This is a genomic window from Pseudomonas sp. HB05 (assembly GCF_016756915.1).
GTDB lineage: Bacteria > Pseudomonadota > Gammaproteobacteria > Pseudomonadales > Pseudomonadaceae > Aquipseudomonas > Aquipseudomonas alvandae.
Window position 1 is genome coordinate 168,642 of the sequence record NZ_JAESPG010000003.1, and the last position, 57,671, is coordinate 226,312.

Genomic DNA, 57,671 nt, shown 5'->3' on the forward strand with positions numbered 1-57,671 from the left:
GGCTGCCTTTGACTTGTCAAAGTACGCACTATTCAGTAAGATCCGCCGTCTAATTTACAGGGCGGCCCCTGAGGCTATAAAGAATGAAAACTTTTACTGCTAAACCGGAAACAGTAAAGCGCGACTGGTTTGTCGTCGACGCTGCTGGTCAGACCCTGGGTCGTCTGGCCACCGAAATCGCGAGCCGTCTGCGTGGCAAGCACAAGCCTGAGTACACCCCTCACGTTGACACCGGTGACTACATCGTCGTGATCAATGCCGAGCAAGTACGTGTTACTGGCGCTAAAACCACTGACAAAATGTACTACTCCCACTCCGGTTTTCCTGGCGGCATCAAGTCGATCAACTTCGAAAAGCTGATCGCCAAAGCCCCTGAGCGCGTGATCGAGACCGCGGTTAAAGGCATGCTGCCTAAGAACCCACTGGGTCGCGACATGTATCGTAAGCTGAAGGTTTATGCGGGCGCTGCTCACCCTCATACTGCTCAGCAGCCCCAAGAACTGAAGTTTTAACGGAATAGTTCATTATGTCGGCGACTCAAAATTACGGCACTGGCCGTCGCAAGACTGCAACCGCACGCGTTTTCCTGCGTCCGGGCACTGGTAACATCTCCATCAACAACCGCTCCCTGGATAACTTCTTCGGCCGCGAAACTGCCCGCATGGTAGTTCGTCAGCCGCTGGAACTGACCGAGACCGTCGAAAAATTCGACATCTACGTCACCGTTATCGGTGGTGGTGTAAGTGGCCAGGCTGGCGCAATCCGCCACGGCATCACTCGCGCCCTGATGGATTACGACGAAACTCTGCGCAGCGCCCTGCGTAAAGCTGGCTTCGTAACTCGCGATGCTCGCGAAGTTGAACGTAAGAAAGTCGGTCTGCGTAAAGCGCGTAAGCGTCCGCAGTACTCGAAGCGTTAATTTCGCTTCCGCGTTCAAAAGGCGCCCAGTTCCTCACGGAGCTGGGCGTTTTTTTATGTGCGAAATAATTGCTCTGTGACAACTTGCCACATTCGTAGAGCCCCTATACTACAAGGCTTGGCGGTTTGGCCGCATGGTAATTACCTTGTCAGAATTGGGGCTTTTCATTACCATTCGGCAAAATTTTTATAAGTTCAGATTTTTACTTAGTAGACGCCTGATCTAACAGGCCACAAAGCTGATGGGAGAGGACTGAATGAGCAATGACGGCGTGAATGCAGGCCGGCGTCGCTTCCTGGTAGCAGCCACATCCGTGGTGGGTGCTGCAGGAGCGGTGGGGGCTGCGGTCCCGTTCGTGGGGTCATGGTTTCCCAGCGCCAAGGCGAAAGCCGCAGGTGCACCGGTGAAAGTGAATGTCAGCAAGATCGAGCCAGGCCAGCAGATGATTGCTGAGTGGCGCGGTCAGCCGGTGTTCATCGTCCGCCGTACAGAGGAGATCCTGGGGAATCTGAAAAAGATCGAGGGCCAGCTGTCCGATCCCTCTTCCAAGAACTCGGTCCAACCGGAATACGTCAACCCTGAAACGCGATCGATCAAGCCGGAAGTCCTGCTGCTGATCGGGATCTGCACGCACCTGGGTTGCTCGCCAACGTTCCGTCCCGAAGTGGCCCCTGCCGACCTGGGCAAGGATTGGGTAGGTGGCTATTTCTGCCCATGCCACGGCTCCCACTATGACCTGGCGGGTCGCGTCTACAAATCCCAGCCTGCACCCCTGAACCTGCCAGTTCCCCCGCATTCCTATGAGTCGGATGATGTCATCGTCATCGGCGTCGACACGGAGAAAGCGTGATGAGCAAACTTATGGATTGGGTTGATGCGCGCTTTCCCGCGACCAAGATGTGGGAAGACCATCTCAGCAAGTATTACGCCCCGAAGAACTTCAACTTCTTCTACTTTTTTGGTTCCCTCGCATTGCTCGTTCTGGTCAACCAGATCGTCACCGGTGTCTGGCTGACCATGAGCTACACCCCGTCGGCGGAGGAAGCATTTGCCTCCGTCGAATACATCATGCGCGACGTCGAGTACGGCTCGATCCTGCGCCTGCTGCACTCCACCGGCGCTTCGGCGTTCTTCATCGTGGTCTACCTGCACATGTTCCGTGGCCTGCTCTACGGTTCGTACCAGAAGCCGCGTGAGCTGGTGTGGGTCTTCGGCATGCTGATCTACCTGGCGCTGATGGCTGAAGCCTTCATGGGCTATCTGCTGCCTTGGGGCCAGATGTCCTACTGGGGCGCCCAGGTGATCATCTCGCTGTTCGGTGCGATCCCGGTCATCGGCGACGACCTGACCCAGTGGATTCGTGGTGACTATCTCATCTCGGGTATCACCCTGAACCGCTTCTTCGCCCTGCATGTCGTGGCGCTGCCGATCGTGATCCTCGGCCTGGTGGTGCTGCACATCCTGGCGCTGCACGAAGTGGGTTCGAACAACCCGGATGGCGTGGACATCAAGAAGCACAAGGACGAGAACGGCGTACCGCTGGACGGCATTGCCTTCCACCCGTACTACACCGTGAAAGACATCGTCGGCGTGGTGGTCTTCCTGTTCATCTTCTGCTCCATCGTGTTCTTCTTCCCGGAAATGGGCGGTTACTTCCTAGAGAAGCCGAACTTCGAGCAGGCGAACGCGTTCAAGACCCCAGAACACATTGCGCCGGTCTGGTACTTCACACCGTTCTACGCAATCCTGCGGGCGATTCCGGACAAGCTGCTGGGTGTGATCGCCATGGGCGCAGCCATCGCCGTGCTGTTCGTCCTGCCGTGGCTGGACCGCAGCCCCGTCAAGTCGATGCGCTATAAAGGCTGGCTGAGCAAGATCTGGCTGGTGGTGTTCTGCATCTCGTTCGTGATCCTGGGGGTGCTGGGCGTACTGGCGCCGACACCGGGGCGTACGTTGCTCTCGCAGGTTTGCACGTTCCTTTACTTCGCCTACTTCATTCTGATGCCTTTCTATACCAGGCTCGAGAAGACCAAACCGGTTCCGGAAAGGGTGACTGGCTGATGAAAAAGCTATTTGCTGTACTGATTCTTGCTGCCATGCCTGTACTGTCCTTCGCGGCTGAACACGGTGGTCCGGAGCTGGAAAAGGTCGACATCGACGTTTCCGACAAAGCAGCCATGCAGGACGGCGCGCGTACGTTCGCCAACTACTGCATGGGTTGCCACAGTGCCAAGTTCCAGCGCTACGAGCGTGTGGCCGATGACCTGGGCATCCCCCATGAAATGATGCTCGAGAAACTGGTGTTCACCGGTGCCAAGCTGGGTGACCACATGACCATCGGCATGCAGCCTGCGGACGCCAAGACCTGGTTCGGTGCAGCGCCGCCCGACCTGACCCTGGTGGCGCGCGTGCGTGGCACCGACTGGCTCTATGGCTACTTGCGCTCGTTCTATGAAGATCCTGCGCGTCCATGGGGCGTGAACAACAAGGTCTTCCCGAACGTCGGCATGCCGAACGTCCTGGTCGGCCTCCAGGGTCGCCAGGTGGTAGGCTGCAAACAGGTTCAGATCGTCGAACACGGCAAGAAGCAGTATGATCCGCTGACCGGCACGGCCTTGACCCATGAAGCCTGCGACCAGCTGACCATCGTGCCGAACTCCGGCACCCTGACGCCTGAGCAGTTTGACGAGAAGGTCAAGAACCTTGTGACCTTCCTGGCCTACTCGGCCAACCCGGTGAAGCTGGAGCATCAGCGCATCGGTACGTATGTCTTGCTGTACCTGGCGTTCTTCTTCGTATTCGCATATCTGCTCAAGCGTGAATACTGGAAAGACGTTCATTGATAAAGCTGTAAGCCGTTGCTGTTAATCGTGCGCGCCCAAGGGCGTCTCTGAAGGTGTAACGAGCCTGGTCGGCCAGGTGGTTACGGGAGACGCCCTCTGGGCGCGCTCGTTTTTCCGTTTTTCGATAATTTCAACAAGCGAGGAGGATCGCCATGGGCGTGACCAATCGGTTGGCCTGTTACTCCGACCCCGCCGACCACTATTCCCACCGGGTACGTATCGTACTGGCCGAGAAGGGTGTCAGCGCCGAGATCATTTACGTCGAAGCGGGCCGTCAGCCGCCGAAGCTGATCGAGGTGAACCCTTACGGCAGCCTGCCCACCCTGGTCGATCGCGACCTGGCGTTGTGGGAATCGACTGTGGTGATGGAATACCTGGATGAGCGTTATCCACATCCGCCTTTGCTGCCGGTGTACCCCGTTGCGCGTGCGAACAGTCGTTTGCTCATTCACCGCATCCAGCGTGACTGGTGCGGGTTGGTGGACCTGATCCTGGATCCTCGAACGAAGGAGCCGGCACGGGTCGTGGCGCGCAAGGAGCTGCGCGAAAGCCTGACGGGCGTGTCGCCGCTGTTTGTCGACAAGCCGTTTTTCCTCAGTGAGGAACAAAGTCTGGTGGATTGCTGCCTATTGCCCATACTCTGGCGTTTGCCGATCCTGGGTATCGAACTGCCGCGGCCCGCCAAGCCGCTGCTTGATTATATGGAGCGCCAATTTGCGCGTGAGGCTTTCCAGGCGAGTCTGTCTGGCGTCGAACGCGACATGCGCTAAGGCTTAGGGAGCCGCTATGAACTCCAGTCGACCTTATCTGGTCCGCGCGCTCTACGAGTGGATTGTGGACAACGATTGCACCCCGCACATGCTGGTTAACGCCGAGTATCCATCGGTACAGGTGCCGCAGGGTTTTGCCAATGACGGGCAGATTGTCTTGAACGTGTCGCCGGCCGCTGTGCGTCATCTGCACATGGACAACGATGCGGTCAGCTTCGAGGGGCGTTTTGGCGGGGTACCGCATACGCTTTATGTGCCGATTGCTTCGATCCTGGGGATTTATGCTCGGGAGAACGGGCAGGGCATGGTGTTCGAGTTGGAAGTGCCGTTGGATGGCGAAGAAGAGTTCGAGGCGGATGATGACATTCCGCCACCGGATGACGAACCGCCACGGCCTACCGGGCGGCCGAGCTTGAAGGTGGTGAAGTAGGCTACAGATATGTGCCAGTCATTGAGTGTGCGATAGCCTGCAACTTGGTGAAGAAAATGCCTGTATCGTGAGATGCGGGCATTTTTTTGTCGTAGTCGGTGTGTATATCCGTTGCTGCGGTAACGGCGGCTTATGGTTCCGCCCTTACGGCGGCTCACTTTTTCAGACGCCAAAAAAGTAAGCAAAAAGGCTTGCCCCACCACTCGGTGCCTCGCCGAGGCTCGGCATGCCCTCACTCCGGCATTGCTCCGTGGGCCCGCCGCGAAGGGCCATCCATGGCCCAGCGCGGCTATCCCGGCATCCATGCCGGGATGCCCACTGCGCAACGCCTGCGTTCGGCCATCGTGGTTAACGGGGCGTCGAAGATCAAAGTCCAAAGCAAGATCAAGATCAAGATCAAGATCAAGATCAAGGGCAAGAGCGGGGTGCGCGCCGATCCAAGTCTCAAATGATACATAAAAAAACGGCGCTTTCCTTTTCAGGAAAAGCGCCGTTTTTTTACGAGCACTTATATCAATCAATGTACTCAAACAACTTCACAATCTTCTGCACCCCAGACACACCCTGCACCAGGTTGGTCGCCTGCGCAGCCTCCTGTTTGGTCAGCAGCCCCAGCAGATAGACGATCCCGTTCTCGGTTACAACCTTGATGCGCGATCCTGGAATGCTGGCGTCGGTCAACATCTGCGTCTTGATCTTGGTCGTCAGCCAGGCATCGTTCTGGCGCGCCAGCAGGGAGGAGGGCTGGAGGACCTGCAGTTCGTTATGCACGGTCTTGACCCGCTGCACGGCGCTGGCTTCCTGTTCGGCCTTGGCCTTGAGGTCGGCGCGTGGCGTCTGGCCGGCCAGCAGTACGACACCGTTGAAGCTGGTGACGACGATGTGCGAGTTGTTGTCCAGGTCCGGGTCGGCCTTGGCGATGTTCACGCCAACTTTGGTTTCGATCAGCGAGTCATCGATCTTGCTGCCGAAGGTGCGGGTGCCGCGGTCATCTTCAATCGGCTTTTCCCGGCTGGCGTTAACCACCGATGTGCAGCCGCTGATGCCGAGGCACAGGGTCAGGGCCAGAAGGCCTAGGCGATTAGGGGTCATTCTTCACTCCCGAACAGTTGGCTGTCGATCAAGTCGCAAAGGCAGTGGATCGCCAGCAGGTGGACTTCCTGGATACGTGCGGTGACATTGGCTGGTACGCGAATCTCGACATCTTCGGGCAAGAGCAGGGATGCCATGCCGCCGCCGTCGCGACCGGTCAATGCTACGACAATCATTTCGCGATCATGTGCGGCCTGGATCGCTTGAATAATATTGGCCGAGTTACCGCTGGTGGAAATCGCCAGAAGCACATCGCCGGGCTGGCCGAGGGCGCGGATCTGCTTGGAGAAGACTTCGTTGTAGCTGTAGTCATTGGCAATCGAGGTGATCGTCGAGCTGTCGGTCGTCAGCGCGATGGCCGGCAGGCTCGGGCGCTCGCGTTCGAAACGGTTGAGCAGCTCCGAGGAGAAGTGCTGGGCATCGCCGGCGGAGCCGCCGTTGCCGCATGAGAGCATCTTGCCCTCGTTGAGCAGGGCGTTGACCATCACTTGGCTGGCTTGCTCGATGTGCGGTGCAAGTACGTCCATCGCCTGTTGCTTGGTGTCGATGCTGGCCTGAAAAAGCTGGCGGATTCGCGATTGCATGTCCATCTGTGTGACCTTAAGTAGCGCGACTTATCGGCACAGGCATGTGCGGCGCGCAAAGCAAAGAGCAAAAAAGTTAAGTGGGGGTGTCCGGCTCGGCTGGGCTCAACTGTCGAAGGCATTCTGCAGCCAGTTCAACTGGTCGACGCTGCTGTCGATGGCAACCACGTCGAAGCGGCAGGGATGATCGGCCCAGCGAGACTCGCTTTGCAGGAAATACTGCGCGGCGAAAACCAGCTTTCGGCGTTTGCGCTCGTCAACGCTGTCGAGCGCGCCACCCCATTGGGTATTTTTCCTATAGCGGACCTCGACGAATACTACTGTATCGCCGTCAAGCATGACCAGATCCAGCTCGCCGCGCTTGCATAACCAGTTCTGCGCCAGCAGGCGCAGGCCTTGTTGCTGCAGATGCGCGAGGGCGTGGCCCTCGGCATCCTTTCCGCTTTGCAAGTGTGATCGATCGGGCATCAGCGCTGGGTGTCCGGCAGGCGCTGCACCTGGCCATTGACGAACTGGGCCCACGGCAATTGACGTTGCACGCGCTGGGTCGGCGAGATCGCCAGGCTGCCTGAAAGGCCTTCGATGCGGCTGTCCGGAAGCGTCTTGAGTTGGCCCAGGCGCGGAGCGAGGCGATAGGCGTCGGCACCCATCGCATACAATCGGCCCAGGCTGCCACCGGCCTGGGGCCATTGTGCAGTCACTTGTTGGCGCAGTGGGTCGTTGGCGTCGAGCAGCCATGGTGTTTCGCAGAAGCGCACGCCATTCATGTCGTTGTACTGGTTCTGGTCGCCGCTGACGCTGAACACCGAAGACGTTGCATAGACTGGCACGTCGCCAGCGTACTGGAAGTTCAGGGTTGGCTTGATCTGCTGGGCCTGCTGTGGCGTCGATGCGAGGAAAATGAACTCGATGTCCTGGCGACGAGACGGCTGGGCAGCGACCGTGGTGCCTACCGTGTTCTGCAGGCTCTTGGCGCGACCTTCACTCTGGCGCAGTTGGAACATGTCGGCGATCTGCTGGGCCAGTTGCACGGGTTGGTCGACACGCTCGATCGCAACGATGGTCCCGCCGTTGGCCTGCCAATCCTGGCTGAAGGCCTTCAATACACGATCGCCCCATTCGCCTTTCGGCACCATGGCGGCGGCACGATGGAGGCCGTCGGCGCGGGCGCGACGGGACACTTCGCGGGCTTCGTCTTCCGGCGCCAGGCCGAACTGGAACAGTTGGGGTGGGCCTTGTTCGCCTTCGCTGTAGTTCAGCGCCAAGGTGGTGATCGGCAGTTGTGGGCGCATGCTGATCTGCTTGACCAATGGTTTTTCCAGCGGGCCGACTACCAGCTGCACACCGTCAGCCTGGGCCTTGCGATAGAACTCATCCATCGAGGTCAGGCTGGCGCTGTCATAGATCTGGATGCTTGGCGGCTTCTGCCCGGCCGTTTGGGCCTGGTAGTGCGCGGCCATGAAGCCATCACGCAAGGCCTTGGCGACCGAGGCAAGCGGGCCGTTCTGCGGCAGCAGCAAGGCGATCTTGCTCAATGGCTGGCTCGCCAGCTCCTTGAGCTTGACCAGTGGCGTCGGCAATTGAAGCGCGGCCGGATGTTTCGGGTTCTGTTCGCGCCAGCTATCGATCGCCGCCTGTTGCTGTTCCAGGGTGCCGGCGGTTTTCACGGCCTTGGCCAGGCTCAACCAGCCGCCGAGGTCATCGGTGGTGGTCGGCTGCAGTTGATCGGTAGGCAGCGAGGCGATCAGGGTCCAGATCGCCTCATGGTTTTTTGCCGCCGCTTCGCCTTCCAGCAGTGGGGCGATAAAGATCCGCTCCTTGGCAGCGGCCAGGGTCTGGCCATCGGCTTCAAGGGCGCGAGCACGGACGGTGCCGGTGCGGACCTGCTGCTCCACCGGCATTTCGCTCAGGTGTTGCAGGCTCGGATGGTTCAGCGAAGCCAGGGCAGCCTTGGGCTGGTTGCGTGTCATGGCCAGTTCGGCCGACAGCGTGCTGGCGAAGATCTGTTGGCCGGGCTTGAGTGACTCCATCGGCACCTGTTGCAGGATCTGTGCGGACTGGCCAGCATTGCCTTGACGGTAGGCCAGGTCTGCGGCACTCAGGCGCAGCAGGGCAGCTTTTTCCGGGTTTTTGCTTTGGGTGGCCTGTTCGAGCAATTGCTCGATACTGGCATCCGGGGTCCGTGGAAGTTCGCCAAGGCTGGACGAGGGCGAGCTGGCGCAAGCGGCCAGGAGGGCAGCGAGGCAGAGGGCGGAGAGCAGCCGCAGGCAAGCGATCATGTAAATGTTCCTGATACGAGATCAAATTAGCGTCGAATTGTACCCAAGCGCTGGCCGGGGCGCGATGTTAGTGGTGTGAATCGATCAATTTAGGTATTTCAAAGAGTGCGGCGCAGCATAAAAGACTGGCATTGACCCCTGTGGCGAGGGAGCTTGCTCCCGCTGGGCTGCGTAGCGGCCCCAAAACCATCCAGCGCGGTACATCAAGATTTGGCTGTCAGATTTTTACGACTGCTGCGCAGCCGAGCGGGAGCAAGCTCCCTCGCCACAATGGCTTGCGTACATTCTCACGTAAGCAGTACTGCCCCAGGCTACCCGGTACTGCGAACAGCCGAGACCGCCGCTACACGCTACAATGGCGGTTTTTACCGATCATGAGGTACGCGTTTTGACTGCTCCAGGTGCTTTGAATTCCGCTGCTGGCTCGCTTTACGTGGTGGCGACCCCCATCGGCAACCTGGACGATATCAGTGCCCGGGCGCTGAAAATTCTGCGGGAAGTCGCCCTGATCGCAGCTGAAGACACGCGTCACTCCCAGCGCCTGATGCAGCATTTCGGGATTTCCACGCCATTGGCGGCATGTCACGAACATAACGAGCGGGACGAGGGCAGTCGTTTCATCACCCGCCTGCTGGCAGGCGATAACGTGGCGCTGATTTCCGATGCGGGCACGCCGCTGATTTCCGATCCGGGTTATCACCTGGTACGCCAGGCGCGTGCTGCTGGTATCAATGTGGTGCCGGTGCCCGGGGCTTGCGCATTGATCGCGGCGCTGTCGGCGGCCGGCTTGCCGTCGGACCGTTTCATCTTCGAAGGTTTCCTGCCAGCCAAGGCGGTCGGGCGGCGGGCGCGCCTGGAGGCTATAAAGGAAGAACCGCGCACGCTGATCTTCTATGAGGCGCCGCACCGCATTCTGGAGTGCCTGCAAGACATGGAGCAGGTGTTCGGTCCCGAGCGCCAGGCGCTGCTGGCCCGGGAGTTGACCAAGACGTTCGAAACCCTCAAGGGCCTGCCGTTGGCGGAGCTGCGAGCCTTCGTCGAAGGCGACAGTAATCAACAGCGTGGTGAGTGTGTCGTGCTGGTGGCGGGCTGGACTCCGCCTGAAAGCGAAGACGCGGTCAGCGCCGAGGCAATGCGCATTCTCGACCTGTTGCTGGAGGAAATGCCGCTCAAGCGGGCCGCAGCCCTCGCGGCGCAGATCACCGGCGAGCGCAAGAATGTGCTGTATCAGGTCGCGCTGGAAAAACAGAAGGGCCAATGAAACCGGCGCATCGGGCTGGCCATGGGCTTTTATCGCTTGTTCTTGAGCCGCTCTACCGTTAACCTTCGCGGCGGAGAGTCGATCGGACAGTCGCTGCCCTCTATGAAAATTAGGGGGGGGAGGAAAGTCCGGGCTCCATAGGGCGAAGTGCCAGGTAATGCCTGGGAGGCGTGAGCCTACGGAAAGTGCCACAGAAAATAACCGCCTAAGCGCTTCGGCGCCGGTAAGGGTGAAAAGGTGCGGTAAGAGCGCACCGCACGGCTGGCAACAGTTCGTGGCTAGGTAAACCCCACTTGGAGCAAGACCAAATAGGGTCCCAAGGCGTGGCCCGCGCTGGGACCGGGTAGGTTGCTAAAGATGTCCAGTGATGGCCATCGTAGACGAATGACTGTTCAAGACAGAACCCGGCTTACAGATCGACTCTCCACCTTTTTCCCTCCCTGCCGGAATCACTGGCAGAAGCCATTCCTAATACCAAAAAAATCTTACTCTTAACAAATCACTTTAACTTGTGCGCGCAGCCTCCTGTGCTGCTTTGAGTTGAGGCGAATTTTCCTACGTCAGATTCTTGTTACCCCTCCTGAAACGCTCCTAAATCTCCGATCTATAAGGCTTTTCCTTCATTACGCGCCTTGACGGTGCGGTGGGCGCATTCCTATAGTGTGCGCAAGTGGCGGAAAGTGGCATGAAGTGGGTTTTTTTGAAGGTAAAACGCCAAAAAGTGGAGAAACGCTGACGTGTTTCGCGGAGCTAACGCAATCAGTCTCGATGCAAAAGGCCGGCTCGCCATGCCCAGCCGGTATCGTGACGAGCTCGTTTCGCGAAGTTCCGGGCAGTTAATCGTCACGATCGACGCTGTTGATCCATGTTTGTGCGTTTACCCTCTGGATGAGTGGGAAATCATCGAAACCAAACTGCGCGCATTGCCTTCGTTGCGAGAAGAAAACCGCCGCCTGCAACGCTTGCTGATCGGTAATGCCGTCGACCTCGAACTCGACGGCAGCGGTCGTTTCCTGGTGCCGCCGCGCCTGCGCGAATATGCCAAGTTGGACAAGCGCGCGATGCTGGTGGGCCAACTGAACAAGTTCCAGCTGTGGGACGAAGATGCCTGGAATGCGGTTTCCGCCGCTGACCTTGCTGCTATTCAACAACCGGGCGCCATGCCTGATGAACTGCGTGATTTGATCCTGTGACTATTGATAGCGGCTTTAACCACATCACCGTACTGCTTGACGAAGCCGTCGAGGCTCTCGCCGTACGTCCTGATGGCTGCTATCTGGACGGCACGTTCGGACGTGGCGGACACAGCCGGCTGATCCTCAGCCTGCTCGGGCCGGGCGGTCGGTTACTGGGGTTCGACAAGGATCCTCAAGCGATTGCCACCGGGCAAGCGCTGGCGGCCGAAGACGGCCGCTTTGTCGTTGTGCAGCGCAGCTTTGCCGAGCTGGGTGCGGAAGTCGAACAGCGCGGCTTGGCCGGCAAGATCAGCGGCGTGCTGCTGGATCTCGGCGTCTCTTCGCCGCAGCTGGACGATCCTGAGCGCGGCTTCAGTTTCCTCAATGACGGTCCGCTGGACATGCGTATGGACCCGTCCCGCGGCATCAGCGCCGCCGAATTCGTCAATACCGCCCCGGTGGAAGAAATCGCCCGTGTCTTCAAGGAGTACGGCGAAGAGCGTTTCTCCGGTCGCATGGCGCGTGCCGTGGTCGAGCGTCGTGACATCAAGCCGTTCGAGCGTACCGGTGACTTGGCCGAAGTACTGAAAGTGGCCAACCCTGCCTGGGAAAAAGGCAAGAATCCGGCAACCCGAGCTTTCCAAGGCCTGCGCATTCACGTCAACAACGAGTTGGGTGATCTCGAGGCTGGCCTTGATGCCGCCCTTGAAGCGCTGGAGGTGGGTGGTCGCCTGGTGGTGATCAGCTTCCACTCCCTGGAAGACCGTATCGTCAAACTGTTCATGCGCAAGCTCACCAAAGGCGAAGCCGATAACCTGCCGCGCAACCTGCCGGTACGTTTCGAGGCTTTCGTACCGAAAATCAAGGTTCACGGCAAAGCGCAGTTCGCCTCCGAGGCCGAGCTCAAGGCCAATCCACGTGCCCGTAGTGCGGTCATGCGTGTTGCGGAGAAGTTGCGGTGAGCAAGCTCTTCGCCAAGCCCCTGCCGGGCGGCAGCTTTTTCATGCTGCTGCTGTTTATCGGCGTGCTCGTGTCGGCCATTGCCGTGTCTTACAGCGCGCACTGGAATCGCCAGTTGCTCAATACCCTTTACAACGAACTGAGCGTGCGCGACAAGGCGCAGGCCGAGTGGGGTCGGTTGATCCTGGAGCAAAGCACCTGGACCGCCCACAGTCGTATCGAAGTGCTGGCCACTGAACAACTGAAGATGCGCATCCCCGGTGCCGCCGAAGTGCAGATGGTGGCGCCATGATGAAGCTCGAAGGGGCACTCTTCCCGTGGCGGTTCCGCCTGGTCCTGGGCTTGCTCGGCATCATGGTCGCGGCGATTTCGTGGCGCATCATCGACTTGCAAGTGGTCGACCGTGATTTCCTCAAGGGCCAGGGCGACGCCCGTAGCGTGCGTCACATTCCGATCCCGGCCCACCGTGGCCTGATCACCGACCGCAACGGCGAACCGTTGGCCGTGAGTACGCCGGTGACGACCTTGTGGGCGAACGCCAAGGAAATGCAGCAAGCCAAGGAAAAGTGGCCTGCGCTGGCTGCCGCTCTAGGCCAGGATCCAAAGGCCCTGGCTGAACGGCTTGAAGCCCAGGCCAATAAAGAATTCATCTATCTGGTGCGCGGGTTGACCCCCGAGCAGGGCCAGAGTGTGCTCGATCTGAAAGTGCCGGGCGTTTATGGCATCGAAGAGTTCCGGCGTTTCTACCCGGCCGGCGAAGTCACCGCCCACATGGTCGGGTTTACCGACATCGATGATCGAGGGCGGGAAGGGGTCGAGCTGGCCTATGACGAATGGCTCGCCGGGGTCGCCGGCAAGCGCCAGGTCATCAAGGACCGACGCGGTCGGTTGATCAAGGATGTCCAAGTCACCAAAAACGCCAAGGCCGGCAAGCCCTTGGCGTTGTCCATTGACCTGCGCCTGCAATACCTGGCCAACCGCGAGTTGCGCAATGCCATCGTCGAGAACGGTGCCAAGGCCGGCAGCCTGGTGATCATGGACGTGAAGACCGGCGAGATCCTGGCCATGGTCAACCAGCCGACCTACAACCCGAACAATCGCCGCAACCTGCAACCGGCGATGATGCGCAACCGCGCCATGATCGACGTGTTCGAGCCGGGCTCGACCATGAAGGCGGTGTCCATGGCCGCCGCTCTTGAAACCGGGCGCTGGAAACCGAGCGACACCGTCGAGGTGTACCCCGGCACCCTGCAGATCGGCAAGTACACCATTCGCGACGTGTCCAAGACCGAAGGGCCAGTGCTCGACCTGACCGGCATCCTGATCAACTCCAGTAACGTTGGCATGAGCAAGATCGCCTTCGACATCGGCGGCGAGACGATCTATCGCCTGGCCCAGAAAATCGGCCTTGGCCAGGACACCGGCCTGGGCTTCCCGGGCGAGCGCGTCGGCAACCTGCCGAACTACCGTGACTGGCGCAAGGCTGAAACCGCCACGTTGTCGTACGGCTACGGTGTTTCCGTAACCGCGATCCAGCTCGTCCACGCGTTTTCCGCGTTGGCCAACAACGGGCGTATCGCACCGCTGACGCTGATCAAGACTGACAAGGCGCCGCAGACGACCCAGGTCATCCCGGAAAACGTCGCCAAGACCATGCAGGGCATGCTGCAACAGGTGATCGAGGCCCCGCGCGGTGTCTATCGCGCCCAGGTGCCGGCCTATCACGTCGCCGGCAAGTCGGGTACGGCCCGCAAGACGTCCGTGGGCACCAAGGGCTATGCCGAAAACTCCTATCGTTCGCTGTTCGCCGGCTTCGGTCCGATGAGCGACCCGCGCTACGCCATCGTGGTGGTCATCGACGAACCGAGCAAGGCCGGTTACTTCGGTGGCCTGGTTTCCGCGCCGGTGTTCAGCAAAGTGATGTCCGGCACCCTGCGCCTGATGAACGTTACCCCGGATAACCTGCCGCCGACCCAGCAGGCGAGTACCGCCCCGGTCGTTCCATTGAAAGCTGACGGAGGGCGTGGCTGATGTCCCTGAGCCTGAACAAGATTTTTGCCCACGCCGGTCATGACCTGCTGATTCGCGAGCTGGCCCTCGACAGCCGTGACGTGCGCGCCGGTGACCTGTTCCTGGCCGTGCCGGGAGCCCGTTTCGATGGCCGCGACCACATTGCCGACGCGTTGAAACGCGGAGCGGCCGCCGTGGCCTATGAAGTGAACGGCGCAACCGTGCTGCCGATCACCGACGTCCCGCTGATTCCGGTCAAGGGGCTGGCGGCGCAGTTGTCGGATATTGCCGGACGCTTTTATGGCGAGCCGAGCCGTCACCTGAACCTGATTGGGGTGACCGGCACCAACGGCAAGACCAGCGTGACCCAACTGGTGGCGCAGGCGCTGGATCTGCTCGGGCAGCATTGCGGCATCGTCGGGACCCTGGGCAATGGTTTCCACGGCGCCCTGCAAAGCGGGCTGCACACCACGCCGAATCCGATCGCTGTGCAAGCGACCCTGGCAGACCTGAAGAAGGCCGGGGCCAAGGCCGTCGCGATGGAAGTCTCTTCCCACGGTCTCGATCAAGGCCGGGTCACCGCGCTGGCCTTCGATGTAGCGGTGCTGACCAACCTGTCCCGCGATCACCTGGATTACCACGGCACGATGCAGGCCTACGGCGAGGCCAAGGCCCGGCTGTTCGCCTGGAACAACCTGAAGTGCCGGGTCATCAATATCGATGACGAGTTCGGTCGGCAACTGGCCGCCGAGCAGCGCGAGTCCCGGTTGATCACCTACAGCCTGGAAGACGCCAGTGCCTACCTTTATGTACGCCAGGCACAGTTCGATGACGAAGGCGTGCGCGCCACGCTGGTTACCCCTCAGGGTGAACACCATTTGCGCAGCACCCTGCTGGGTCGCTTCAATCTGAGCAACGTATTGGCCGCCGTCGGCGCCTTGCTCGGGTTGGACTACGCGCTGGATGAAATTCTCAAGGTCTTGCCGAAGCTTGAAGGCCCGGCCGGGCGCATGCAGCGCTTGGGCGGTGGCACCCAGCCGCTGGTGGTGGTCGATTACGCCCACACCCCTGACGCATTGGAAAAAGTCCTTACGGCGTTGCGCCCTCACGCCAAGGGTCGGTTGCTGTGCCTGTTCGGCTGTGGCGGTGATCGTGACCGTGGCAAGCGTCCGTTGATGGCTGAGGTCGTAGAGCGGCTGGCCGATGGTGTCCTCGTCACTGACGACAACCCGCGCAGCGAAGACCCGTTGCGGATTTTCGACGATATCCGTGCCGGTTTCTCGGCGGTGGATAACGTCACCTTCGTGGCCGGACGCGGCCAGGCCATTGCCCAATTGATCGCCAGTGCGTCGGCGGATGACGTCATTGTCCTGGCCGGCAAAGGGCACGAGGACTACCAGGAAATCAACGGTGAGCGCCACGGGTTTTCCGATCTGGTGGAAGCCGATCACGCGCTGACCGCATGGGAGGTGGCCCATGCTTAAGGCCTTGAAACTCAGCGAACTGACCAACGCCCTGGGCGCGCGCCTGATCGCAGCGGACGCCACGTTCAACGGCGTCAGCATCGACAGCCGGGCGATCGCCCCGGGCCAGTTGTTCATCGCCCTGGCCGGGCCGCGTTTCGACGGCCACGATTATCTGAACGAAGTGGCGGGCAAAGGCGCGGTCGCGGCGTTGGTCGAGCGCGAGGTGACCAACAGCACGCTGCCACAATTGCTGGTCAGCGACACCCGCCAGGCCCTGGGCCAGCTCGGTGCGCTGAATCGCGCGGCATTTGCCAACCCGGTCGCGGCCATCACCGGCTCCAGCGGCAAGACCACGGTCAAGGAAATGCTCGCCAGTATCTTGCGCACGCGCGGTCCGGTGTTGGCGACCCGTGGCAACCTGAACAACGACCTCGGCGTACCGTTGACCCTGCTTGAACTGGCGCCGGAGCACAGTGCCGCCGTCATCGAACTGGGTGCTTCGCGGCTCGGCGAGATTGCCTACACCGTCGGCATGACCAAGCCCCACGTGGCGGTGCTCAACAACGCCGGGACCGCTCACGTCGGCGAGTTCGGCGGCCCGGAAAAAATCGTCGAGGCCAAGGGCGAGATCATCGAGGGGCTGGATGCCGACGGCGTCGCCGTGCTGAATCTCGACGACAAGGCCTTCGAAATCTGGAAAACCCGTGCGGGCGAGCGCAAGGTGCTGACTTTTGCCCTGAGCAACCTCGCTGCGAATTTCTACGCCAGCGACCTGGACCGCGATGCCCGCGGTTGCCCGGCCTTCAACCTGCATGGCCCAGACGGTGCCGAGCGCGTGCAGTTGAACCTGCTGGGCACCCATAACGTTGCCAATGCCCTGGCTGCCGCCGCCGCCGCCCATGCACTGGGTGTGTCGCTACCGGGCATCGTCGCCGGGTTGAACGCGGTCCAACCGGTCAAGGGGCGTTCCGTCGCGCAACTGGCGAGCAACGGCATGCGCGTCATCGACGACACCTACAACGCCAACCCAACGTCGATGTGTGCGGCCGTGGATATCCTCGCCGGTTTCTCCGGTCGCACCGTGCTGGTGCTCGGTGACATCGGTGAGCTGGGCGACTGGGCGCAGCAAGGCCATCACGATGTCGGCGCGTATGCGCGTGGCAAGGTCGATGCGCTGTACGCCGTCGGCCCGATGATGGCCCACGCGGTCGCGGCGTTTGGCGAGCACGCACAGCATTTCACGACTCAGGCCGAGCTGATCCAGGCCCTGGGTGCCGAGCAAGACCCGAACACCACCTTATTGATCAAGGGCTCACGCAGTGCGGCGATGGAAAACATCGTCGCGGCTTTGTGCGGCACCCGTATGGAGAAACATTAATGCTGCTGCTGCTAGCGGAGTACCTGCAACAGTTCCACAAAGGCTTCGCGGTCTTCCAGTACCTGACCCTGCGCGGGATCCTGGGTGTGCTGACCGCGTTGTCGTTGTCGCTGTTCCTGGGCCCGTGGATGATCCGCACCCTGCAGAGCCTGCAAATCGGCCAGTCGGTCCGTAACGACGGCCCGCAATCGCACCTGTCCAAATCCGGTACGCCGACCATGGGCGGCGCGCTGATCCTGTCGTCGATCGGCATCAGCACCTTGCTCTGGGCCGACCTGGCGAACCGTTACGTCTGGGTCGTGCTGCTGGTGACGCTGTTCTTCGGCGCCATCGGCTGGGTCGACGACTACCGCAAGGTCATTGAGAAGAACTCCCGTGGTCTGCCAAGCCGCTGGAAATATTTCTGGCAGTCGGTGTTCGGCCTCGGCGCGGCGATCTTCCTTTATATGACCGCCGCCTCGCCGGTGGAAACCACCCTGATCCTGCCGATGCTCAAGGACTACAGCATCCCGCTGGGCGCTGGCTTCATCGTGCTGACCTACCTGGTGATCGTCGGTTCGAGCAACGCGGTCAACCTCACCGATGGCCTCGACGGCCTGGCGATCATGCCGACGGTGATGGTCGGCGGTGCACTGGGGATCTTCTGCTACCTGTCGGGTAACGTGAAGTTCGCCGAATACCTGCTGATCCCTTACGTTCCGGGCGCCGGTGAGCTGATTGTGTTCTGCGGTGCGCTGATCGGTGCCGGCCTGGGTTTCCTGTGGTTCAACACCTACCCGGCGCAAGTCTTCATGGGCGATGTCGGCGCGCTGGCGCTGGGCGCGGCCCTGGGCACCATCGCGGTCATCGTTCGCCAGGAAATCGTCCTGTTCATCATGGGCGGCGTGTTCGTGATGGAGACCCTGTCAGTCGTCATTCAGGTTGCCTCCTTTAAATTGACCGGCCGCCGTGTATTCCGCATGGCGCCGATCCACCACCACTTTGAACTCAAGGGCTGGCCCGAGCCGCGCGTGATCGTCCGTTTCTGGATCATCACCGTGATTCTGGTGCTGATCGGCCTTGCCACCCTGAAGCTGAGGTAGAACGAGTGTCCCTGATCGCTTCTGACCACTTCCGCATCGTTGTCGGCCTCGGCAAGAGCGGCATGTCCCTGGTTCGCTTCCTGGCGAGCCGGGGCGTGTCGTTTGCCGTGGCCGATACGCGGGAAAATCCGCCTGAGCTGGCCACGCTGCGCCGTGACTATCCGCAGGTGGATGTGCGTTGTGGCGAATTGGACGTCGAGTTCCTGTGCCGCGCCGACGAACTCTACGTGAGCCCCGGCCTGGCGCTGGCGACCCCGGCCTTGCAGGCTGCGGCCGCCCGTGGCGTGAAGATGTCCGGCGACATCGAGCTGTTTGCGCGCAACGCCAAGGCACCGATCATCGCCATCACCGGCTCCAACGCGAAGAGCACCGTGACCACCCTGGTCGGCGAAATGGCTGCCGCCGCCGGCAAGCGTGTCGCCGTGGGCGGCAACCTGGGCACGCCGGCGCTGGACTTGCTCAATGACGATATCGAGTTGTACGTCATGGAGCTGTCCAGCTTCCAGCTTGAAACCACCGACCATCTCGGCGCCGAAGTGGCGACCGTGCTCAACATCAGCGAAGACCACATGGACCGCTACAGCGGCCTGCCGGCTTATCACCTGGCCAAGCACCGGATCTTCCGCGGCGCCCGCCAAGTGGTGTTCAACCGCCAGGATGCGTTGACCCGTCCGCTAATGGGCGAAGGCCTGCCGTGCTGGACCTTCGGCCTCGGTGTCCCTGATTTCAAAGGCTTCGGACTGCGCGAAGAGAACGGCGAAAAATACCTCGCCTTCGAGTTCCAGAACCTGATGCCGGTGCGCGAACTGAAGGTTCGTGGCGCTCACAACCAGGCCAACGCCCTGGCGGCGCTGGCCTTGGGGCATGCGGTCGGCTTGCCGTTCGACGCCATGCTCTCGGCCCTGCGCAACTTCGCCGGGCTCGAACATCGCTGCCAGTGGGTGCGCGATCTTGATGGCGTGGCCTGGTACAACGATTCCAAGGCCACCAACGTCGGTGCCGCGCTGGCGGCCATCGAAGGCCTGGGCGCGGACATCGACGGCAAGCTCGTGCTGATCGCCGGTGGCGACGGCAAGGGCGCCGACTTCAAGGATTTGCGCGACCCGGTGGCGGCCAACTGCCGTGCCGTGGTGCTGATGGGCCGCGACCGCGAATTGATCGCCCAGGCCCTCGGCGATGCCGTGCCGCTGGTTCGCGTCGCTTCGCTGGACGAGGCGGTGCAGCAATGCCGCGCCCTTGCGCAACCGGGCGACGCGGTGCTGTTGTCGCCGGCCTGCGCCAGTTTCGACATGTTCAAGAACTATGAAGAGCGCGGGCAACTGTTCGCCCGGGCCGCGGAGGACTTGGCATGAGCCTGATGAATATCATCAAGCCGTACCCGTCGCCGTTGATCACCGGGCGCGGCATCGACCTGGATTTCCCGATGCTCGCCGGTTGCCTGGCCTTGCTCGGCCTCGGCCTGGTCATGATCACCTCCGCCTCGTCGGAAGTGGCTGCCGTGCAGTCGGGCAACACGCTTTACCACATGATCCGTCACCTGATTTACCTGGTGATCGGCCTGGGTGCCTGCGTCGTCACCATGATGGTGCCGATCGCCACCTGGCAACGCCTGGGCTGGATGATGCTGCTCGGTGCCTTTGGCCTGTTGGTCATGGTGCTGGTGCCGGGCATTGGCCGCGAGGTCAACGGCTCGATGCGCTGGATCGGCTTCAGCTTCTTCAACGTTCAGCCTTCGGAAATCGCCAAGGTCTTCGTGGTGATTTTCCTGGCCGGTTACCTGGTGCGTCGCCAGAAGGAAGTGCGCGAGAGCTGGATGGGCTTCTTCAAGCCGTTCATCGTGTTGCTGCCGATGGCGGGCTTGCTGCTGATGGAGCCGGACTTCGGCGCCACGGTGGTGATGATGGGCGCGGCGGCGGCCATGCTGTTCCTCGGTGGCGTGGGGCTGTTCCGCTTCATCCTGATGGTGGCGCTGGCGGTGGCGGCGGTGACGGTGCTGGTGCAGGCGCAACCGTATCGGATGGCGCGCCTGATTACTTTTACCGATCCGTGGGCCGACCAGTTCGGTTCCGGCTATCAATTGACCCAGGCGCTGATCGCCTTCGGTCGTGGCGAATGGCTGGGTGTGGGCCTGGGCAACAGCGTGCAGAAGCAGTTCTACCTGCCGGAAGCGCATACCGACTTCGTATTCTCGGTCTTGGCCGAAGAGCTGGGCGTGGTGGGTTCCCTGTGCACCGTCGCCCTGTTCGTATTCGTTTGCGTACGCGGCATGTACATCGGCTTGTGGGCCGAGAAGGCCAAGCAGTTCTTTGCCGCCTATGTGGCGTATGGCCTGTCGTTCCTGTGGATCGGCCAGTTCCTGATCAACATCGGCGTGAACGTCGGCCTCTTGCCGACCAAGGGCCTGACGCTGCCGTTCCTCAGTTATGGCGGCAGCTCCCTGGTGATCTGCTGTGCCTGTCTCGGCCTGTTGTTGCGCATCGAATGGGAGAGTCGCACCCACCTGGGCAGCGAAGAGATGGAATTCCAGGAGAGCGACTTCGCCGAGGAGCCGACTCATGGGCGCTAACGTGCTGATCATGGCCGGCGGTACCGGTGGACATGTGTTCCCGGCGCTGGCTTGTGCCCGGGAATTCCAGGCGCGCGGCTACACCGTGCACTGGCTGGGTACGCCACGGGGCATCGAGAATGAACTGGTGCCGGCCGCTGGCCTGGAGCTGCACCGGATCGATGCCAGCGGTTTGCGAGGCAAAGGCAAGCTGTCGCTGCTCAAGGCGCCGCTGATGTTGCTCAAGTCGATCTGGCAGGCGCGGGCGATCATTCGTCGGCTGCGGCCGGTGTGCGTCGTCGGCTTCGGTGGCTATGTGACCGGTCCGGGTGGCGTTGCGGCAAAACTGGCCGGTGTGCCGGTGATCGTCCACGAGCAGAACGCCGTGGCCGGTACCGCCAATCGGTTACTGGTGCCGTTGGCCGCTCGGGTCTGTGAAGCCTTTCCCGACACCTTTACCCTGTCGGGCAGCCGTCGCACCACCGGGAATCCGGTGCGCACCGAGCTGTTCCTCGATACACCGCGCCCGGCCCTGGCCGGACGCAAGGCGCGTTTGCTGGTCCTGGGCGGAAGCCTGGGGGCAGAACCGTTGAACAAATTGCTGCCCGAAGCCCTGTCGCAGGTCGTTCCCGAACTGCGCCCGGAAGTGTTTCACCAGGCTGGCAAAAATCACGATGAAGTGACCGCCGAGCGCTATCGCGCCGCAGGCGTCGAGGCGCAAGTGCAGCCTTTCATCAAAGACATGGCCCAGGCCTATGGCTGGGCCGACCTGGTGATCTGCCGCGCAGGCGCGCTGACCATCAGTGAACTGGCTGCCGCCGGTCTGCCCTCGATGCTGGTGCCTTTGCCCCACGCCATCGACGATCACCAGACTCGCAACGCCGATTATTTGGCCCGTGAAGGCGCTGCCTTCCTGATGCCACAAAGAACGACTGGCGCCGCGGATCTTGCTGCGCGCCTGACAGAGGTCCTGATGCAGCCGCAAACACTCGAAGACATGGCCCGCGCCGCGCGCCGCCTGGCCAAACCCGATGCCACCGCCCAAGTGGTCGATAGCTGCCTGGAGGTGGCCCATGGTTGAGAATCGCAAAGCCATGCCGCAACCGGAAATGCGCCGCATCCGTCGCATCCACTTCGTCGGGATCGGCGGCGTGGGCATGTGCGGGATCGCCGAGGTGTTGCTGAACCTGGGTTACCAGGTCTCGGGCTCCGACCTGAAGGCTTCCCCGGTGACTGAGCGCCTGGAGTCCTTTGGCGCGCAGATTTTCATCGGCCACCGCGCCGAGAACGCCGCCAACGCCGACGTGCTGGTGGTGTCCAGCGCCGTGAACACCTCCAACCCGGAAGTCGCCACTGCCCTGGAACGCCGCATTCCCGTAGTGCCGCGTGCCGAAATGCTGGCCGAACTGATGCGCTATCGCCACGGCATCGCCGTCGCCGGTACCCACGGCAAGACCACCACCACCAGCCTGATCGCTTCGGTGTTCGCGGCCGGTGGCCTGGACCCGACGTTCGTGATCGGTGGTCGCCTGAATGCTGCTGGCACCAATGCCCAGCTGGGCACCAGTCGCTACCTGATCGCCGAAGCCGACGAGAGCGATGCGAGTTTCTTGCACCTGCAACCGCTGGTCGCCGTCGTTACCAACATCGACGCCGACCACATGGCGACCTACGACGGCGACTTCAACAAACTGAAGAAAACCTTCGTCGAGTTCCTGCACAACCTGCCGTTCTACGGTCTGGCGGTGGTGTGCCTGGACGACCCGGTGGTGCGTGAAATCCTGCCGCTGGTCAAGCGTCCGACCGTGACCTACGGCTTTGGCGAAGACGCCGACGTTCGCGCAATCAATGTGCGCCAGCAGGGCATGCAGACCTACTTCACCGTGCTGCGTCCTGATCGCGAGCCGTTGGACGTGTCGGTGAACATGCCCGGCAACCACAACGTGCTCAACGCACTGGCGACCATCTGCATCGCCACCGACGAAGGCGTCAGTGATGAAGCGATCGTCCAGGGCCTGTCCGGGTTCCAGGGCGTGGGCCGGCGCTTCCAGGTCTACGGCGAACTGCCGGTGGACGGCGGCAACGTGATGCTGGTCGACGATTACGGTCACCACCCGACCGAAGTCGCGGCGGTGATCAAGGCCGTGCGTGGCGGTTGGCCGGAGCGCCGCCTGGTGATGGTCTACCAGCCGCACCGCTACAGCCGCACCCGCGACCTGTATGACGATTTCGTCCAGGTCCTGGCCGACGCCAACGTGCTGCTGTTGATGGAAGTCTACCCGGCCGGCGAAGAGCCGATCCCCGGCGCCGACAGCCGCCAGCTGTGCCACAGCATTCGCCAACGCGGCCAATTGGACCCGATCTACATCGACCGCGGCGTGGACCTCGCGCCACTGGTCAAGCCGCTGCTGCGCGCCGGCGACATCCTGCTGTGCCAGGGCGCTGGCGATATCGGTGGCCTGGCCCCGAAACTGTTGAATAGTCCGTTATTCGCCGGCGCCATCGTGGCCTCCAGCGAGGGGAAACTGAAATGACTGCTGCCTACGCCAACCTGGTCTCGACCCTCGAGCCGAAAGCCTTCGGCCGCGTTGCCGTGCTGTTCGGCGGCAAGAGCGCCGAGCGCGAGGTGTCCCTCAAGTCCGGCAACGCCGTGCTGCAAGCCTTGCAAAGCGCTGGTGTCGACGCCTTCGGGATCGACGTGGGCGATGACTTTCTGCAGCGCCTGCTGAGCGAAAAGATCGACCGCGCCTTCATCATTCTTCACGGTCGCGGCGGCGAAGACGGCAGCATGCAAGGCCTGCTCGAATGCCTGGGCATTCCCTACACCGGCAGCGGCATCCTCGCGTCGGCCCTGGCGATGGACAAGCTGCGCACCAAGCAGGTCTGGCACAGTCTCGGCATCCCGACGCCGCGTCACGCCGTGCTGGCGTCCGAGGCCGATTGTATTTCGGCGGCGACGGAACTGGGCTTCCCTTTGATCGTCAAACCGGCCCATGAAGGTTCCAGTATCGGCATGGCGAAAGTGAATTCGCTGCCTGAGTTGACCGCAGCCTGGAAGGACGCCAGTTCCTACGATTCGCAAGTGTTGGTCGAGCAATGGATCACCGGTCCCGAGTTCACCATCGCCACCCTGCGTGACCAGGTGTTGCCCCCGATCGCGCTGGGCACGCCTCACACGTTCTACGACTACGACGCCAAGTACATCGCCAATGACACCCAGTACCGCATTCCCTGCGGGCTGGATGCTGCCAAGGAAAAACAACTGATGGACCTCACGGCCAAGGCCTGTGAGGCGCTGGGTATTGCCGGTTGGGGCCGGGCAGACGTGATGCAGGACGCCGATGGGCAGTTCTGGTTCCTGGAAGTCAACACCGCCCCCGGCATGACCGATCACAGCCTGGTGCCGATGGCGGCCCGCGCCGCCGGCCTTGATTTCCAGCAGCTGGTGCTGTCGATTCTCGCCGCCAGTGTCGGCAAACAAGAGCCAAGAGGTTAAGCCATGCAAGGCGCATCGCTTCGTCATCAGCCCTCCGCACCCGGCCGCAAGCCGGTGCCGCGGGGTGCCAGCCGAATGGTGGCCAAGGAGCCGATGTCGGCGCGCTTGCCGAAAGCCAATTTTGGTTTTCTCAAGAGCCTGTTCTGGCCGGTGCTGCTGGTGGCGTTGGGGTTCGGTACCTACGAAGGCGCCCAACGGCTGCTGCCTTACGCCGATCGGCCGATCGCCCGGATCAACGTCCAGGGCGACCTGAGCTACATCAGCCAGCAGGCGGTGCAGCAACGGATCGCCCCGTTCGTCGCGTCGAGCTTCTTCACCATCGACCTGGCGGGCATGCGCACGGAGCTGGAGCAGATGCCCTGGATCGCCCATGCCGAAGTCCGGCGGGTGTGGCCTGACCAGGTGTCGATCCGCCTGGAAGAGCAATTGCCGGTGGCCCGTTGGGGCGACGAGTCGCTTTTGAACAACCAGGGCCAGGCGTTTACGCCACGGGAACTGGCCAATTATGAACATTTGCCACAACTGTTCGGTCCACAACGGGCCCAGCAGCAAGTGATGCAGCAATACCAGGTGTTGAGCCAGATGTTGCGGCCATTGGGCTTCTCCATCGCGCGCCTGGAACTGCGTGAGCGCGGCAGTTGGTTCCTGACCACTGGCGCGGGCAGCTCGGGGCCGGGCATCGAGCTGTTGCTCGGGCGCGGCAACCTGGTGGAAAAGATGCGCCGCTTCATTGCCATCTATGACAAGACGCTCAAAGAACAGATTACGAACATTGCGCGCATCGACCTGCGCTACGCCAACGGCCTCGCTGTTGGCTGGCGGGAACCTGTAGCGCCGACGACGGCCGTACCCGCCGTCGCGAAGAATTAAGAAGAGGCTGGACCCATGGCAAACGTGCAAAGCGGAAAAATGATCGTCGGTCTTGATATCGGCACTTCCAAGGTGGTGGCGCTGGTAGGCGAAGTCGCGGACGACGGCACGCTGGTCATCGTCGGGATCGGTACACACCCGTCCCGCGGCTTGAAGAAGGGCGTGGTGGTGAACATCGAGTCCACCGTGCAATCGATCCAGCGCGCCATCGAAGAGGCGCAGCTGATGGCCGGTTGCCGGATCCACTCGGCGTTCGTCGGCGTCGCGGGCAATCACATCCGCAGCCTGAACTCCCACGGCATCGTGGCGATTCGTGATCGCGAAGTCAGCTCCGCCGACCTCGAACGCGTGCTCGACGCGGCCCAGGCCGTGGCGATCCCGGCTGACCAGCGTGTGCTGCACACCCTGCCGCAGGACTACGTGATCGATAACCAGGAAGGCGTGCGCGAGCCCCTGGGCATGTCCGGCGTGCGCCTGGAAGCCAAGGTCCACGTGGTCACCTGTGCGGTGAACGCTGCGCAGAACATCGAGAAATGCGTGCGCCGCTGCGGCCTGGAAATCGACGACATCATCCTCGAGCAATTGGCCTCGGCCTACTCGGTGCTGACCGACGACGAGAAAGAGCTGGGCGTGTGCCTGGTGGACATTGGCGGCGGCACCACCGACATCGCGATCTTCACCGAAGGCGCGATCCGCCACACGGCCGTGATCCCGATTGCCGGCGACCAGGTGACCAACGACATCGCCATGGCGTTGCGCACCCCGACCCAGTACGCCGAGGAAATCAAGATCCGCTATGCCTGCGCCCTGGCGAAACTGGCCGGTGCCGGCGAAACCATCAAGGTGCCAAGCGTTGGCGACCGTCCACCGCGCGAACTGTCGCGCCAGGCCCTGGCCGAAGTGGTCGAGCCGCGCTACGACGAGCTGTTCACGCTGATCCAGGCCGAACTGCGTCGCAGCGGCTACGAAGACCTGATCCCGGCCGGCATCGTGCTGACCGGCGGTACGTCGAAGATGGAAGGCGCGGTCGAGCTGGCCGAAGAAATTTTCCACATGCCGGTGCGCCTGGGCGTGCCCCATGGCGTCAAGGGCCTGGATGACGTGGTGCGCAACCCGATCTATTCCACCGGCGTGGGCCTGTTGATGTATGGCCTGCAAAAGCAGTCCGACGGGATCTCGTTCTCGGGGATAGGCAGCCGCGACAGCTACAGCAGCGACGAGCCGAAGGCACCGTTGTTCGAGCGGCTGCAGGCTTGGGTGAAAGGCAATTTCTGACTGATTCAAGCTTCAAGCGCCGGGTTTCAGGCTCGGCGTGCAAGACGGCAACAAACGCAGTAGGCGAAAAAAACTAGAGAATGTAAGGAGAGGGAACATGTTCGAACTCGTAGACAACATCCCCGCTAGCCCGGTTATCAAAGTAATCGGTGTCGGCGGTGGCGGCGGCAACGCTGTCAACCACATGGTCAAGAGCAACATCGAAGGCGTCGAGTTCATCTGCGCCAACACCGATGCTCAAGCGCTGAAAAACATCGGCGCGCGGACCATCCTCCAACTGGGGACCGGCGTGACCAAGGGCCTGGGTGCCGGCGCGAATCCCGAGGTCGGCCGTCAGGCTGCCCTGGAAGACCGCGAGCGCATCGCTGAAGTCCTGGCCGGCACCAACATGGTGTTCATCACCACTGGCATGGGCGGCGGTACCGGTACCGGTGCAGCACCGATCATTGCCGAAGTGGCCAAGGAAATGGGCATCCTCACCGTTGCGGTGGTGACCCGTCCGTTCCCGTTCGAAGGCCGCAAGCGCATGCAGATCGCCGACGAAGGCATCCGCGCGCTGAGCGAAAGCGTCGATTCGTTGATCACCATCCCCAACGAGAAGCTGCTGACCATCCTGGGCAAAGACGCCAGCCTGCTGTCGGCTTTCGCCAAGGCTGACGATGTACTGGCCGGTGCCGTTCGCGGTATCTCCGACATCATCAAGCGTCCTGGCATGATCAACGTCGACTTCGCCGACGTCCGCACCGTGATGTCCGAAATGGGCATGGCGATGATGGGCACTGGCTGCGCCAGCGGTCCGAACCGTGCGCGCGAAGCGACCGAAGCGGCCATCCGCAACCCGTTGCTGGAAGATGTGAACCTGCAGGGCGCCCGTGGCATCCTGGTGAACATCACCGCCGGTCCGGATTTGTCCCTGGGCGAATACTCCGACGTCGGTAGCATCATCGAGGCGTTCGCTTCCGACCACGCGATGGTCAAGGTCGGCACCGTGATCGATCCGGACATGCGTGACGAGTTGCACGTGACCGTGGTTGCCACTGGCCTGGGCGCGAAAATCGAGAAGCCGATGAAGGTGATCGACAACACCGTCCAGACTGCCATGGCCTCCCAGCCACAACAGCAACCGGCCGCTCGTCAGGAAGCGCCAGCGGTGAACTACCGTGACCTGGACCGCCCGACCGTCATGCGCAACCAGGCCCAGGCCGGCGCTGCGACTGCCGCGAAGATGAATCCGCAAGATGATCTGGATTACCTGGACATCCCGGCATTCCTGCGTCGCCAGGCCGATTGATGGAATGTATCAGGGGTATACGGGTGATTGGTGTTCAGCAAAGGTCTGGTCTGCTATCATCGCCAGCCTTTGTTGATACCAGTTCGCAATTTGCGCTGAAGCGGCCCATGCCATGATTAAACAACGCACCCTGAAGAATATTATCCGTGCCACAGGTGTCGGCCTGCACTCCGGCGAGAAGGTCTACCTGACCCTCAAGCCAGCGCCTGTCGATACCGGCATCGTGTTTTGTCGTGCCGACCTCGACCCTGTGGTGCAGATTCCTGCTCGCGCGGAAAACGTTGGTGAAACCACTATGTCGACCACGCTGGTCAACGGTGACACCAAAGTGGACACGGTGGAGCATCTGCTCTCGGCCATGGCTGGCCTGGGCATCGATAACGCCTACGTCGAGCTCTCCGCGTCCGAAGTCCCGATCATGGATGGCAGCGCCGGACCTTTCGTATTCCTGATTCAATCGGCTGGCCTGGAAGAACAGGACGCGGCCAAGAAGTTCATCCGCATCCTGCGGGAAGTGACAGTGGAAGACGGCGACAAGCGCGCCACTTTCGTCCCTTTCGAAGGTTTCAAGGTGAGCTTCGAGATCGATTTCGATCACCCGGTTTTCCGTGACCGCACCCAGAGTGCAAGCGTGGATTTTTCCAGCACTTCGTTCGTAAAAGAAGTCAGCCGCGCCCGTACCTTTGGCTTCATGAGTGACATCGAGTACCTGCGCAAGCACAACCTCGCACTCGGCGGCAGTGTTGAAAACGCGATCGTGGTCGATTCCGATGGCGTGTTGAACGAAGACGGCCTTCGTTATGAAGACGAATTCGTCAAGCACAAGATCCTCGATGCGATTGGCGACCTCTACCTGCTGGGCAACAGCCTGATTGGTGAGTTCAAGGGCTTCAAGTCCGGCCATGCACTGAACAACCAGCTGCTGCGCAAGTTGATTGAGCAGAAAGATGCTTGGGAAGTCGTGACGTTCGAAGACGCCAGCACCGCACCAATCTCTTACATGCGCCCTGTCGCGGCCGTGTAAGCAAAAAACCTCTCTAGTTTTTTAAAGGCTGCCTTCGGGTGGCCTTTTTTTATGGCCGGCTTTTAAAAGTTTGAGTGGAGTTTTTTGTGGCGAGGGAGCTTGCTCCCGCTGGACTGCGGAGCAGTCCTTAAGCTGGCAATGCGGCGTTCCAGGGCGAGTGTACTACTGTTTTTTGGGGCCGCTTCGCGGCCCAGCGGGAGCAAGCTCCCTCGCCACGGAGAACGCACCTCGGTCTTTACATCGCACAAACCACACGATTGCGTCCACTGGCCTTGGCCTGGTACAGCGCCTTGTCCGCAGCAAGCAAGAGTTGTTGCAGTTCCCCGTATGGCCCGTTCAGCCAAGTGGCAATACCGATACTCACCGTCATGGGCGCTTCACCCTCGACGACAGGTAGCAACTGCTCTACCGCGTCGCGAATGTTCTGGGCCATGGTGAAGGCGCCGGCGGTGGTGGTCTCTGGCAGCACCACCGAGAATTCTTCCCCGCCATAGCGCGCCGCCAGGTCGGCAGGGCGTCGGACATGTTGGCCGATCAACTGGGCCAAGGTTCGCAGGGCTTCGTCGCCCTGTTGATGACCATGGCGATCGTTGAACGCCTTGAAGTGATCCGCGTCGATCATCAGCACAGACAGCGGTTGGCCCGAACGTTGGGCACGCTGCCATTCCTGATGCAACGTTTCGTCCAGCGTTCGGCGATTGGCCAGGCCGGTAAGGGAATCGACGGACGCCAATTTTGCCAGCTCCCGCTCGGCGCTGTGGCGGCGTCGCAGCTCACGGCGCAGCAACCAGGTGAGCCAGAGCAGGCTGATGCACAGCGCGACCGTGGCGCCACTGATCAGGAGCGCCGTACGTTGCCACGATGCGAAGACTTCTTGGGATGAGAGCGCGACCACGACGATCAGCGGCAAGTTACCGACCCGGGAAAAGGTATACAGGCGCTGTGTCTGATCGACGCTGGATACGCCGGAGAAGCTGCCGTTGCCTTCGCGCAGGATGCGCACGAAGTTCGGTCGATTGCTGAAATTCTTGCCGATCATGTCGTCAGCCAAGGGCGGCTCCTGGGCCAGCAGCGTTCCGTCGCCGCTGACCAGGTTGACCGTGCCGCCGCGACCGATGTTCAGGCTTTTGAACAGTTGGCTGAAATAGCTCAGGCGCATCGCGGCCTCGGCCACGCCCATGAACTCGCCCCGGTCGTCATCCAGGCGGTAGCTGAAGCTGATGCGCCAGTCATGCGGCTCGCTTCGAGCCCGGAACGGGGGACTGATCATCATGCTCGGGCTTGGATCCTGGAGATGTGACTGGAAATATTCCCGTTCGGCGTAGTTGCCTTTGCGGGGCTCGACAGAGGCCGAGTCAGCAATCACATCGCCGCGTTTGTCGAGCAGAAGGATGTCGCCTTTATAGGGCGCTGCGGTGGCGCGATCGAACAGGGCGAGGTGGCGGATCGTTGGCGAAACGTCTTTGAGGTCCTGGCGTTTTGCCGCGGCAATCAGGCCCTGCAATGAAACATCGTAGAGTTCTACGTTGCGCAGCACATCGGCGTCGATCAGTTGCACGATATTGCTTGCCGCACGCGTTGCAGCCTGCTCGGCGCTGGCGTGTTCACGGATCAGCAGGAACGTCACGATACTCAGGATGGCAATGACAACCAGCGAGCTGGCCAGAACGAGAACCCGTTCCGAACGTATCGAAAACGGGATATTGCCGGGTGTTGCACTGCTCGCGCTCATGGTTCCGATCTGCATTGTCATGTGGCTGGGATCCTTCCCATAGGCTGCTCATCTACAACTGCCGATGACCGGCAGAGACAATACTGGCCTTTTGCAAGATTGTGCTCGGGACACTGGAATTGAGCAATCCACATCGTGGCTTATTTCAAGCCGGCAAACGGATTCCGAAGGTGTTTGCGCCGCAGTCGCTGCGCACGAATACATCGCCGCCATGCATCAACGCGATCGCCTTGACGATGGCGAGCCCTAATCCGTGGTTGGCGCCGCTGTTGCTGCGTGATGCATCCACCCGATAGAAGCGTTCGAACAGTCGCGGCAAGTGTTCGCCGGCGATCGGTTCGCCGGGGTTGGTGACGCCGAGGGTGATCTGGTCGCCAACGGCTTCGATGCGCACGTCGATCACCTGGCCGGGCGCGGTGTGCTGGACCGCGTTGCTGAGCAGGTTGATCAGGGCTCGGCGCAGGTGGGCGATTTCGATGGTGGCTTGGGCATCGCCGCTGACGTGAACCTCGACCTGGGCGTCCTCCAGGATGAAATCCAGGTAGTCGAGGGTGGTTGCCACTTCGTCGGCGAGGGACGTCGTGGTCAGCTTGGTGGCCTTGCTGCCCTGGTCCGCGCTGGCGAGGAACAGCATATCGTTGATGATGGAGCGCAGCCGCTCCAGCTCCTCGAGGTTCGATTGCAGCACTTCGAAGTAATGCTCCGCCGAACGCCCACGGGTCAGCGCCACCTGGGTCTGGCCAATCAGGTTGGTCAATGGGGAGCGAAGCTCATGGGCCACGTCGGCGTTGAACGATTCGAGCCGGGAGTACGCCTGTTCGACCCGATCGAGGGTGGCATTGAACGAATTGACGAACTGGCTGAGTTCCGGCGGCAATGGCGATATTCGCAAACGCCCGGAAAGGCGAGGCGGGGCCAGGCGTTGGGCTTCGTCGGACAGCTTGATGAGCGGCTTGAGACCGATGCGCGCGACCCAATAACCCAGCAGCGATGCCAGCAACACACCGATGCAGGCCAGGCTCACCAGCGCCACCAATAAATGATGCTGGGTCTGATAGAAGGTCTCGGTGTCGATGCCGATGATGAAGCGCAGGGGCGGGCGTTGGTCCTTGGCCGGGAACTGGCTCACCAGGACTTTCATCGGAAAGTGCCGATCAGGCAACGTCAGGTCGCGCTTGCCCAACGGGCCTTGGGCAACGGTGCGAACCTGCGGATCGGGGTTGCCGTATTCAAAGCGCGGGTCGCCGCTGACGATCCAGAAATGGATGCGCTTGTCTTCTTCGCCCAGCAACCGCAGCTTGTTGTTGATCTTCACCCAGTGTTCGGACGTGCCATAACGACCCACGGTGGATTCGAGCACGCTGTAGCGGGCATCGAGTTCCGCTTCCGGCAACAGGCCCAGGCCTTTTTCGACCTGCTGGTACAAGGCGCCGCCAATCAGCAGGAACACCAGCGCCGCCACCAGGGTGAACATGCCGCTCAGGCGCAGCGCAATGCTGTTACTCACCTCGATTCTCCAGCACGTACCCCATCCCTCGGATGGTGTGCAGGAGCTTGTGCTCGAAGGGCCCGTCCAGCTTGGCCCGCAGGCGCTTGATCGCCACCTCGACGACGTTGGCGTCGCTGTCGAAATTGATGTCCCAGACCATTTCGGCAATGGCCGTCTTCGACAGGATTTCGCCCTGGCGGCGGGCCAGGACGCTGAGCAGCGAGAACTCCTTGGCGGTCAGGTCCAGGCGCTGCCCGGCCCGGGTGGCCTTGCGGCTGATCAGGTCGATCCACAGGTCGGCAATGCTGACCTGCACCGGTTCGTGACCGCTGCTGCGGCGGGTCAGGGCTTGCAGGCGCGCCACCAGTTCGAGGAAGGAAAATGGCTTGCCCAGGTAATCGTCGGCACCGTCGCGCAGGCCCTTGATGCGGTCTTCGACCCGTTCGCGGGCGGTGAGCATGATGACCGGCGTCTGCTTGCGGGCGCGCAAGGCACGCAACACGCCAAAACCGTCCAGGCCCGGCAGCATGACGTCGAGCACGATCACCGCGTAGTCATTTTCCAGGGCCAGGTGCAGTCCCTCGACGCCGTCGGGCGCCACGTCCACGATGTAACCCTGTTCGGTGAGGCCGCGGTGCAGGTAGTCCGCGGTTTTTTCTTCGTCTTCGATGATCAGGATACGCATGGCCCGGCCTCAGTCTGCATTCGCCAGCGCCGCCGGCGCGGGGCCGGGCTGAAGGGCGTGTCGATGGAACAGTCGCTCCAGCCACAAGTATATGACCGGTGTGGTGAACAAGGTCAGCGCCTGGCTGACCAGCAGGCCGCCCACGACCGCGATGCCCAACGGCTGGCGCAGTTCGGCGCCGGGGCCGTAGCCGAGCATCAGCGGCAGCGCGCCGAGCAGGGCGGCGAGGGTGGTCATGATGATCGGGCGGAACCGGGTCAGGCAGGCCTGGAATATTGCCTCCTGAGGCGCCAGGCCACCGTTGCGCTGGGCATCGATGGCGAAATCGATCATCAGGATGCCGTTTTTCTTGACGATCCCGATCAGCAGCACCAGGCCGATCAACGCCATGATCGAGAAATCCTGGCCCAGCAGCCAGAGCATGATCAGGGCGCCAAGGCCGGCCGAGGGCAGGGTGGAAATGATGGTCAGCGGGTGCACGAAACTCTCGTAGAGCACGCCGAGGATGATGTACACCGCCACCAATGCGGCGAGGATCAGCCAGGGCTGGCTCTTCAGCGAACTCTGGAACGCCTGGGCCGCGCCCTGGAAACTGCCGGTGATGGCGGCGGGCATGCCGATTTCGTTCTTGGCCTGGTCGAGCAGGCGCACCGCATCCCCCAACGCCACGCCTGGGGCCAGGTTGAACGACAGGTTGGCGGCCGGGAACATGCCGTCATGGGCAATCGACAGCGGGCCGTTGGTCGGCGCATCGAAGCGGGCCAGAGCCGAGAGCGGCACCATTTCCCCGCTCAGCGGCGAGCGCAGGTAGAAATACGCCAGGCTCTCGGCCTTGCCACGCTGTTGGGTGTCGAGCTCGAGAATCACGTTGTACTGGTTGGTCTCGGTCTGGAATTCGTTGATCTGCCGCTGGCCGAACGCGTCATACAGGGCCTGGTCGACGTCGGTGGCGGTGAGGCCGAAGCGGGCTGCTGCGCTGCGGTCGATGTTGATGTGGGTGATGCTGCCGCCCAGTTGCAGGTCGTTGGAAATGTCACGAAACGCCGGAATGCTGCGCAGCTTGTCGGTGAGTTTCTGCGTCCAGGCATTGAGGGTCGGCCCGTCATTGCTCTTGAGCACGTACTGGTACTGGGCGCGGCTGGGGCCGGAGCTGAGGTTGATATCCTGCCCGGCCCGCAGGTACAGCACGACACCGGGGATCTTCTGCAATTTCGGGCGGATCCGATCGATGAAGCCGCTGGCTGATACATCACGCTCGCCCCGGGGCTTCAGGGCGATCCAGAAGCGGCCATTGGCGATGGTCTGGTTGTTGCCCGAGACGCCGACGGAATGGGAGAAGGTCTGCACCGCCGGATCGGCGGCGACGATCTCGGCCAGGGCCTTGTGCTTGGCCACCATGTCCGGGAACGACACGTCGGCGGCGGCTTCGCTGGTGCCCAGCACCAGGCCGGTGTCCTGTACCGGGAAGAACCCCTTGGGAATGAACACGTAGCCCACCACCGCAAGCGCCAGGGTCAGGCCGAACGCGCTGATCATCAGCTTCTGGTGAGCCAGGGCCCGCCGCAGGCCTCGCTCATAGCCGCCCAGCAGGCGCTCGCCGAAACCTGGACGAGCGTGGGCATGGTGTTTCGGTGCGCGCATGAACAGCGCGGCCAGGGTCGGCGCCAGCGTCAGGGACACCACCACCGAAATCAGGATCGTCGAGGTGGCAGTCAGCGCGAATTCCTTGAACAACCGTCCGACCACGCCGCCCATGAACAAGAGCGGAATGAACGCCGCCACCAGCGAGAAGCTGATGGACACCACGGTGAAGCCGATTTCCCCGGCGCCCTTGATGGCCGCCTCGCGCATGCCATCGCCAGCCTCCAGGTGCCGGTGGATGTTCTCCACCACGACGATGGCGTCGTCCACCACGAACCCCACCGAGATGACGATCGCCACCAGGGTCAGGTTGTTCAGGCTGAATCCCATCACGTACATCAGGGCGAAACTGGCGGTCAACGACACGCCCAGCACCGCCGAGACAATCAGCGTCGCCGAGAGCTGGCGCAGGAACAGCGCCATCACCGCCACCACCAGCAACACCGCAATCAGCAGGGTGATTTCCACTTCATGCAACGAGGCGCGGATGGTCTGGGTGCGATCGATCATCACCTTGACTTGTATCGCCGCGGGCAGCATGGCCTCGAGGGTGGGCAAGGCGGCCTGGACGCGATCGACGGTCTCGACGATGTTCGCGCCCGGTTGGCGGAAGATGACCAGGTTGACGCCGGGTTGATCATCGGACCAGGCCTGGACGTAGGCGTTTTCCGAACCGTTGACGACCTTGGCGATGTCCTTGAGATGAACCGGCGCGCCGTCCCGGTAGGACACGATCAGCTCACCGTACTCCTCGGGCTTGAACAATTGGTCGTTGGTGGACAGCGTGGAAATGCTCGACTCACCGTAGAGCGCGCCCTTGGCGAGGTTGAGGCTGGCCTGCTGGAGCGACAGACGAATATCGGCCAGGGTCAGGCCGATCGCCGCGAGTCGGTCGGCAGACGCCTGGACTCGGATCGCCGGGCGCTGCTGGCCGGTGATGTAGATTTGCCCGACGCCATCGATCTGGCTGATCTGGCGGGCGAGCAGGGTCTCGACGTAATCACTCAATTCGGTGCCTGGCATCAGGTCGGAGCTGATGCTGAGGATCAGTACCGGGCTGTCGGCCGGGTTGACCTTGCGCCAGGTCGGCAGGTTCGGCATGTCATTGGGCAACTTGCCGGCGGCGGTGTTGATGGCCGCCTGCACTTCCTGGGCGGCGGTGTCGATGCTCTTGTCGAGGCTGAATTGCAGGATCAGGTTGGTCGAGCCCAACGCACTGCTGGAAGTCATCTGGGTGATGCCGGGGATGGCGCTGAACTGGACTTCCAGCGGGGTCGCCACCGACGACGCCATGGTTTCGGGGCTGGCACCGGGCAACTGCGCATTGACCTGGATGGTCGGGAATTCCGCCTCGGGCAACGGCGCGACAGGCAGCCGCGGAAAGGCGATCAACCCCAGCAGCACCAGGGCGAACGTCAGCAGCACCGTGGCGATGGGGTGATTGATGCACCACGCCGATATCGAACCGCGGCCCTTCATGGCTGTGCCTGCCCGGTCTTGGCGAGGGCGGGCGGATCTCCAAGTATCTGGATGCTGGCGCCAGGCTTGAGGCGTGACTGGCCGTCGCTCACCAACTGGTCACCGGCGTTGACGCCTTTGATAATGTGCATGCCGCTGTCCTGATACACCATTTCCACCGGCACGCTTTCCACCTTGTCGCCCTGGACCCGGTACACGAAGTGTTGCTCCAACCCGCGTTGGACCACGGTCGGCGGTACCACCAGCGCACCCTTGTCGATCGCGGTCTGGATTTTCAGCGTCACCAGTTGCCCCGGCCACAACCGTTGGGCGGCGTTGTTGAATTCGGCCTTGGCGCGCAGGGTTCCGGTGTTGGTGTTGATCTGGTTGTCGATGAGACTGAGGCGCCCTTCGCCCAACAGTTCCCCGGTGGCGCCGTCGGCACCGATGTAGGCCTTGACCAGGGCCTGTTCAGGGGCGGCGATCAAGCGCTGCAGCGTCGGCAGCATTTGTTGCGGCAACGAGAATTCCACCGCGATCGGGTCGATCTGGGTCACGGTGAACAAGCCTTCGGCATCGCTGGCACGCAAGAAGTTGCCTTCGTCCACGTTGCGAATGCCGACGCGACCGGTCACCGAAGAGCGGATCTGGGTATAAGAAAGCTGGACCTGCGCAGAGTCGATGGCCGCCTGGTTGCCCTGGGCCGTGGCCTTGAGCTGATTGACCAGCGCCTGTTGCTGGTCGTAGGTCTGCTTGGATACGCCGTCATCGACGCTCAGCAACTTGTAGCGCTTGAGATTGACCTGGGCCACGGCCAACTGCGCCTGGCTCTCGCCGAGCTGGGCGCGGGCCTGGTCGAGACTGGCGCGGATGGAGCGGTCGTCGATGGTTGCCAGCAGGTCGCCCTTCTTGACCAGTTGTCCTTCCTTGACCAGCAGCTTGGTGAGAATGCCGTCGATCTGCGGACGGATCACCACGCTGTGCAGCGACAGTACCGTGCCGATGCCGCTGGCAAAGCGCGGCACATCCTTTTCGACCACGCTCACGACTCTTACCGGTACGGCGCTCGCAGCACTGGGTTTGGTGGCGACGGGCTTCATCGAGAACCACAGGACCAGCGCCCCCAAGGCGACCAACAGTGCGACGAGCAGGAACGTTTTTTTCTGAATGTGCATGGATGCGAAGAGCCGGTTCGGGACGGTGGGATTTCTATCTGTCTTATATAGCGTTGCGAGGCGGTCAGGAAGGTGACGGCTAGCTGTCAGGGCTGTCAGTTTCGTCCCGGTTTTCCGTCAGACGGAACTCCACCCTTGCATCTGCTCCGTGGCACCGCGATTTCGTGCAGGTATACTGCTGCGTTTCGCGGCTCGGTTACCGAGCCACGCATACTCAATTGTGGCGAGGGAGCTTGCTCCCGCTTGAGTGCGAAGCGCTCACAGAAATGGGGCCGCTTCGCAGCCCAGCGGGAGCAAGCTCCCTCGCCACGGTTTGTTGTCCCACTCAAGTGAATAACTCAAATGACTTCCCCAATACCATCGCCCGCAGACGAACGCTTGCCCGGCGAATCGTCTGGCCAGACGGACAGCGATGTTGCCAACGCCGACGACAGCAAGGCGGCGATCCCGGCCTTCAAGTTCCCGTTCAAGCCCGGTGAACTGTCGGCGGCCAAAGGTGCCGGGCAACAGCCCTGGTACAAGAACGGCGCCAAGAACGGCCACACCAAGACTCCGGGTGCCGCGCCGCCCGGTACCCGTCGTTCGATGGGCAAGCGCTGAGATCGTTCTCCGTACGCGGTCGCGGATTCAGTTCGCGACCCGTGCCCCGGTCAGGCTTCCACTCAATTCATAAGCCGTCAGTTCGGCCTGGTGCGCCGCGAGGATTTCCGGCAATGAACCTCGCAGGTACTCGACCCACGTCTTGATCTTCGCATCCAGGTATTGGCGCGATGGGTAGATGGCGTAGAGGTTCAGCTCCTGGGAGCGATAGTTGGGCATGACCCGCACCAGCGTGCCGTTGCGCAAGCCTTCGATGGCGGCATACACCGGCAACACCCCCACACCCATGCCGCTGGTGATCGCGGTTTTCATCGCATCGGCGGAGTTCACCAGGAACGGTGAGCTGTTGATGGTGACCATCTCCTGGCCTTCCGGGCCGTCGAACACCCATTTCTCCAACGGAATGACCGGACTGACCAGGCGCAGGCAGGCGTGGTTGAGCAGGTCGCTGGGTTTCTGCGGGCAGCCGCTGGCTTTCACATAGCCAGGCGATGCGCAGACGATGCTGTAGGTGATCCCCAGGCGCTGGGACACGAAGCCCGAATCCGGCAATTCGCTGGCGAGCACGATGGAAACGTCGTAGCCCTCGTCGAGGATGTCCGGCACGCGGTTGGCCAGGGTCAGGTCGAAGGTCACGTCCGGATGGGTCTTGCGATACCGGGCGATGGCGTCGATGACGAAGTGCTGGCCGATGCCGGTCATGGTGTGGACCTTCAACTGCCCGGCCGGGCGCGCGTGGGCGTCGCTGGCCTCGGCTTCCGCTTCTTCGACATACGCCAGGATCTGTTCGCAACGCAGCAGGTAGCGTTTGCCGGCCTCGGTCAGGGCGATGCGCCGGGTCGTGCGGTTGAGCAGGCGGGTTTGCAGGTGAGCTTCCAGGTTGGAAACCGCGCGCGAGACATTGGCTGTAGTGGTATCGAGCTGCGCGGCGGCAGCGGTGAAGCTTCCGGCTTCGGCAACACAGCTGAACGCGCGCATGTTTTGCAAGGTGTCCATGGAGGGCTCTCTTGGAAGGTGGCAAATTGTGACATGAAGTTACAGCGCTACGGGACCCCGACTAATGGATTATCGCGTTAACGGTAACAAAGATTCGCAGAAAGGTCGGCTTATCGCCGTTGGGGTCGGTCCCTAGAATTGCTGCCACTGCAGGATCGGTCTGGCTTCAGAGGACCTGTGGGAGCCAGCTTGCTCGCGATGAGGCCTTCACTGACGACACGTGAGGTGAATGCCAGGACGCCATCGCGAGCAAGCTCACTCCCACAGGTTTGCCGTCATCCGCAGACCGTCGTCATGCCCTTTATTTTTCAGGAATTTAGCGCCAGTGCCGCGTTGCATCAGCAGAGAGCTGAAGACTCTCAGTGTTTGGGTTTTGACGTTGACCATCAGCGGTTGCATCGGCACGGGGGGGATTGCTCCGCAAGGCGAGGCATTGTCGCCCAACCAATTGGCAACCGACGAAGCGATTCGCGAGGCCGCCCGCGACGCCCGTTGGCCGAGCCGCCAGTGGTGGAAAGCCTATGGCGATCCGCAACTTGATCGCTGGGTCGAGCAGGCCGTGCAAGACAGCCCGAGCCTGGCCATGGCCGCCGCCCGGGTGCGGCAGGCCAGGGCCATGGCCGGTGTCGCCGAGGCGGCCGAGTCGGTGCAGATCAATGGCGAGGCAACCCTCAAGCGCCACAACTGGCCGACCGATCAGTTCTACGGCCCGGGCGAGTTGGCCAATACCACCACCTGGGACAACAACGCCGGCCTGGGCCTGAGCTACGCCCTGGACCTGTGGGGCCGCGAGCGCAACGCCAGCGAGCAGGCTGTCGACCTGGCCCGTGTCAGCGTTGCCGAGGCGCGGCAGGCGCAGTTGGAGTTGCAGAACAACATCGTGCGCGCCTACATCCAGTTTTCGCTGCACTACGCCCAGCGCGACATCGTTGCCGCGACGCTCCGTCAACAGGAGCAGATTCTCGAACTGGCGCAGAAGCGCCTGGACGGTGGCATCGGCACCCACTTCGAGGTCAGCCAGGCCCAGGCGCCGCTGCCCGAAACCCATCGTCAACTCGACGCCCTCGACGAAGCGATTGCCTTGAGCCGCAACCAATTGGCTGCGCTGGCGGGCAAGGGGCCGGGCGACGGCGCGGGCCTGCAACGTCCCACCCTGGCCTTGGGAACCCCATTGAAATTGCCGTCCGCGTTGCCCGCCGAGCTGCTCGGCCAGCGCCCGGATGTAGTGGCCGGACGTTGGCAGGTGGTGGCCCAGGCCCGGGGCATCGATGTCGCCCGGGCCGGTTTCTATCCCAACGTCGACCTGGTGGGCAGCCTGGGCTACATGGCCACCGGCGGCGGGGCGCTGGAGTTCCTGACCGGCAAGAAACTCACCTACAACGTCGGCCCGGCGATCTCGCTGCCGATCTTCGATGGCGGGCGCCTGCGTTCACAGTTGGGCGAGGCGGCCGCCGGTTATGACATCGCCGTGGCCCATTACAACCAGACGTTGGTAACCGCACTCAAGAGCATCTCCGACCAGTTGATCCGCCGCGAGTCGATGGACAAACAACAGGTTTTCGCCGCCGAGTCCGTCGCCGCCGCCCAGCGCACCTATGACATAGCAATGGTTGCGTTCCAGCGCGGGCTCACCGACTACCTCAATGTGCTCAACGCCCAGAGCCTGTTGTTCAAGCAACAACAGGTGCAACAACAGGTGGAAGCGGCGCGCCTGAGCGCCCATGCCGATCTCGTGACGGCGTTGGGGGGCGGGCTGGAGGCGGGCAACGACATGCCTGTGGCACGCGCTGTCCCGTGGCGAGGGAGCTTGCTCCCGCTGGACTGCGCAGCAGTCCCTTCAGGTGGGTGCTGCGCACCCAAGCGGGAGCAAGCTCCCTTGCCACGATGCTGAGTATCCTTGCGTGACGTATCTACTCTGGCTGTATCGCCTCGAATGGCGCCGTGGTTTCTTTGATTGGGCCCGCAGCGATGGCGTGACCTGGGTCTATATCTTCAAGGTCTTGCTGGCCGCATTCCTGACGTTGTGGCTGGCGATGCGCCTGGAATTGCCCCAGCCGCGCACGGCGATGATCACCGTGTTCATCGTCATGCAACCCCAGAGCGGCCAGGTTTTCGCCAAGAGCTTTTATCGCTTGCTCGGCACCTTGGCCGGCTCGGCGGTGATGGTTGCGTTGATCGCCTTGTTCGCCCAGAACACCGAGCTGTTCCTCGGCTGCCTGGCGATCTGGGTCGGCATCTGTTCGGCGGGAGCGGCGCGTTATCGCAACTTCCGGGCCTATGGTTTCGTGCTGGCCGGCTACACCGCAGCGATGATCGGCCTTCCGGCCTTGGCCCATCCGGAAGGGGCCTTCATGGCGGCCGTGTGGCGGGTGCTGGAAATTTCCCTGGGGATTCTCTGTGCCACCGCCGTCAGTGCCGCGATCCTGCCGCAAACCGCCAGTGCCGCCATGCGCAATGCGCTCTACCAGCGCTTTGGTGTGTTCGCCCTGTTCGTCACCGATGGCTTGCGCGGGCGCAGCCAACCGGAGGCATTCGAGGCGCGCAACGTGGGGTTCATCGCCGAGGCGGTAGGGCTGGAGGGCTTGCGCAGCGTGACCGTGTTCGAAGACCCGCACATGCGCCGGCGCAACGGTCGGCTCAGTCGCTTGAACAGCGAGTTCATGAGCCTGACCACGCGTTTCAACGCCTTGCACCAGTTGCTCGAACGGTTGCGCACCGGCGCGGCGGACTCGGTGGTGAGCGCCATCAAGCCCGGATTGCAGAACCTGGCCGAACTGCTGGATGGCTTCAGCGCAAGGGCCTTGACCGATGCCGATGCGGCACGGCTGGCAGCGGCGTTGGCTGATTACAAGGCCGACTTGCCGGCCCAGGTGCGCCGATTGCGGGCGCAATTCCAGGAGACGGAACCCAGTGACGCGCAGCAACTGGATTTCCACACCGCTTATGAGCTGCTGTATCGCTTTGTCGAAGACCTGCATGGCTACGCCCAGACCCACGCTTCCCTAGCCGAGCATCGCCATGAACGGGAACGTTGGGATGAGCCGTTCGTGTCGCAGACCAACGGCCTGGCTGCCGCCGCTTCCGGTTTTCGCGCTGCCTTCATCCTGCTGGTGCTGGGCAGCTATTGGGTCGCCACGGCCTGGCCGAGCGGCGCGACCATGACGATGATCGCCGCCGCCACCGTCGGGCTGTCCGCGGCTACGCCGAACCCCAAGCGCATGGCATTCCAGATGGCCTGCGGCACATTGGTCGGGGCATTGGTCGGCTTCGTCGAGATGTTTTTCGTCTTTCCCCTGATCGACGGTTTCCCCTTGCTCTGCGTAATGTTGGCGCCGGTGATCATGCTGGGTTCGTTTCTCAGTTCTCGACCGCAGCATGCCGGGGTCGGGCTGGGTCTGCTGATTTTTTTCAGCACCGGTTCCGTGCCGGACAACCTGGCGGTCTACAACCCCTACACCTTCATCAACGATTACATTGCAATGATCCTCGGCATGCTGGTGTGCGCCGCCGCTGGCGCGATCATCCTGCCGCCCAACAGCCGCTGGATGTGGCGCCGGCTCGAACAGGACCTGCGCGAACAAGTGGTGTTCGCCATCAGCGGCAAGCTCAAGGGCTTGGCCTCGGGTTTCGAGAGCCGCAGCCGGGACTTGCTGCACCAGGCCTATGGGCTGGCGGCGGGGCAGCCCCGGGTGCAACGGAATTTGCTGCGCTGGATGTTCGTAGTGCTGGAAATCGGCCACGCGATCATCGAGTTGCGCAAGGAGCAGGCGACGCTGCCGGTGCATCCGGCCTATGCCGAAAGCCAGCCATGGCGCCAGGCGATCCGAGTGATGGGACGCGCGCTGGTGCGGCTGTTCCGCCAACCGAGCCAGAGCAATCTGGAGCGCGCACTCGTGGCGGTGGACCACGCCATTGGCCGCGTGCAGGCCACTGACGAGCCTTTCGCCCCGCACTTCGATACCTCGGCCCTGCGTCGGGTGAAAAGCTACCTGCACTTCATCCGCACCTCGCTGCTTGACCCGCAATCGCCCTTGGCGGCTTACACCACGCCGCCTCTCCAGGAACTTGAACATGCCCCGTGAAATCGCCTTCCACGGCGTCTACATGCCCACCATGACCCTGATGTTTTTCATCGCCGCCGGCCTGGCCTGGGCGTTGGATCGTTTCCTCTCGGGGTTGGACCTGTACCGTTTTTTCTGGCACCCGGCGCTGCTGCGCCTGAGCCTGTTCACCTGCCTGTTCGGCGCACTGGCGCTGACGGTCTACCGTTGAGATCGACACAATGAAAAAGCTTTTCAGCCTGCTGGCGACGTTGCTGGTGCTGGCCTTGGCACTGTGGATCGGCCGTACGCTATGGGTGCATTACATGAACACACCCTGGACCCGCGATGGGCGGGTGCGGGCCGACATCATCAATGTCGCCGCCGACGTCAGCGGCGAGGTGGTCGAGGTGCCGGTGCGCGACAACCAGTTGGTGAAAAAGGGCGACTTGCTGATGCGCATCGACCCCGAGCATTACCGCATCGCGGCGAAGCAGGCACGCTCCCTGGTGGCGTCGCGCAAGGCCACCTGGGAAATGCGCAAGGTCAATGCGCACCGACGTGCCGACCTGGACAGCCTGGTGATTTCCCGGGAAAACCGTGACGACGCCAGCAACATCGCCGACTCGGCCCTGGCCGATTACCAGCAGGCCCAGGCGCAACTGGAGGCGGCCGAACTGAACCTGGCCCGCACCGAGGTTCGCGCGGCGGTGGACGGCTACGTCACTAACCTCAACGTGCACCGTGGCGACTATGCGCGCATGGGCGAGGCAAAAATGGCGGTGGTGGACATGAATTCGTTCTGGGTCTACGGCTTCTTCGAAGAAACCAAGTTGCCCAAGGTGCGGGTAGGCGATTCGGCGCAGTTGCAACTGATGAGCGGTGAGGTGCTCAAGGGCCATGTGGAAAGTATTTCCCGAGGGATCTACGACCGCGACAACCCCGAGAGCCGCGAGTTGATCGCCGACGTGAACCCGACGTTCAACTGGGTACGCCTGGCCCAGCGGGTGCCGGTGCGCATTCATCTGGATGAGGTGCCGGATGGCGTGCTGCTGGCGGCGGGGATGACCTGTACGGTGGTGGTCGAGCCGCCCGTTGGGCGCTGAGGCCCTTCGAATGTAGTACATATTTACCACCTTGCCTCTCCCAGGCCCGTTCAAGCTGGCGTCCTCGACTGAAGGAACTCTCGATGACCCAGCTGACTCACCACCACTTTATTCGCCAGCAACTGCCCCGTTGGCTGCTGGATGCGAACCAGAGCGAACAGGCAAGGCTGCTACAGGCCGCCTTGGACTTGGCCGAGGCCGCGCATCGCTTCAATGTGACAAATGCGGTTATCCCGTCATTGCGCGAATTTGCGCTGTCTCGTATACAAGCCCACATGGATCGCCTTTTCGGCACGCGCATTGACCTGGAGCGCTCTCGACTGATCAGGCATTTTCGGGATGATTGCGCGACTTATCCGGTCCCTGGAGGCGGTCCCGCTACGCTGGTGTGCAAGCCACATCTCCCTGAAGAGCGATCATTGCTGGAACACGCGCTGATCAATTTCCCCCGTGCCGACACCGAGGCTCAGGCTTTCATCCGAGGCAGCCAATTCGAGCTTTATCCTGACCGCGCCAAGGCGTCTGTCGTGCAGATGAACGACTTCGCCGGTTTGTGTCGTGACCTGGACACCGGAGCCGCTTACGCTGCCGAGTTGCGACGCCAGATTCCGCAGCTTTCCCATGACGCAATCTCGTTGCCTGCCTTCGCGTCGGATTACATCCAGTTTCGGAAAACGCAGCTGCGACACGACGCCCTGCAAGCCCGCATGCAAGGGTTGCTGGATGTCACGGGTGAACGCATCCTGGCGGCTTTTGGCGTGCAGCTCGATGCCACCGTGAAGGTTCAGCCGCTGCCCGCGGCGTTCGCCAGCGGCCTTGAGCTGGGCGAACGCTGGCGGGCGGAGCATCGCATCGTCCTGCCTGGCGTGCGGGTCTTTTGGGGGGATCGGCAAATCGTGGGGCAATGGGTGCCGATCGTGGTCCATATTCCGGACGACCCTGTGTCGCCCCTCAAGCAATACGCCAGTTCGGCAGCTTTCCAGGCTGATCTCGTCATGCGCCTGGGTGACCTTCGATATGCAGCGTTTTTTTCCCGACTGTTGCCGCTGCCTGACAGAAACTGGAGCGATCGGGTGCTGGTAGGCCTGCTGCGAAGAGGGGAGAAAAACCTGGTCGAGGTTCATGAACTGCGCGGAGATGTCTGGCAGGGCCTCTACCGTGAATGGCGTAGCGTCGTGTTGAGTAGCGCGTCGAGCCAGGCCCGTTCAGTGGCTCATATCGACGCCGGTGTACTGATCGGAGAAACCTGGATGTGGCTGGGCGCAGGGCTGCAATTTCTTGGCGGCATCAGCATGTTCCTGCCCGGTGTCGAGCCACTGGCCTGGGCGGGTGTTGCCCTGGGAATGGGGCAATTCATTCTGGATGTCTATGAAGGCGTCCATGCGCTCAACCTGGGGGAGAGGCTCGAGGCGATCCAACACCTGTTCAGCGCCGCAATGAGTGCCACGACGTTTGCGGTAGGCGCTTTCGGGGCCAATCATCTGTTGGGCGAGATGACCCCCGTGGTGACGAACGATGGCAGTGAGCGGCTTTGGCACGGTCGCACCCGGCCGAGCGCCAGCCTGCGCGTGCCGCCTGAATATTCGACCGCCGATCGATACGGCGTCTGGCGCGCTGCGGATGATGCCTGGGTGGACGTGGAAGGCGTTTTTTATGAGGTCGTTGGCGACGGACGCGATCTGCGCCTCAAACTGCCTCCGAACTACCGTGGTGTTGTACCGGCCCTTGAGTGGGAACGTTCAACAGGGTGGCGTTGGGTGCATCGGGATCCCTTGGGCATGCAAGGCGCACGGCTGCTGCGGGAAATCGACCCGCAACTGCGAACGTTAGCGAACACAAGCCTTGACGATGCCCAGCGACTGATCGGGATCAGCGATGATCGGCTGCGCTATCTCGCCGTGAATGGCGAGCCTCTGCCGGTGCACTTGCCCTACATGGCCCGACGTCTTGCAGCTCGGGCGCAAGTGTCGGATGCAGTGACCCGGCTACGTGCCAATCACCCCCTGCCGCAGGTACCCCGGGGCGTGGTGCAATTGCTGACGGAGTTGCCGGGGTGGCCGGTCCGGCGCGCGTTCCGCTACATGGATGGACAAAACTCTTTCTTCGAATCGGGAGCAGGCCCCGAGCTGCACCTCGATGCTTCTGCATTTCACAGTGGGCAATGGCAAGAGCGGTTGCTCTTGCAGTTCGATGCGCGAGAGCAGCGCGCTTTGTTGGGCGCCGAGACTCCGTGGGAAAGCCCTGCCGTCACCTACCGACGCTTCGCCAACCTGTTGGCGGATAGCCTTGAGAACAATGGCTACCGCCTGGTGGAGAACTTCGCCAATCGCCCGGGGCAGCATCCGAACGCGGCGCTGTTGTGTCGAGACTTTCCGAGCTTGCCGGAGCCCGTGGCGGATGCTCTGCTGGCGGACATGACGATAGAAGAAGAACGCGGCTTGAGCGCCGGCCGCGTGCCGCAGAGCCTGGCGCAGAGAACCGTCGAGGCGTTGCGTGAGCTACGTGTATCGCGGGCGTTGGAAGCCTTGCAAGCTGGCGTCTCGGGCAACGATCGGGACCGCTTGGTCATGAGCCTGCTTGCCCTTGAGCTGGCGAGGCTGGACGAGCCGGTACGGGTGCAATTGTTGCTTGAGGAGCGTTCTTTCGGTCCTCTGGAAGCGGGTGGAACCGGGCCGTTGAAAACCATTCGCCGCCGCGATGATCGTTATGAGCCCTTTGATGAGACAAATAACGAACTCGGCCCACCCACGAGCCTGGAAGATGCCTTGTTGCGGGCTTTGCCTGACTCGGCACGCCGTCGCTTGGACCTGGAGATTTGGGAACACGACAAGCTGCGCGGACGATTGTTGGACATTGCCCTGGGAAGTCGCGATCAGTTGCGCCCTGCATTGGGGATCCGTGCATCGAAACCTGCCAGTGTCCGTCTTCCGGAGCGAGTGGGCGAAACGCCGGGTTATCCGTTGAGTGGCCATGGCATTGCCTTTTGGCAGCGCGGGGCAACCCCACAGTCTCGTCTTCAGTCGCTCTATCCACACGCAGACATCAGCGTCCGGGTGATGGCCGAACTCCAGGAACGCAGCGCTCAGTCGGGCAGACCCCTTGACCTGCTGATCAATGAAAAAGAGGCCGAATGGAAAACCCTCGACGAAAGCTTGGAGGTATGGGAGCAAGCTGCGGACAAACACCATGCCGTGGAGCTTGACGATCCGGCGCGAAGGTCGGTGATTCGTCGAAAGGTAGGCAGGGCGCTGCGCCGCGGTTGGCGTCGGGAAACCCGCTTTACCACCGGGGACCGCTCGGTGCTCGGTTTGGAAGTGACGGCCGGCCCGATAGGGCGACTGCCGATTCTTACGGCTGATTTCAGCCATATTGAAATGCTCACGCTCCGGGGACTGGCGCTCAGTGACGTGCCTTCGGACTTCTTGAGCCGTTTTCCCAGGGTCGTCGAATTGTCGCTGGTCCATAATCGCCTCACGCGCTGTCCCTCCGCCATTGCGGGCATGCCACGGCTGCGGTTCCTTTTCCTGGACGAAAACCCCCTTGTGTTCAATGACGAAGTATTCGCTTCCCTGCTGGGGCCCACGCCCCATGCCACGCTGGAATGGTTGGAGCTTTCTGGCGTATCGGGTGTCACGGAGCTGGTGCCGGGCCGAATCGGCGCCCGGGCTATCGAGGCGCTGGGCGGATTGCCGCGGCTTAAACATTTGGTATGGAAGAACAATCCGGCGTTCGCCCCCGAGCTGCTGCAAGCAATCGGCGGCCTGAGGCAATTGGAAAACCTGAGCCTGGGCGATAGCAGGTTGGTATTGGACGAGCAAAACAGCGCGTTCCTGGGGGAGCTGAAGCGTCTGGTCGCGCTGGACCTGAGCGGCAATCGTGTGATCGGTTTGACGAGTCTGTCGGGATTGCCTCGACTGAAATTCGTGAACCTGGCTCGCACCCGACTCAAGGAAATTCCGGCGGCACTGATTGAATTGATCCAGCGCACGCCCGTGAGCGAGCTCTACCTGACGTTACTCGGCAATGCCATTACCCATGTCGATCCCATACTGTCCGTGTTGCCCCGAAACGAGGGAGACCGCAGATTGCTGGGCATCAACCTCGATGACAATCCGCTGCCGGTGAGCCAGATCTCCAGGCTGCGAGAGGCCAATTTTAGCTTTGCCTATACTCGCGATGCCTGGACCCGGGATGAGGGGGTGCGCAGAAGATTCGAACAACTGCGCGAAAAACCCTCGCGCGCGATTTTTTTGGACTGGCTCAGTGATGAATTGATACGTCTTGGCGGGGCGCAGGATATCGGCATCAATGCCAGGGGCCCGAACAGCCGTGGTGCGAGTGCCGTCGAACGTCTTTTCAATCTGGAGGGCAGGCTGGAATTCGTGCGCCGGCGTCTCCCCGACATTGACCAGCGATTCACGGCATTGCAATCGCGTATCTACTCGCGCCTGGAGGCCAGCCAACGTCATCAGCGATTCACATTGAACGAGTTGGAAAGACATATAGGTCTGTTCTATGATTTCTGCCTCGATTTGGCGTACCCATCGAACTATCGTTTCGACCGGTTCAATCAGCACCATTATCGGACCTGGGCGGATTTTCAAGCCGTTACCGAGCGGTGGACCACCACGGCATTCAACGTGCGGGCCACCGAGGCGGGGTTTGTCAGCTATCTGATGCAAGACATGACAGAGGGTGCGCCGTTATTTGAAACGCTATCGTGGTCGCCCTACCTCAAGGAGATGTCGCCCGCCTGGCATGCATTCCAGGCAAAGTGGGACGCAATCTCGGAAAACCTGAGCGATGCCGTCATCGATGGGAACCTGGATACGTCGCAATGGCCCGTGGAACTCTTGGAAAGCATGACCCGCCCGCCCCTGGCGCAACCGCCCCTGGAGCCGGTCGAGGGGGTGCCCTGGGGAAATAATGGTATTGAGCTGGATTCAGAACAATTACGTCGGTCAGCGTTGATCATCAAATATGTCCAGGCCACTGAAGCGATACAGGCTTCGACCCAGGCTACCCAGGCCTTGGTGCGTAGCTGGTGGGTGCACAGGCCCGTCATTTGAACTCCCTGAGCAGCAGCCAGCCCGAAAGGGCCGGCCTGCCATCCCGTTACAATGATCGCTTCAATCCAAACCGCCTCATCAACCCCTTCTGTAGCAAACCGGCAGGAAGCCAGGTTGCCATCAACGGCAATGCGCGACTGCCATTGCCCAGGCGCAGCAGGCGGGGTGGCTTGGGTTGCTGAATGGCCTTGAGCAACGCGGCGGCGAACTCGCGGGTAGGGGTCGGGTTGTCCTGGGATGCCTTGGCGCGGGCTCGGATGCCATCGCGCAGGGGCCACCAGGGCGATTGTTCGCTGATCAACTGCTCGGCTTCATGGCCGGCATTCTTGGCGAAACTGGAGACAATGGCGCCGGGCTGCACCTCCATGACGCGGATGCCGAACGGCGCCAATTCCATGCGCAATGCGTCGCTCAGGGCATGCACGGCTGCCTTGGAGGCGCAGTAGGCGCCGGCAAATGGCGTGACCAGCACACCGGACACGCTGCCGATATTGACCACCAATCCCTTGGCCCGGCGCAGCACAGGAAAGAGTGCGCGGGTCACGCCGACGATGGCGAACACGTTGGTTTCGAACTGGCGCTGCATGGCCGGCACGCCGCCATCCAGCAGCGGGCCCATGGCGCCGTAACCGGCGTTGTTGACCAGCACGTCGAGGCCGCCGTGTTGCTGGTTGATTCGGTCGCCTAGCTGTTCCAGCGCCGGGCCGTCGTTAACGTCCAGTTGCACGGCGGTGAACCCGGCGGCGTTGAGTTGCGCCACGTCCTCGGATTTTCGTGCGCTGGCCCAGACCTGGTAGCCGGCGGCCTTGAAGGCGTCGGCGAGGGCGCGGCCGATGCCGCTGGAACATCCGGTAATCAACGCAACGGGCATGGCGTGTTCCTTGTGCAAGCAGGTGGGAGGAAGATCAGTTGGCGAAGCTACCTTGCAATCGCTCGGCGCGAAACTCCAGGGTTTGCGGACGATAGCCGGGACGCAGCGGCGGGATTGGCAAGCAGTCCTGCCAGTCGGCACCGGGCTGCAAGTCGCCCGGGCCGCGATAACGCGGTGAACTGTAGAGATTGTCGGCCAGGTTGATGCTATCGCCGGGCGCGTAAGCTGCGATGCGCCAGCGCAGCTCCGTCAACGGAGCGTCGTTGCCATTGCGGATTTTCAGGCGCAACGGCCGATCAGCAGGGCAATGTTCGGGGGCGTAGGCAATCTGCAGGTCCAGGCGGGCCAGTTGCCGGGTCTCGCGGCTTTCTTCCCAGAGCACCCACGCCGCCACCAGCCCCAGCCCGACGAAGGCCGCCAGGGACACCGGCAAGGCCTTGGCCGGGTAGCGCAACAGCAGGATGAGCCAGGTGATGACCAGCACGACGCCGATAAGCATGTTCGAAACCTCCGTTCCGGTTGCCACATCCTACCGAAGGGCGCGGGCGATGGATATTCATGCGCCCAGCACCGTCCGTCGTGACTGTCATCTATGACAGTAGGCAATTGCGTCTTCCGCTTATTACATGGGCAAGTGACCCCCACGCAAAAGGCTTACCGATGGGCATGGACCATAGAACTCCTGGATTGATCGCCTTTGATCCGCGTAGCTTGGCGGTCCGCTCGATCGACTATTGCCGAAACCTTGAAGATGGCCTCGCGCAGCGGCGCACAAATCGAAGCCTCTTTGACATGGCGGGGCGCGCGACCAAGCAGTGGGACCCGCGGTTGTGGGCCTTGCAGGAAAGTGACGAATCGACGCCCGCCAACCTTTCGGCGATTTATTCGTTGTCCGGGGCTGAGCTGCACACGGTCAGCGTCGATGCGGGTACACAAACCATTCTGCCAAGTCTCGCCGGCGAAAATATACGTGGCTGGGATGGCCGAGGGACGCGGCGGGATCACCTATACGATGCCTTGCTGCGCCCCATCGCAGTTTTTGAACAGGGCGCAGGGGAGTCGCGGCGGTGCACCGAGCGCTTGACCTATGGCTATTCGGGCCAAGGCGATCAGGATCACAACCAGTACGGGCGATTGATCCGCCACGACGATACGGCGGGTACGTTGTTGCTGTCGTCCTTTGCCTTGACCGGACAAAACCTTACGCAGGATCGCCGTTTCATCTTCGATGTGGCGTTGCCCGATTGGCCGGAATCCGAGGCCGATCGCGAACACTTGCTGGAGCCGGGCGACGGCGCCGTTTCGACGTGGCGCTTTGGGCCGTTAGGCGATGTGCTGGAGCGGATCGACGCCAGGGGCAATCGACAACGACAAGACCTTACGCTCGATGGCCGGCTGTCCGGCAGCCAATTGCTGTTGAAGGGGCAAGACGATTGGCAGGTGCTGGTGAGCGATATTCGCTATAGCGCCCAGGCGCAGATTGAACAGGAAACAGCCGGGAACGGCCTGCAGACCACGCTCAAGTACCGACCCGAAGACGGGCGATTGATGGAACACCAGGCCATGCGCGCCGGCGACGTGCTGCACCACTTGCTTTACGACTACGACCCGATGGGCAACGTATTGAGCATCGAGGACCATGCCCTGCCGGTCCGTTACTTCGCCAACCAACGCATCGATCCGCTCAGTCGTTTTGTCTACGACAGCCTCTACCAATTGATCGAAGCCACTGGCTGGGAGGCCAGACCGGTCAGCCAAGGCCCCGATTCGGTGGGGCGCAACGATCCCGCGGCGGTGGGCAATTATCGACAGACCTACCGCTATGACGAGGGCGGTAACCTGTTGGAGCTGGTTCACTTCGGTGCGCAAAGCCATGGTCGACAAATCCAAGCGGCGCGCTACAGCAATCGCTGCCTGCCTTACCGCGACGGAGTGCCGCCCACCGAGGAGGAAATCGCTGCCGCCTTCGACGCGCGGGGTAACTGCCTGGCGCTGGACGCGGGTCGATTCCTGGCCTGGGACCTGCGTAACCAGATGGGTTCGGTCACACCCATCAAACGGACATCGGGGCTTGATGATAGCGAGGTTTATATCTACGACGGCGGCGGGCAACGGGCGCGCAAGCTTCGCACCTTGCAAACCGGCCCCCGTACCCTGACCGCCGAGGTGCGTTATCTGCCGGGGCTGGAACTGCGTGTCGACAGCGGAACGGGCGAGGCGCTGCAGGTGATCGTCGCCCAGGGCGGGCTCAGCGATGTTCGGGTATTGCATTGGGAAAGCACGCCGCCGACCGGAGAAAACGACGCTTACCGATTCAGCGTTACCGATCATCTGGGTTCGGTTGGCCTGGAGCTGGCCGAGGACGGGCGGATCATCAGCCGGGAGCATTTCTATCCCTTCGGCGAAACGGCCTATCTGACTGGAAATGACGTAATCGAAGTGGGTTACAAGACAGTGCGCTACTCGGGCAAGGAGCGGGATGCGACGGGGCTTTATTACTATGGGTTTCGGTATTACGCCCCGTGGTTGCAGCGCTGGGTGAATCCGGACCCGGCGGGGACGGTGGATGGTTTGAATATTTACCGGATGGTCAGAAACAATCCAATGTCTTTCATCGACGATGATGGCTCAATAACTACGAAAAAACGTTCCAATGGATTACACCAACCGGTCATTGCAATAGGTGCTGAGCGCAACGTTTCTGGGGCCAAGCGGGCTGATGTCGGAACATTTATGCGGAATCTGCCGGCGGTCGCAAAACCGACCAGTATCCACAGCGCGCTTAGCGAAACTGAACTCAAGGAAGTGGAAGTCAGCACGTTTCTATTAAGTGATGTTCGTGCACTCCCTCCCGAGTTCAGTAACCTGCAAGGCGGAGGTAACCTGCTGTTTACAATGGAAAAATTTAGTTACGGCGGGGCGGCTAGTGGAGTTTTCAACGCCTTGAGGGTTTTGAGAAGTCCCACGGATATTCCTCAAGGAAACAACGCAGTATTAGCCTATTGGGCGCCTCAGGGGGGCTTTGTCGACATTCCCGTAAATCCCGGTCGGCGGGACGCGGATCATGTCTTCACTCCTGGATTCAGTGGTTGTTCGTTGACTGTTGACCAGCTCAACGACAATGTTCTGCGGGTCCGGCATGTGCAAGGAGGGAAGGAAGATGTCGAATACAACGACCTGGCTGTTATCGACCATGGTCTAGGACTCAGTGCGGCAATGGAGTACAAGGATTACGGTTATATCTTGAATTCCGAAGGCCAACAGGAGGAAGTCACTACCGCCTTCGCTTTTATGAGATTCAACCGAGAGGATGGCGTCTGGAGCATTTTTCAACAGAGCACGCAGGGCGCGGCTGCGATCAATCAGTATTCGCCGGATAAAAAACCATCCTTGTTTAATCGCTCGAACGCGTCAGTCACTGTTTATTCGAAGACACGCGTTCGAAAAGTGCAATCCAAACAGGTACTGGTGGCTAACCGCTGATAGCCGAAAGCTGATTTTCGAGTGTATAGACGCGTCAGTAAGGCTGTTGGATCCATGAAAAAAAGCCCCCACCCAACCCGCTGCGGATAGGGGACGCAGTGGGCTGGATGGGGGCTTCTTGTACGGCTGATCGTTACTGACGCTTATTGGGCGATGGTCTTCACCGACACGCCGCGCTCGAGCGGGGTGGAACGACCGTAGATATCTTCGAAGCGCTCGATGTCGTCTTCGCCCAGGTAGCTACCGGACTGCACTTCGATGATTTCCAGCGGGATCTTGCCCGGGTTGCGCAGGCGGTGGACCGACGCGATCGGGATGTAGGTCGACTGGTTTTCAGTGAGCAGGAACACGTTCTCGTCGCAGGTCACTTCGGCGGTGCCGCTGACCACGATCCAGTGCTCGGCGCGGTGGTGGTGCATCTGCAGCGACAGGCACGCGCCCGGCTTGACCGAGATGTGCTTGACCTGGAAACGACCACCCATGTCCACCGAGTCATAGGAGCCCCACGGACGATAGACCTCGCAGTGGTTCTGGGTTTCGGTGCGGCCCTGGGCGTTGAGGGTGTTGACCAGTTGCTTGACGCCTTGAACCTTGTCCTTGTGGGCGATCATCATGGCGTCCTTGGTCTCGACCACGACGATGTTGTCCAGGCCGATCACCGACACCAGCTTGCCGTTGCCGTGGATCATGCAGTTGCGGCTGTCCTGGATCACCACGTCGCCCTTGGTGACGTTGCCGTTGGTGTCCTTGGCGTTGACTTCCCACAGCGATGCCCAGCAACCGACGTCGCTCCAGCCGGCCGACAGCGGCACCACGCAGGCGCGCTGGGTTTTTTCCATCACGGCGTAGTCGATGGAGTTGTCCGGGCAGCAGGCGAAAGTGGCTTCGTCGAAAGTGATGGTGTCGTTGGTCTGCTCGCTGCGCTCCAGGGTCAGCAGGCAGGTGTCGTAGATGTCCGGATCGTGCTTTTTCAGCTCTTCGAGGAAGCGGCTGGCGCGGAACAGGAACATGCCGCTGTTCCAGAAGTAACCGCCGGCTTCGACGAACTCGGTGGCGCGCTTGACGTCGGGTTTCTCGACGAAGTGCGACACGCGGCTCACGCCTTCAGGCAGCAGGGCGTCGTTGGTCGACTTGATGTAGCCGTAGCCGGTTTCCGGCTTGGTGGCCGGTACGCCGAACAGCACCATTTCGCCACGCTCGGCCGCCACGGTGGCCAGGGCCAATGCGCGTTGCAGGGCTTTCTGGTCTTCGATGACGTGGTCGGCTGGCAGTACCAGCATCAGTTCGTCGCGGCCTTCGTTGACCAGCATCATCGCGGTCAGGGCCACCGCCGGCGCAGTGTTGCGACCGAACGGTTCCATCAGGATGCGCTGGGCTTCCAGGTTCCGGGCGGACAGCTGCTCGTTGACGATGAAGCGGTGCTCTTTGTTGCAGACTACGATCGGCGTGTCCATGCCTTCGAACACCAGGCGCTCGAGGGTCTGTTGGAACAGGGTGTGTTCACCGGTCAGGGCCAGGAACTGTTTAGGGAATTGCTTGCGCGAAAGCGGCCAAAGACGTGAGCCACTACCACCTGACAAGATCACCGGAATCATGTTTGTTACTCCTTTGAAGCGAAATGGTTTTAGAGCTACTGCGTTCTGTCGTTTCACTCTCTTGTTTTTGTTCCGTACCCGACTGACACCCCGATTCAGGGTGGGAGCGGGCTTGCTCGCGAAAAGCGGTGGTTCAGCCAACATCAATGTTGAATGTGAGAGCGGGTTGGCGAGCACGCCCGCTCCCACCAGGGTACAACGTCAATCAGGTGAATTCATCAGCGGGTGGAAACCGGGCGCTTGACCCACACTGGCGACAGGCTGCTGCCCGAACCAGTCACGTACAGCACGGCCGCTTCGCCGCGCTCCAGGGCCACTGGTTTCAGATCGCCGACTTTCTTGTCGCCTTCGAACAGGGCCAGGGACACTTTCACCGGGTTGATTTCACGCTCGCCACGACCCTTGGCCGCTACGTTCGGTACCACTTCGGTCTTGCCGTCGGCCGTCTTGAGGGTCAGCGCCTTGTCGGTGAGGTTCTGTACGCGTACCAGGGATTTCTGCTTGTTCTTGAACGGTGGTTCTTCGATCAGTTGTGGCTGGCCGCTGGCGTTGTTGACCAGGGTGTAATAGTGATCGGAGGCCAGTTTAACCGGTACGGTCTGGCTGCCCACCTTGGCGCTGTAGTCGCCGCCAGGCATGAAGCTGAAGTCGCTGCTGGCCAACGGGGCCACGTCGCTGATGTTGGTGCTGCCGACGGTGGCGCTGACTTCGGCGTTGCTGGCGTTGTAGATCCGCACGAAGCTGGAACCTTTTGGCGCGACCGGGCCGTACAGGGCCGAGTCACCGGCGAAGGCGGACAAGGAAAGGGCGCTCATGCTGGCGACCAGGGCAACGGCCTTGAAGGAGCGAGCAGCGAGACGGCGAGGAGTAGTGTTGAAAGTCATGGTGGACCTCTCTTTCAGTTTTGCGCCCGATCGGGCGTCTCGGATTGTGTGTTAGCAGCTACGTTCTGTTGGCGGGCGCCGGCTTGCTTGAGCTCGGCGACCCACTGCGGATCGGCGTCGCCGATCTCGTTGTTCACGGGCAGATAACGTTCAGGAAACTCCCAGATCAGCACCTGTGGCGGGCTGTTCTTGAAGGCGTCGCTCTTGAGGTAGCTGAGCATTGGCAGAATCGGGCCGTGGCCGTCTTCGGCGTAGTTCACGACGTCGCTGTGCAGGGCTTGCTTGAGCGCACCGACGAAGTTCCAGTTGGGGTTGGCGCTGTAGCTGGTACCGATCAGGGCCACGGGCACCTGGGCATCGGCGAACAACGCGTCATCGCTGGCCGGCTGGTCATCGGCTTCGCGGGTGTTGCGCTTGACCAACGGTTCCTGGGCTGGCATCAGGTTTTCGAACAGGGGATCGAGCGGCAGGAACTGACGCAGGTCGCCCTTGTGGATGATTTTCTCCGCAGGCTCGGTGACGAAACGCTGTGGTTCGCCATTCAGTGGTGTGCGTTCGGCAATGGCCTTGGCCAGATGTTCCGCAGCAATTTGTGCGCCTTCCGGTGTCCAGTGGGTATCTGTGCGCAGGAACACTTGCTGGCCGCTCTGCTTGGCCTGTTGCAGCGGGCCGAGCAGGTCAGGGGCAAGGATCTTGTCCGTCGCCACGCGGGCATGGAAGTCCTGGTACAGGTTGGCGTGAATGCTCGAAGGCTTCACTTCACCCAGGTGCTCGGGATACAGGCGCGCCTTGGCCGGCACGATCGCCATGACCAGGGTGATGCCTTGTTCCTTGAGCTTCTGGCGCACGCCTTCGATCAGCGCGTAGTTGCCTTGCAGGTTCTGGTCTTCGTTGACGATCGGGTTGAACTCTTCGTCGCTGTACAGCCACTGGTCGCGGCCCAAGACCACGCCTTTGCGGCCTTCGTTGAACAGCTTGTAGTCCAGCGCCGCCCAGATGTTGGTGCCCAGGCGCTTGATCGGGAATTCGTCGTCGTAGTGCGTTTCCACGGCCTTGGCCCAGCGACCGTTGAGCACGGTCGCATCGGGATTGGTGCTGAAGCCGAAGAAGCTGCGCATCGACCAAATACCCAGTGCTGTCAAAATCAGCATGAACAGCACGACGTAGAAGATGCGTAATGAGCGGGTCATGTCCGGATCCCTCAGAACTGGAAGTAAAGGAACGGCGAAAAGCTTTGCGCCGACAGTTTGAGAATCGAGGCGATGAACAACAGCAATACCAGGGCGCGCATCACGTAGCGCGACCAGTCCACGGTCCAGTAGGCCGGTTGCACCTGGGCCTCGACGCCGACGGTGTAGCCAGGTTCGTGGATGGTCGACGGGTTGTCGCCCGGTACTGCCTTGATCATCCCCGGTTGCGCGGTGGCTGGGCCGTTGGCTTCGGTGTTCACCTCAGGCTTGGTCTTGACTGGCGGACGGTTGGTGTAGAAGTCGCGCAGGCCGAAGAAGGCGAGGGTGACGTAGGCCACCACCAGCGTGGCGATCTGCAGGCCGGTGAGGTTGGCGCGGGTCAGTTCTGACAGCGACCAGTCGCCGAAGCTGAACATTGCGCTGTACATGCGGCCGGCCACGTGCAGGTTCTCGGCACGGAAGATCACCCAGCCCATCACCACCAGCAGGAAGGTCAGCGCCCAGCGGATCGGGTTGATGCTGCGTGGCGTGGTGTTGATGCCCACCGCTTTTTCGATGGCCAGCCACATGCCGTGCCACGCACCCCAGATCACGTAGGTGATGTTCGCGCCGTGCCACAGACCACCGAGCAGCATGGTCAGGAACAGGTTGCGATAAGTCATCAGCGTGCCTTTGCGGTTACCGCCCAGGGTGATGTAGAGGTAGTCACGCAGCCAGGTCGACAGGCTGATGTGCCAGCGGCGCCAGAACTCGGTGATCGATTGGCTGATGTAGGGCTGCTTGAAGTTTTCCATGAAGCGGAAACCCATCATCAGGCCCAGGCCGATGGCCATGTCGCTGTAGCCGGAGAAGTCGAAGTACAGCTGCGCGGTATAGGCCAGGGCGCCGAGCCAGGCGTCGCCGGTGG

At 61.6% G+C, this 57,671-nt stretch carries 48 protein-coding genes and 1 other RNA gene (1 of these 49 only partly in view); 33 read left to right on the forward strand and 16 right to left on the reverse strand.

The window, feature by feature from the left end; translation table 11 throughout:
- Positions 1-83: 83 nt before the first annotated feature.
- From rplM to JMN22_RS04955, 8 genes are all read left to right on the forward strand, one after another.
- On the forward strand, positions 84-512 hold the full coding sequence (gene rplM / locus JMN22_RS04920) for a 50S ribosomal protein L13 (protein WP_003205365.1): 429 nt from the start codon (positions 84-86) through the stop codon (positions 510-512).
- Positions 513-526: 14 nt separating this feature from the next.
- Positions 527-919 carry a 30S ribosomal protein S9 gene (rpsI, locus tag JMN22_RS04925; protein WP_003228056.1) on the forward strand — a complete coding sequence of 131 codons (393 nt, stop codon included), beginning with the start codon at positions 527-529 and terminating at the stop codon, positions 917-919.
- A gap of 256 nt (positions 920-1,175) precedes the next feature.
- Positions 1,176-1,769 (forward strand): ubiquinol-cytochrome c reductase iron-sulfur subunit, encoded by a 594-nt coding sequence (petA, locus tag JMN22_RS04930; protein WP_030138562.1) that lies wholly within the window; start codon positions 1,176-1,178, stop codon positions 1,767-1,769.
- Positions 1,769-2,980 carry a cytochrome b gene (locus JMN22_RS04935; protein ID WP_030138561.1) on the forward strand — a complete coding sequence of 404 codons (1,212 nt, stop codon included), beginning with the start codon at positions 1,769-1,771 and terminating at the stop codon, positions 2,978-2,980. The genes petA and JMN22_RS04935 overlap by 1 nt, the downstream gene beginning before the upstream one ends.
- Positions 2,980-3,762: a cytochrome c1 gene (locus JMN22_RS04940; protein WP_030138560.1), complete on the forward strand. Its 783-nt coding sequence runs from the start codon at positions 2,980-2,982 to the stop codon at positions 3,760-3,762. The genes JMN22_RS04935 and JMN22_RS04940 overlap by 1 nt, the downstream gene beginning before the upstream one ends.
- A 152-nt stretch (positions 3,763-3,914) precedes the next feature.
- Entirely contained in the window at positions 3,915-4,532 is a 618-nt protein-coding gene (locus JMN22_RS04945) for a glutathione S-transferase N-terminal domain-containing protein (protein WP_030138559.1), read from the forward strand.
- A gap of 16 nt (positions 4,533-4,548) precedes the next feature.
- Positions 4,549-4,962 carry a ClpXP protease specificity-enhancing factor gene (locus tag JMN22_RS04950; RefSeq protein WP_198796608.1) on the forward strand — a complete coding sequence of 138 codons (414 nt, stop codon included), beginning with the start codon at positions 4,549-4,551 and terminating at the stop codon, positions 4,960-4,962.
- Between the two features lie 275 nt (positions 4,963-5,237).
- On the forward strand, positions 5,238-5,414 hold the full coding sequence (locus JMN22_RS04955; RefSeq protein ID WP_198796607.1) for a hypothetical protein: 177 nt from the start codon (positions 5,238-5,240) through the stop codon (positions 5,412-5,414).
- 61 nt (positions 5,415-5,475) lie between these two features.
- Here JMN22_RS04955 and JMN22_RS04960 read toward each other — a convergent pair whose 3' ends face one another.
- The 4 genes from JMN22_RS04960 to JMN22_RS04975 form a co-directional block, all read right to left on the reverse strand.
- Positions 5,476-6,054, reverse strand: a complete 579-nt coding sequence (locus JMN22_RS04960; RefSeq protein WP_030139689.1) for a BON domain-containing protein — start codon at positions 6,052-6,054, stop codon at positions 5,476-5,478.
- Complete coding sequence (locus JMN22_RS04965) at positions 6,051-6,644, reverse strand: phosphoheptose isomerase (protein ID WP_007928463.1); 594 nt, start codon at positions 6,642-6,644, stop codon at positions 6,051-6,053. Before JMN22_RS04965 ends, JMN22_RS04960 begins: the two co-directional genes overlap by 4 nt.
- Positions 6,645-6,743: 99 nt before the next feature.
- The gene (locus tag JMN22_RS04970) at positions 6,744-7,106 is read right to left on the reverse strand and encodes a YraN family protein (protein WP_030139688.1); all 363 of its coding nucleotides are present in this window, start codon (positions 7,104-7,106) and stop codon (positions 6,744-6,746) included.
- Positions 7,106-8,917 (reverse strand): penicillin-binding protein activator, encoded by a 1,812-nt coding sequence (locus JMN22_RS04975; RefSeq protein WP_198796606.1) that lies wholly within the window; start codon positions 8,915-8,917, stop codon positions 7,106-7,108. Before JMN22_RS04975 ends, JMN22_RS04970 begins: the two co-directional genes overlap by 1 nt.
- Before the next feature lie 355 nt (positions 8,918-9,272).
- Here JMN22_RS04975 and rsmI point away from each other — a divergent pair, with 355 nt between their 5' ends.
- From rsmI to lpxC, 18 genes are all read left to right on the forward strand, one after another.
- Complete coding sequence (rsmI, locus tag JMN22_RS04980) at positions 9,273-10,178, forward strand: 16S rRNA (cytidine(1402)-2'-O)-methyltransferase (protein ID WP_198796605.1); 906 nt, start codon at positions 9,273-9,275, stop codon at positions 10,176-10,178.
- Between the two features lie 74 nt (positions 10,179-10,252).
- Positions 10,253-10,606: RNase P RNA component class A (gene rnpB / locus JMN22_RS04985), an RNA gene on the forward strand.
- Between the two features lie 309 nt (positions 10,607-10,915).
- The gene (mraZ, locus tag JMN22_RS04990) at positions 10,916-11,371 is read left to right on the forward strand and encodes a division/cell wall cluster transcriptional repressor MraZ (RefSeq protein ID WP_003205355.1); all 456 of its coding nucleotides are present in this window, start codon (positions 10,916-10,918) and stop codon (positions 11,369-11,371) included.
- Entirely contained in the window at positions 11,368-12,315 is a 948-nt protein-coding gene (gene rsmH / locus JMN22_RS04995; protein ID WP_437127685.1) for a 16S rRNA (cytosine(1402)-N(4))-methyltransferase RsmH, read from the forward strand. Before mraZ ends, rsmH begins: the two co-directional genes overlap by 4 nt.
- On the forward strand, positions 12,312-12,605 hold the full coding sequence (gene ftsL / locus JMN22_RS05000; protein WP_003178214.1) for a cell division protein FtsL: 294 nt from the start codon (positions 12,312-12,314) through the stop codon (positions 12,603-12,605). The genes rsmH and ftsL overlap by 4 nt, the downstream gene beginning before the upstream one ends.
- A complete protein-coding gene (locus tag JMN22_RS05005) occupies positions 12,605-14,344 on the forward strand; it encodes a peptidoglycan D,D-transpeptidase FtsI family protein (RefSeq protein WP_181287711.1) in 1,740 nt (579 codons plus the stop codon). Before ftsL ends, JMN22_RS05005 begins: the two co-directional genes overlap by 1 nt.
- Positions 14,344-15,807, forward strand: a complete 1,464-nt coding sequence (locus tag JMN22_RS05010) for a UDP-N-acetylmuramoyl-L-alanyl-D-glutamate--2,6-diaminopimelate ligase (RefSeq protein WP_198796604.1) — start codon at positions 14,344-14,346, stop codon at positions 15,805-15,807. Before JMN22_RS05005 ends, JMN22_RS05010 begins: the two co-directional genes overlap by 1 nt.
- Positions 15,800-17,167, forward strand: a complete 1,368-nt coding sequence (locus tag JMN22_RS05015) for a UDP-N-acetylmuramoyl-tripeptide--D-alanyl-D-alanine ligase (protein ID WP_198796603.1) — start codon at positions 15,800-15,802, stop codon at positions 17,165-17,167. The genes JMN22_RS05010 and JMN22_RS05015 overlap by 8 nt, the downstream gene beginning before the upstream one ends.
- Positions 17,167-18,249, forward strand: a complete 1,083-nt coding sequence (mraY, locus tag JMN22_RS05020) for a phospho-N-acetylmuramoyl-pentapeptide-transferase (protein WP_030139681.1) — start codon at positions 17,167-17,169, stop codon at positions 18,247-18,249. Before JMN22_RS05015 ends, mraY begins: the two co-directional genes overlap by 1 nt.
- Positions 18,250-18,254: 5 nt before the next feature.
- Positions 18,255-19,601 carry a UDP-N-acetylmuramoyl-L-alanine--D-glutamate ligase gene (murD, locus tag JMN22_RS05025; RefSeq protein ID WP_198796602.1) on the forward strand — a complete coding sequence of 449 codons (1,347 nt, stop codon included), beginning with the start codon at positions 18,255-18,257 and terminating at the stop codon, positions 19,599-19,601.
- On the forward strand, positions 19,598-20,815 hold the full coding sequence (gene ftsW / locus JMN22_RS05030; protein WP_030139679.1) for a putative lipid II flippase FtsW: 1,218 nt from the start codon (positions 19,598-19,600) through the stop codon (positions 20,813-20,815). Before murD ends, ftsW begins: the two co-directional genes overlap by 4 nt.
- Entirely contained in the window at positions 20,805-21,875 is a 1,071-nt protein-coding gene (murG, locus tag JMN22_RS05035) for an undecaprenyldiphospho-muramoylpentapeptide beta-N-acetylglucosaminyltransferase (protein WP_030139678.1), read from the forward strand. Before ftsW ends, murG begins: the two co-directional genes overlap by 11 nt.
- Positions 21,868-23,328 carry a UDP-N-acetylmuramate--L-alanine ligase gene (murC, locus tag JMN22_RS05040; protein ID WP_030139677.1) on the forward strand — a complete coding sequence of 487 codons (1,461 nt, stop codon included), beginning with the start codon at positions 21,868-21,870 and terminating at the stop codon, positions 23,326-23,328. Before murG ends, murC begins: the two co-directional genes overlap by 8 nt.
- On the forward strand, positions 23,325-24,290 hold the full coding sequence (locus JMN22_RS05045) for a D-alanine--D-alanine ligase (protein WP_030139676.1): 966 nt from the start codon (positions 23,325-23,327) through the stop codon (positions 24,288-24,290). Before murC ends, JMN22_RS05045 begins: the two co-directional genes overlap by 4 nt.
- A gap of 3 nt (positions 24,291-24,293) precedes the next feature.
- Positions 24,294-25,160, forward strand: coding sequence for a cell division protein FtsQ/DivIB (locus JMN22_RS05050; RefSeq protein ID WP_030139675.1), 867 nt, complete (start codon positions 24,294-24,296; stop codon positions 25,158-25,160).
- 15 nt (positions 25,161-25,175) lie between these two features.
- Positions 25,176-26,435 (forward strand): cell division protein FtsA, encoded by a 1,260-nt coding sequence (gene ftsA, locus JMN22_RS05055; protein ID WP_003205342.1) that lies wholly within the window; start codon positions 25,176-25,178, stop codon positions 26,433-26,435.
- A 97-nt stretch (positions 26,436-26,532) separates the two neighbouring features.
- Positions 26,533-27,726, forward strand: a complete 1,194-nt coding sequence (gene ftsZ, locus JMN22_RS05060) for a cell division protein FtsZ (RefSeq protein WP_030139674.1) — start codon at positions 26,533-26,535, stop codon at positions 27,724-27,726.
- A 112-nt stretch (positions 27,727-27,838) separates the two neighbouring features.
- Positions 27,839-28,750: a UDP-3-O-acyl-N-acetylglucosamine deacetylase gene (gene lpxC, locus JMN22_RS05065; RefSeq protein ID WP_030139673.1), complete on the forward strand. Its 912-nt coding sequence runs from the start codon at positions 27,839-27,841 to the stop codon at positions 28,748-28,750.
- Positions 28,751-28,985: 235 nt separating this feature from the next.
- Here the strand turns inward: lpxC and JMN22_RS05070 are convergent, their stop codons facing one another.
- The 5 genes from JMN22_RS05070 to JMN22_RS05090 all read right to left on the reverse strand — a co-directional run bounded on the left by JMN22_RS05070 (position 28,986) and on the right by JMN22_RS05090 (position 36,930).
- Entirely contained in the window at positions 28,986-30,482 is a 1,497-nt protein-coding gene (locus JMN22_RS05070) for a GGDEF domain-containing protein (RefSeq protein WP_198796648.1), read from the reverse strand.
- Between the two features lie 145 nt (positions 30,483-30,627).
- Positions 30,628-31,995, reverse strand: a complete 1,368-nt coding sequence (locus tag JMN22_RS05075) for a heavy metal sensor histidine kinase (RefSeq protein ID WP_198796647.1) — start codon at positions 31,993-31,995, stop codon at positions 30,628-30,630.
- Positions 31,982-32,656, reverse strand: a complete 675-nt coding sequence (locus JMN22_RS05080; protein ID WP_030139690.1) for a heavy metal response regulator transcription factor — start codon at positions 32,654-32,656, stop codon at positions 31,982-31,984. The genes JMN22_RS05075 and JMN22_RS05080 overlap by 14 nt, the downstream gene beginning before the upstream one ends.
- A 9-nt stretch (positions 32,657-32,665) precedes the next feature.
- A complete protein-coding gene (locus JMN22_RS05085) occupies positions 32,666-35,776 on the reverse strand; it encodes a multidrug efflux RND transporter permease subunit (RefSeq protein WP_198796601.1) in 3,111 nt (1,036 codons plus the stop codon).
- On the reverse strand, positions 35,773-36,930 hold the full coding sequence (locus tag JMN22_RS05090; RefSeq protein ID WP_198796600.1) for an efflux RND transporter periplasmic adaptor subunit: 1,158 nt from the start codon (positions 36,928-36,930) through the stop codon (positions 35,773-35,775). Before JMN22_RS05090 ends, JMN22_RS05085 begins: the two co-directional genes overlap by 4 nt.
- 342 nt (positions 36,931-37,272) lie before the next feature.
- On the opposite strand from JMN22_RS05090, the gene JMN22_RS05095 reads away from it, so the two are divergent.
- Complete coding sequence (locus tag JMN22_RS05095) at positions 37,273-37,530, forward strand: hypothetical protein (protein ID WP_030139668.1); 258 nt, start codon at positions 37,273-37,275, stop codon at positions 37,528-37,530.
- A 27-nt stretch (positions 37,531-37,557) separates the two neighbouring features.
- Here JMN22_RS05095 and JMN22_RS05100 read toward each other — a convergent pair whose 3' ends face one another.
- Positions 37,558-38,526: a LysR family transcriptional regulator gene (locus JMN22_RS05100; protein ID WP_030139667.1), complete on the reverse strand. Its 969-nt coding sequence runs from the start codon at positions 38,524-38,526 to the stop codon at positions 37,558-37,560.
- 325 nt (positions 38,527-38,851) lie between these two features.
- On the opposite strand from JMN22_RS05100, the gene JMN22_RS05105 reads away from it, so the two are divergent.
- From JMN22_RS05105 to JMN22_RS05125, 5 genes are all read left to right on the forward strand, one after another.
- The gene (locus JMN22_RS05105) at positions 38,852-40,417 is read left to right on the forward strand and encodes an efflux transporter outer membrane subunit (RefSeq protein WP_337248684.1); all 1,566 of its coding nucleotides are present in this window, start codon (positions 38,852-38,854) and stop codon (positions 40,415-40,417) included.
- A 10-nt stretch (positions 40,418-40,427) separates the two neighbouring features.
- On the forward strand, positions 40,428-42,608 hold the full coding sequence (locus tag JMN22_RS05110; protein ID WP_198796598.1) for an FUSC family protein: 2,181 nt from the start codon (positions 40,428-40,430) through the stop codon (positions 42,606-42,608).
- The gene (locus JMN22_RS05115; protein WP_003205331.1) at positions 42,598-42,798 is read left to right on the forward strand and encodes a DUF1656 domain-containing protein; all 201 of its coding nucleotides are present in this window, start codon (positions 42,598-42,600) and stop codon (positions 42,796-42,798) included. The genes JMN22_RS05110 and JMN22_RS05115 overlap by 11 nt, the downstream gene beginning before the upstream one ends.
- 10 nt (positions 42,799-42,808) lie before the next feature.
- Positions 42,809-43,672 carry an efflux RND transporter periplasmic adaptor subunit gene (locus JMN22_RS05120; RefSeq protein ID WP_198796597.1) on the forward strand — a complete coding sequence of 288 codons (864 nt, stop codon included), beginning with the start codon at positions 42,809-42,811 and terminating at the stop codon, positions 43,670-43,672.
- A gap of 188 nt (positions 43,673-43,860) precedes the next feature.
- Complete coding sequence (locus tag JMN22_RS05125) at positions 43,861-48,741, forward strand: leucine-rich repeat domain-containing protein (protein ID WP_198796596.1); 4,881 nt, start codon at positions 43,861-43,863, stop codon at positions 48,739-48,741.
- A 46-nt stretch (positions 48,742-48,787) separates the two neighbouring features.
- Here JMN22_RS05125 and JMN22_RS05130 read toward each other — a convergent pair whose 3' ends face one another.
- On the reverse strand, positions 48,788-49,612 hold the full coding sequence (locus JMN22_RS05130; protein WP_198796595.1) for an SDR family oxidoreductase: 825 nt from the start codon (positions 49,610-49,612) through the stop codon (positions 48,788-48,790).
- 34 nt (positions 49,613-49,646) lie between these two features.
- The gene (locus JMN22_RS05135; protein ID WP_030139661.1) at positions 49,647-50,111 is read right to left on the reverse strand and encodes a hypothetical protein; all 465 of its coding nucleotides are present in this window, start codon (positions 50,109-50,111) and stop codon (positions 49,647-49,649) included.
- Positions 50,112-50,272: 161 nt separating this feature from the next.
- Here JMN22_RS05135 and JMN22_RS05140 point away from each other — a divergent pair, with 161 nt between their 5' ends.
- Entirely contained in the window at positions 50,273-53,095 is a 2,823-nt protein-coding gene (locus JMN22_RS05140) for an RHS repeat-associated core domain-containing protein (protein WP_198796594.1), read from the forward strand.
- 143 nt (positions 53,096-53,238) lie between these two features.
- On the opposite strand, the gene JMN22_RS05145 is transcribed toward JMN22_RS05140, so the two are convergent.
- The 4 genes from JMN22_RS05145 to JMN22_RS05160 form a co-directional block, all read right to left on the reverse strand.
- Complete coding sequence (locus JMN22_RS05145) at positions 53,239-54,690, reverse strand: mannose-1-phosphate guanylyltransferase/mannose-6-phosphate isomerase (RefSeq protein ID WP_198796593.1); 1,452 nt, start codon at positions 54,688-54,690, stop codon at positions 53,239-53,241.
- 218 nt (positions 54,691-54,908) lie between these two features.
- Positions 54,909-55,574: an alginate O-acetyltransferase AlgF gene (locus JMN22_RS05150; protein ID WP_030139657.1), complete on the reverse strand. Its 666-nt coding sequence runs from the start codon at positions 55,572-55,574 to the stop codon at positions 54,909-54,911.
- Between the two features lie 14 nt (positions 55,575-55,588).
- On the reverse strand, positions 55,589-56,764 hold the full coding sequence (locus JMN22_RS05155) for an alginate O-acetyltransferase (RefSeq protein WP_030139656.1): 1,176 nt from the start codon (positions 56,762-56,764) through the stop codon (positions 55,589-55,591).
- Between the two features lie 11 nt (positions 56,765-56,775).
- Positions 56,776-57,671, reverse strand: the 3' portion of a protein-coding gene (locus tag JMN22_RS05160) for an MBOAT family O-acyltransferase (RefSeq protein ID WP_030139655.1). 670 nt of this gene lie beyond the right edge of the window; the window shows 896 of its 1,566 coding nt (coding positions 671-1,566); its start codon lies off the right edge, out of view — the gene reads right to left on this strand; the stop codon is at positions 56,776-56,778.

Bases quoted from the DNA above. Each gene is read 5' to 3' on its own strand.
- JMN22_RS05015 (WP_198796603.1), top strand. From the start codon at position 15,800: ATGCTTAAGGCCTTGAAACTCAGCGAACTGACCAACGCCCTGGGCGCG.
- JMN22_RS04940 (WP_030138560.1), top strand. From the start codon at position 2,980: ATGAAAAAGCTATTTGCTGTACTGATTCTTGCTGCCATGCCTGTACTG.
- JMN22_RS05080 (WP_030139690.1), bottom strand. From the start codon at position 32,656: ATGCGTATCCTGATCATCGAAGACGAAGAAAAAACCGCGGACTACCTG.
- JMN22_RS05085 (WP_198796601.1), bottom strand. From the start codon at position 35,776: ATGAAGGGCCGCGGTTCGATATCGGCGTGGTGCATCAATCACCCCATC.
- JMN22_RS04960 (WP_030139689.1), bottom strand. From the start codon at position 6,054: ATGACCCCTAATCGCCTAGGCCTTCTGGCCCTGACCCTGTGCCTCGGC.
- JMN22_RS05145 (WP_198796593.1), bottom strand. From the start codon at position 54,690: ATGATTCCGGTGATCTTGTCAGGTGGTAGTGGCTCACGTCTTTGGCCG.
- JMN22_RS05100 (WP_030139667.1), bottom strand. From the start codon at position 38,526: ATGGACACCTTGCAAAACATGCGCGCGTTCAGCTGTGTTGCCGAAGCC.
- JMN22_RS05140 (WP_198796594.1), top strand. From the start codon at position 50,273: ATGGGCATGGACCATAGAACTCCTGGATTGATCGCCTTTGATCCGCGT.
- JMN22_RS05120 (WP_198796597.1), top strand. From the start codon at position 42,809: ATGAAAAAGCTTTTCAGCCTGCTGGCGACGTTGCTGGTGCTGGCCTTG.
- JMN22_RS04945 (WP_030138559.1), top strand. From the start codon at position 3,915: ATGGGCGTGACCAATCGGTTGGCCTGTTACTCCGACCCCGCCGACCAC.
- JMN22_RS04955 (WP_198796607.1), top strand. From the start codon at position 5,238: ATGGCCCAGCGCGGCTATCCCGGCATCCATGCCGGGATGCCCACTGCG.
- ftsA (WP_003205342.1), top strand. From the start codon at position 25,176: ATGGCAAACGTGCAAAGCGGAAAAATGATCGTCGGTCTTGATATCGGC.
- JMN22_RS05115 (WP_003205331.1), top strand. From the start codon at position 42,598: ATGCCCCGTGAAATCGCCTTCCACGGCGTCTACATGCCCACCATGACC.
- rplM (WP_003205365.1), top strand. From the start codon at position 84: ATGAAAACTTTTACTGCTAAACCGGAAACAGTAAAGCGCGACTGGTTT.
- JMN22_RS05010 (WP_198796604.1), top strand. From the start codon at position 14,344: ATGTCCCTGAGCCTGAACAAGATTTTTGCCCACGCCGGTCATGACCTG.
- ftsZ (WP_030139674.1), top strand. From the start codon at position 26,533: ATGTTCGAACTCGTAGACAACATCCCCGCTAGCCCGGTTATCAAAGTA.
- ftsW (WP_030139679.1), top strand. From the start codon at position 19,598: ATGAGCCTGATGAATATCATCAAGCCGTACCCGTCGCCGTTGATCACC.
- JMN22_RS04970 (WP_030139688.1), bottom strand. From the start codon at position 7,106: ATGCCCGATCGATCACACTTGCAAAGCGGAAAGGATGCCGAGGGCCAC.
- JMN22_RS05050 (WP_030139675.1), top strand. From the start codon at position 24,294: ATGCAAGGCGCATCGCTTCGTCATCAGCCCTCCGCACCCGGCCGCAAG.
- JMN22_RS05070 (WP_198796648.1), bottom strand. From the start codon at position 30,482: ATGAGCGCGAGCAGTGCAACACCCGGCAATATCCCGTTTTCGATACGT.
- JMN22_RS05155 (WP_030139656.1), bottom strand. From the start codon at position 56,764: ATGACCCGCTCATTACGCATCTTCTACGTCGTGCTGTTCATGCTGATT.
- JMN22_RS05130 (WP_198796595.1), bottom strand. From the start codon at position 49,612: ATGCCCGTTGCGTTGATTACCGGATGTTCCAGCGGCATCGGCCGCGCC.
- JMN22_RS05135 (WP_030139661.1), bottom strand. From the start codon at position 50,111: ATGCTTATCGGCGTCGTGCTGGTCATCACCTGGCTCATCCTGCTGTTG.
- JMN22_RS05090 (WP_198796600.1), bottom strand. From the start codon at position 36,930: ATGCACATTCAGAAAAAAACGTTCCTGCTCGTCGCACTGTTGGTCGCC.
- JMN22_RS05150 (WP_030139657.1), bottom strand. From the start codon at position 55,574: ATGACTTTCAACACTACTCCTCGCCGTCTCGCTGCTCGCTCCTTCAAG.
- rpsI (WP_003228056.1), top strand. From the start codon at position 527: ATGTCGGCGACTCAAAATTACGGCACTGGCCGTCGCAAGACTGCAACC.
- mraY (WP_030139681.1), top strand. From the start codon at position 17,167: ATGCTGCTGCTGCTAGCGGAGTACCTGCAACAGTTCCACAAAGGCTTC.
- lpxC (WP_030139673.1), top strand. From the start codon at position 27,839: ATGATTAAACAACGCACCCTGAAGAATATTATCCGTGCCACAGGTGTC.
- JMN22_RS04975 (WP_198796606.1), bottom strand. From the start codon at position 8,917: ATGATCGCTTGCCTGCGGCTGCTCTCCGCCCTCTGCCTCGCTGCCCTC.
- rsmI (WP_198796605.1), top strand. From the start codon at position 9,273: ATGGCGGTTTTTACCGATCATGAGGTACGCGTTTTGACTGCTCCAGGT.
- JMN22_RS04935 (WP_030138561.1), top strand. From the start codon at position 1,769: ATGAGCAAACTTATGGATTGGGTTGATGCGCGCTTTCCCGCGACCAAG.
- petA (WP_030138562.1), top strand. From the start codon at position 1,176: ATGAGCAATGACGGCGTGAATGCAGGCCGGCGTCGCTTCCTGGTAGCA.
- murC (WP_030139677.1), top strand. From the start codon at position 21,868: ATGGTTGAGAATCGCAAAGCCATGCCGCAACCGGAAATGCGCCGCATC.
- murG (WP_030139678.1), top strand. From the start codon at position 20,805: ATGGGCGCTAACGTGCTGATCATGGCCGGCGGTACCGGTGGACATGTG.
- JMN22_RS04965 (WP_007928463.1), bottom strand. From the start codon at position 6,644: ATGGACATGCAATCGCGAATCCGCCAGCTTTTTCAGGCCAGCATCGAC.
- JMN22_RS05045 (WP_030139676.1), top strand. From the start codon at position 23,325: ATGACTGCTGCCTACGCCAACCTGGTCTCGACCCTCGAGCCGAAAGCC.
- JMN22_RS04950 (WP_198796608.1), top strand. From the start codon at position 4,549: ATGAACTCCAGTCGACCTTATCTGGTCCGCGCGCTCTACGAGTGGATT.
- JMN22_RS05005 (WP_181287711.1), top strand. From the start codon at position 12,605: ATGAAGCTCGAAGGGGCACTCTTCCCGTGGCGGTTCCGCCTGGTCCTG.
- JMN22_RS05095 (WP_030139668.1), top strand. From the start codon at position 37,273: ATGACTTCCCCAATACCATCGCCCGCAGACGAACGCTTGCCCGGCGAA.